The following is a 57,671-nucleotide window of genomic DNA, read 5'->3' as shown; positions in this document are numbered from 1 at the left end:
TAAAGTTTTAAAACGATTATCAGAAAACTTTAAATAAAACCAGTTACTAACAGTTTGTGTAAGTAATTATTATTTCTGGTGACTATGAAATTAGTATGGAAGTAGTTAAAGGGGGCAAATACATATACACCCAAAAAATTTAAATTTACACTTTAATACACTTATGGTATTTTTAAAACAACATGATATATTAGTAGTTTAGTTTTAGCAACTACTACTAATCATACACATTAAATAAACTCAAAAAATTAAACCAAAAAACGCCTCAAAATAAGTTGAGGCGTTTTTAATATAATTTAACGTGTCGATACTCTCGACCGATTGACTTACATCATTCCTGGCATACCGCCGCCGCCGCCCATTGGAGGCATAGCAGGAGCATCTTCTTTAATATCAATTAATGCACACTCGGTAGTAAGAATCATTCCAGATACAGAAGCCGCATTTTCTAATGCAATACGAGTTACTTTCTTAGGATCGATAATACCTGCTTTAAGCATGTCTACATATGCTTCAGATTTAGCATCGTAACCAAAATCTTTTTTACCTTCTAAAACTTTAGAGATCACAACACTACCTTCACCTCCTGCGTTTTCAACAATAGTACGTAAAGGAGACTCAATAGCACGTGCTACAATTTGAATCCCAGTAACTTCGTCTAAGTTTTCAGTTGTTATCTTTTCTAATACCGATATAGCTCTTACAAAAGCAACACCACCACCAGCAACAATACCTTCTTCTACAGCAGCTCTGGTTGCATGCAACGCATCATCAACACGGTCTTTTTTCTCTTTCATCTCTACCTCACTGGCAGCACCAACGTAAAGAACTGCAACACCACCAGCTAGTTTAGCTAAACGTTCTTGTAGTTTTTCTTTATCGTAATCGCTAGTTGTTGTTTCAATTTGAGATTTAATTTGGTTGACTCTGGCTTTAATGTCTTTAGCATTCCCAGCACCGTTAACAATCGTTGTATTGTCTTTATCAACCGTTACAGTTTCTGCAGTACCTAACATTGTTAAATCTGCATTCTCTAGAGTAAATCCTCTTTCTTCAGAAATAACCGTACCACCAGTTAAGATGGCGATATCTTCTAACATAGCTTTGCGTCTGTCACCAAAACCAGGTGCTTTTACAGCGGCGATTTTAAGACCACCACGTAATTTGTTTACTACTAAAGTCGCTAAGGCTTGTCCGTCAACATCTTCAGCAATAATTAATAAAGGACGACCAGATTGTGCTACTGGTTCTAAGATTGGAAGTATTTCTTGTAAGTTAGAAATCTTTTTATCAAATAATAAAATGTACGGATTCTCTAAATCGGCAATCATTTTATCAGCATCAGTTACAAAGTAAGGAGATAAGTACCCTCTATCAAATTGCATCCCTTCAACAACATCAACGTATGTTTCCATACCTTTAGCTTCTTCGACAGTTATAACCCCTTCTTTACCAACTTTAGTAAAGGCTTGAGCAATTAATTCTCCAATAGTATCATCGTTATTTGCAGATATAGCAGCAACTTGTTTTATTTTTTCAGTAGCATTACCTACTTGTTTAGACTGTTTTTCTAAATCTTCAGTAATAGCTTTTACAGCTTTGTCGATACCGCGTTTTAAATCCATAGGATTCGCGCCGGCAGCCACATTTTTTAACCCTTCTTTTACAATAGATTGAGCTAAAACAGTAGCCGTTGTAGTACCGTCTCCTGCTAAATCGTTGGTTTTAGAAGCAACTTCTTTTACCATTTGAGCTCCCATGTTTTCATGCGGGTCTTCTAACTCAATTTCTTTAGCTACAGAAACACCATCTTTAGTGACTTGCGGTGCTCCAAAAGATTTACTAATAATTACGTTACGGCCTTTAGGACCTAAAGTTACTTTTACTGCATTGGCTAATGCATCAACACCACGTTTTAATCCGTCACGTGCTTCAATATCAAATTTTATATCTTTTGCCATTTTAATGTTTTTTAGCTTTTAGCTTTTAGCACTTGGCTATTAGCCAAAAGATTAAATTGTTGATTAATTTTTTTTGTTTTTGCTAAAGGCTAACTGCCAATAGCCAATAGCTATTTATATAATAGCAAGTATATCGCTTTCGCGCATGATTAAATAATCTTTACCTTCGAGTTTAAGTTCGGTACCAGCATATTTTCCATATAAAACAGTATCACCAACTTTTACAGTAATAGGCTCATCTTTTGTGCCTTTTCCAGCAGCAACTACGTTCCCTTTTTGTGGTTTTTCTTTTGCGTTATCCGGAATAATAATCCCTGATGCCGTTGTAGTTTCGGCTGCAGCAGGTTCAATAAGAACACGGTCTGCTAATGGTTTAATGTTTAATGCCATTTGTTATATTTTTTTAATTAATTGAATGATATTTATTAATGTTTAAGGGTTATACTAAAAATGTGCCAATACTAAATAACTGACAAACTTGCAGACCTACTTATATGAGACCGCCAGAAACAAAAAATGCCAACTTATAAAGCTGGCATTTTTTGTTTTTTTATTAAGTAAAATTATTGTCCTGTAGAATCTGCCGGTGTTGCAGTTGCAGCGTCATTAGTTGTTGGCAATGGAGCTGGTAGAGCAGGAGCATTTGTTGCAGCATCCTGGTCTAAAGCCTTTGAATCTACATTTTCTCCCCCTCTGTTAATTGCTATATTAGAAGCTAATATTAAAACTAATAATAGGGTTGCTAAAGTCCATGTGCTTTTATCTAAAAAGTCAGTTGTCTTTTTTACACCACCTAATTGTTGTGTACCACCGCCACCAAAAGATGATGATAATCCACCGCCTTTAGGGTTCTGCACCATAATTACTACAATTAGTAAAAATGCTACTACTACAATTAATGCTAAAAATATTGTAAACGTACTCATTATTCTGTATTATTTTGTTCTTGTAATTGTTCTACCGCCTTAATTTGGTTTGCAAAGAAACCACTTTTTTCTGGATATTTCAAACTTAAAACTTTATAAGATTGAATTGCTTTTTTGTAGTTTTTTTGTTCAACATAAATACGAGCTAAAGTCTCAGTCATTAAGGCTTCAGGTTGTATCATTTGTGCTTTTGCAAGATTGCCTTTTGTAATCGTAGATTTAAAAGGGTTTATCTTTGGGTTTTTTGTAATGAATTGATCAATAAGCTCAAACTTTTTGGCCTTATCTATAGCTTTAGACGATTTATCTTCTTCTACAGGTTCTGTCTTATTTTCTATGCTTTTATTTTCGTTTCTTTCTATAGGTTTAAAACGTGCTAATTTTAACCATTCGTTAAAAGAATGGGTTTCTCTTTTATCAAATTGAAGAGGTTTGCCCAGACTTAGTATATCGCTAATTGATGCTTCTTGTGTTTTTGTTTCCTTAGTAGTCTCTTCGATAATTTCAGTGTCATCTAAAATAAAATTAGCTGTTTTTTTAGGACGTTCTTCTTTGGGTTGAAATAGTGATGGATCTAGTACTCCTATGGTGTCTTTAATTTGTTGTTTTAATGTATGGTCTATTTTGACACTTTTGTTAACCGAAATATCTTCAACTGTAACATCTATGTCTTTTAGATGCGCTATGTTTTGTTTTATGAATTGTGAAATTTCATTTTGGATGAATGCTTCCGATGTAATAAAATCAAACAAAATACTTCGATCTGTTGTGTAGGCGGCTGTTGTTTTAAGTTCTTGATTATATTTAAAGCTACTTTCATTTTTTAAGCCTTTAAGAAATACAGCACGAGCTGGTTGGAAATAAGGAAATTCATCTATAACAGATTTTACAGCCTCAGTTTGTTGATGCGTTATAGTATGCGGATGTTGTAATATGTTTACGAAATCTGTCGAATTCATCTGGTTACCATCTTGCTAGTGTTGCATTAATAATATCTTGAGTAAGGCGCTCAAAAATTTCTTCATGAGCCGTTGTTTTTTGCCCGCCAACTAATTGTGAGCTCCCTGGGTAATCATAAAAAAATGAAAAAGATTGATCTAAATCTTCTTCTTCATTCAATCTATTATAAAAACGAACCTTAACACCAATGGTTAACCTATTTTGGGCTGCTGTATTTTGTGAGGTTGCCGTCGTTGGTGAAATTCTATAATTTGTTATTTCACCTTCATAAATCAAATCACCATTTGAAGGAACTAACCCTAAATTGGTTTGGTTTTGTATTAAATCTTCAAGAGCTAATTTGAAATCTCTGTCTAAACCAGGTTCAATTAATAACGATGTGTTTTCAAAACGGTTAACCTGGAATGTTTTAGCATCTCCAGTTTTTACACCTGTAAATGAGTAAGCACCACAACCTGAAAGAGTCAAACTGGCTAATAATATAAAAATATACTTTATGTATTTCATGTGTTTATTCCTATTGTTTTTTATTTGCCATACTTCGACTTTAGTTTATGCCGAGCCTTTCGTTAAGCTTCGCCAGGTATCTTCAATATAAAAAACATTTTATATTTCGATAATGCTCAAGACAAGCTAAAGCCTAAGTACTCAGTGTGACAATTAATTTATTTTTAAAACGGTTACTTTTTTATAATGTTATAATTTTAACTATTTACTGAACACTGAACACTGAACACTGAACACTGCTAACTAATTTATAGATCATATTGTTTAATCTTTCTATATAAAGTACGTTCGCTAATTCCAAGTTCGGCAGCTGCTAATTTACGTTTTCCACTGTGACGTTCAAGCGATTTTTTAATTAATTCTAATTCTTTGTCATGTAACGATAAGGGTTCCTCTTCTTGAATCTCTTCAGCAAAATGATATTTATCTTGGATATCAATAATTTCATCTTGGTCTACAGAATGCTCAGGTATGGAGAGTACTTCTGTTTCTTGAACATTGTTTTCATAGATGGTTTCTTCCTCTTTATTTTTACCGTAAATTTTTTGAATTAAACCTTCATTATCTTTTTCAACATCTTTAGTATTTCCATTTTTCATGAGTTCCATGGTAAGCTTTTTCAAATCATTTAAATCAGCTTTCATGTCAAATAAAACTTTATATAAAATCTCACGCTCACTACTAAAATCACTTTCAGATTTTGAAGTTTTAATAACTGCAGGTAAATTGGTTCCTGCAGAACTTGGTAAATAACCTTGAAGTGTTGAAGCACTTATAGTACGGTTTTGCTCTAAAACCGATAGTTGTTCTGCTATATTACGAAGCTGACGAATGTTACCGCCCCAACGATGCTTAGCTAGTACCTGAATGGCATTATCTGTTAGTTTAACAGTTGGCATTTTATATTTAAGCGCAAAGTCACTAGCAAATTTCCTAAACAATAAATGAATATCTTCACGTCGCTCACGTAACGGAGGTAAATGTATATCTACTGTGCTTAACCTATAAAATAGATCTTCACGAAACTTATCCTTGTCGATAGCTTCAAACATGTTTACATTGGTAGCAGCTACTATGCGAATATTCGTTTTTTGAACCTTACTGGAACCTACTTTTAAAAACTCACCATTTTCTAAAACACGCAGCAAACGGACTTGTGTCGTTAGAGGTAGTTCGCCTACTTCATCAAGAAAAATAGTGCCCCCATCTGCTACTTCAAAATAGCCTTGCCTGGTTTGTGTTGCTCCTGTAAATGCTCCTTTTTCATGACCAAAAAGTTCACTGTCAATAGTGCCTTCTGGAATGGCGCCACAGTTTACAGCAATAAATTTATTGTGCTTTCTGTGCGATAATTGGTGTATTATTTTGGGAATGCTTTCTTTACCTACGCCACTTTCTCCAGTAACCAGAACCGAAATATCGGTTGGAGCTACCTGAATCGCTTTTTCAATAGCTCGATTTAGAGAAGGGGTATTGCCAATAATACCAAAACGTTGTTTTATTGCTTGAACTGATTCCATAAGCCCCTTAATCCCCAAGAGGGAAATTTAAAATGTTAATTTTATCTATATTTTGAGTCATCATCATATTTTTGTGCTTGAACAAGAATTCCTCCCCTTAGGAGAGGTTAGGAAGGGCTTAAACCAATCGCTTCTCCAATAAGCGTTGCACTGGTGCAATCTGTTACCTTTACGTTTACAAACTCACCTATTTTATAATGCTCTTTTGGAAATACGGCTACAATATTTTGTGAAGTACGTCCAGACCATTGCGATTTAGATTTTTTAGATTCCTTTTCAATTAACACTTCTACAATAGTGTTGAGGTGTTCTTTGGTTCTAATCTCACTGTGTACACGTTGTAAATCAACAATATCTTGCAGTCTCCGTTTTTTTATTTCCTCAGGTATGTCATCTTCCATTTTGCGTTCAGCCATAGTTCCCGGACGTTCTGAATAGGTAAACATATAACCGAAATTATATTTTACATAGTTCATCAATGAAACGGTATCTTGAAAATCATCTTCGGTTTCTGTTGGAAAACCAACAATCATATCCTGACTGATGGCGCAATTAGGAATGATTTGACGAATGTTGTCGATCAAGGTCATGTACTCTTTGCGTGTATGCAAACGGTTCATTTCTTTTAAAATACGGTCACTGCCACTCTGAACAGGTAAATGAATATGATTACAAATATTATGGTATTTTGCCATGGTTTCAATCACATCCAATGTTAAGTCCTGTGGGTTTGAAGTGGAAAAACGAATACGCATTTTTGGCTGTGCTTTGGCGCAGAGTTCTAATAGGTTAGAAAAACTTACTGAGCTTGCTTTTTGGATGTCACTTGCTTTATCAAAATCTTTTTTCAATCCCCCGCCATACCAAAGATAGCTATCTACATTCTGACCAAGTAAGGTGATTTCTTTAAAACCTTTGTCCCATAAATCGTTTACTTCTTCAAGAATACTTTGCGGATCTCTGCTACGCTCACGTCCACGTGTAAAAGGCACCACACAAAAAGTACACATGTTATCACAACCACGGGTAATAGATACAAAAGCAGTTACACCATTAGTGTTTAAACGCACTGGTGAAATATCACCATAGGTTTCTTCTTTTGAAAGAATCACATTAATAGCGTCGCGTCCTTCATCAACTTCTGCTAAAAGGTTTGGTAAGTCTTTATAGGCGTCTGGCCCAACAACCAAATCGACAATTTTTTCTTCTTCAAGAAATTTTGTTTTTAATCGTTCTGCCATACAACCCAAAACCCCCACTTTCATTTTTGGATTATGTGCTCTTTTTACAGCATTGTATTTTTCTAAACGTTTACGTACAGTTTGTTCTGCTTTGTCTCGAATAGAACAGGTGTTTACCAAAACCAAATCGGCTTCTTCTAAATTTTGTGTTGTATTAAACCCTTGGTTTGCCATAATGGAGGCCACAATTTCACTATCACTAAAATTCATAGCGCACCCATAACTTTCAATAAAAAGTTTACGTTTGTTATCTTCTTTTTGTTCGAGGATGAGAGATTCACCCTGTTTATTTTCGTCTATAATTTTCTCCATATTTATTTTCCACGAAAGTGGAAATCTTAAATTGTTTTAAGAGTGTCAATAAGTATGCAAAGATACAATTAATTTGTGTTTTATGACAAAGTGACAGTTTGAATTTTTTTCAGTTTTTGGGAATTATCAATACTATTTACGCAACCAAAACGCGCTTGTGGTATCTATTTAAAAACGAAACCTTTAAAACCCCCACATTTATGAAAAAGATTTTATTTACTATTTCTGTCATATGCTGTTTTATCAATATGCAATGCTCAGATGATGATGCTAATAATATAGATCCAGATAATTTATTAATAGGTACTTGGGTAGAACCAACCTATGATGGTGAAGAAACAACATATAGGAGAGCAAGTGCTTTGCCTGAAGAAGACTATGGTATTTTATTCAAGGAAAATGGCGATATGGTTGAACGTTCTTCTGGTTTTTGTGGAACGCCACCACTAGTTTTTTTCGATTCTAAGGGCCAATGGGAATTAAATAATACGCTCATAACTATATCTCAAGAGCAGTATCCCGGTAATTATGCCTGGCGTATTGTATCGCTTACTGAAAATGAATTAGTAGTAAAAAGGGAATTAACGGAACAGGAAAAAGACCACCGAAAATTGATGGATGCATTTGATGAGATTTATAAATTGTCAATAAGTGTATCTTGTACAAACGCTATTGATTGGGTTTTTACCGCTTACGGTTCTAAAGCTTGTGGAGGCCCCCAGGGGTATATAGCTTACTCTACGCAAATAGATACAGTGACCTTTTTGCAAAAAGTTGAAGCATATACTAATTTGGAAAATGCTTATAATATAAAATGGGGAATAGTTTCAACATGTGATTTGCCTCAGCAACCAAAAGAGGTGACATGTGAAAATGGGTTTCCTGTATTAAAATATTAATCTAATAAATAAATTTAATCATGTTGAGAAAGATTCTTTTTGTTGTTTCTATAATGTGTTGTTTTTTGAGCACTAAATGTGAAGATGATCATGATATTAGCCCTATTATAGAAATTTGTGATCAAAAAACTATGGTAAATAAAAATATTTATGATAACTTGGTTTCTGCTGATTTTGATTTTGTTAGCACAGAAATAACAGATAATTGCTTAGCTATTGAAATAAGTGCTTCTGGTTGTGATGGTAATTCCTGGGAATTTAATTTAGTAGATTCCGGAGCTGTTGCCGAGTCTTCACCAGAACAACGCTATTTGAAATTTCAATTAATAAATGAAGAGGCTTGTTTGGCGGTTTTTAAAAAAACAATCACATTTGATTTAACGCCACTTCAAATTAGCGGAAGTAATGAAGTTATATTACACCTTGAAGGCTTGGAGTCTTCATTGCGATATAAATATTAAACTAAAATGATTTGCTATGAAATTTAAATACTTTCTTTTACTCCTATTCTTCATAAGTATATGGTCTTGCGATAAAAAGGATCTTAATTTCGAGCTTGTTCAAGTAGCAATTCCTGAATTAATGACTAAAGCTGATTTTAGAAGTTCGGTTGCTATTACGGTTCCTGAAAAAATTGAAGAAACAGGCAAAATATATGCTTATAAAAATTATATTTTTGTTAGTGATGTTAATAAAGGAGTGCATGTTATTGATAATTCTAACCCTGAATTACCAAAAGCCATTAAATTTATTAAGATTCCAGGGAATGAAGACATTTCGGTAAAAGATGATTTTTTATATGCTGATAGTGCAACCGATTTAGTGGTTTTCGATATCTCTGATATTAATTCAATTGCTTTCGTTGAAAGGCTAAACGATGTGTTTAGTATTTATGATTATGACATTCCCATTGAAGCTCAAGCTGTAGATTATGGGAAGGTAGATTTGGAAAACAATATTATTGTAGGTTGGACAGTAACTACCGAAAGGCGTAAAAAAATAGACAACCAATTTATTGATGTTGTGCTTCAAAATGGTGCTTTGGCCTCATCGTCAGCAGAATCGGTTACAGGTCAAGGAGGTTCTTTGGCACGTTTTCAAATAGTAGATAATTATTTATATACCGTTGGGAATTATCAAATGGCCATCTTTAATATTCAAAATTTATCATCTCCAGTGCTTGCAAATACACAAAATGCTGGGTGGAATATCGAAACTATGTTTCAAGCTGGTGAATATTTGTATTTAGGAAGCACTAATGGCATGTATATTTATAGTATAGCAAACCCATCATCACCAGAATATATTTCAGAATTTACACATTGGGAAGGCTGTGACCCTGTAGTTGTGGATGGGGATTATGCCTATTTAACGTTACGTGGAGGAAATGATTGTGGGCAATTGGAAAGCGTTTTAGAAGTGATTGATATTAGTGATAAAGCAACGCCAAAATTAGCGAGTCGTTACGAATTAGAGAATCCTTACGGATTAGGTATTAAAGAAAACACGTTATTTGTTTGCGATGGCACTTCTGGATTAAAGTTATTTGATAAAGAAGAACCGTTAGATGTCAAACTAACAAAAACATATGATGATATTCAATCTAAAGACGTCATTCCATTAGAAAATAGCTTGCTTATGGTAGGAGGTGATAATTTATATCAATATAAATATATTGAAGATGGTGTCGATTTGATAAGTTCATATTCATTAAGATAATATTATTATGGAATTGTCATTCCCGTGAAATCGCAAGATTAGCTTCGCTGAATTTAAATTCGGCAAGCAAATTTTTATTTCATGAATTCATTATTATAAAATACAAGACAATGAATAAAATGGGAATCTAAATATATAAATTTCAAGAAATTTGTTATTTAAAAACCTGCTTTTATGCAGGTTTTTTTTGTTTGTATTATATTGCAACTGTTTTTAAATCATTGAACTGTTCATTATAACCAATTTAACCAAACCAACTATGAATACGTTAGATTCCCTATTACAGAAGATAGGTCATGCAAAGCCTTTAGATTTCGGAGAAATTATTAGCAATTCTATAGACTTATATAAAAAAGTATGGCTTAAAGGGTTTTTAGTTGTTGTTATTGTAATGATTGCTGCTGTAATTATAAATTTTGTCTTTGGACTTATTGGTCTTGCTCCGGATGTTTTTGATTTTAATGATGGGTTTGACTTAGAATCGTTTTCGAGTTTTTATTCTCAAAATGCATTATACAGTGTTCCCCAAACCATTTTAGTTAGTACTTTAACACTTGCTCTTGTTGGGGCGTTTTATAGGATTTGTAGACAAATGGATTCGGGAGAAACAGGACGCGATGATTATTTTTATTTTTTTAATAAAGAATATTTTACAAAGGTGTTTATGTTAGGTATTATATATACCTTAATAGCAACAACTGCACAGCTGTTGTTTTTGATTCCTTATATATATGCTATTGTGCCTTTATCATATTTTGCAATCATTTTTGCTTTTAATCCAGATTTAAGTGAAACAGAAATTGTTAAAGCAAGTTTTGCGTTAGGAAATAAAAAATGGCTCATAACTTTTGGCGCCTTATTTGTTACTGGTATTCTGGCAATGTTAGGAATATTAGGTTGCGGAATAGGGTTGCTGTTTACAATGTCTATTATTTATTTACCTGTGTTTTTAATTTATAAGGAAGTGATAGGCTTTAAAGCGGATAGTGAGATAGAAAAAATAGGGCTCAGAGATGATTAGTATTATTAATTATTGAAGTGATTTGAACTTTTTTGATTGAAGCGAAAAATAGTAATTTTATTTCCAAATGAAGACTTTTTTGAGCTGCATAGCATCGCTACGTAGTAATAAAAAGACAAAATGTGGAGGTAAAAGGATATTTTGCAGCCAATAAAAAAAGTTTAAACACTTCATCTATAAAATTTTATATATGAATACCATTAACGGTTTGTTAGAAAAGATAGAAAATGCCAAAGCTTTAGATTTCGGAACTATTTTTAATGAGTCCATTGAATTGTTTAAAAAGACATGGCTTCAAGGATTTTTATTACAGTTGTTTACAGTAATAATTATGATGCCTTTAATTATTGTTTTATACCTTCCTTTAATAGGTATGATAATTGCGCAGCAAGAGAGTGGGTATTCAGATTCTGAGGCATTTAGTGGCTTTTTTGCAGGGATGTCTATATTATACGTTTTGTTTGTGATTGTTGGAATATTCGTTTTAGGAGCAATTTCAGTAGCTTTAAATGCTGCATTTTTCAGAATCATGCGAAAGCTGGATTATAACGAATCGGTAACAACATCCGATTTCTTCTATTTTGTGAAAGGAAAACATTTAAGTAAAATATTTGTATTAATGCTGGCTTCTTTCGGAATTGCTATTTTGGCTATGTTATTATGTTATTTGCCTATATTTTATGTGATGATACCGTTATCTTACTTTTCATTAATATATGCCTTTAATCCTGAACTTAGTGTAGGCGAAATTGTGAAAGTGAGTTTTAAATTAGGAAACAAAAAATGGTTAATCACTTTTGGTTTAATGATTGTAGCTTCCATTTTATCACAAATCGTTGGTTTTTTGTTGTGTGGAATAGGGCTGCTTTTTACGGCTGCTTTTGTTTATCATCCAATATATCTGATATACAAAAATGTTATTGGTTTTAATAGGGTTGATGCTATTGAGGAGATAGGAGCTTCATCCGAATAAATTTTAATAGAAGAAGAATTCTTCGAGGCTCTTGCCTCGGAGTTTCCTTTGAAATTGTCATTCTCGCAAAAGCGAGAATCTAAAATAATAGAATTTCAGGTTTTGAATATTTGCTTAAAAATGAAACTGGAAAAATGCCTTTAAAATTCTGCTTTGACAATGGTCAGTTTCAAGAAATTCTTTTATTCACAATATAAAAACCTGCTTTTAAAATGTTAAAAAGCAGGTTTTTTTATTTAAATAATCAACAGATAATCTATAAAATGCGGCAGATAAACTTTTTTTCATATACATTTGTAGCTTCAAAAATTGAAGTATGACGAAGAATTTAGTGATTGTTGAGTCACCAGCGAAAGCGAAAACCATTGAGAAATTTTTAGGAAAAGATTTTAAAGTAGAGTCTAGTTTCGGGCATATATCCGATTTACCTTCTAAAGAATTGGGAGTTAATGTAGAGGGTGATTTTAAACCGAAGTATGAGGTTTCCAAAGATAAAAAGGCCATTGTAAAAAAACTAAAAGACTTAGCTAAAAACGCAGAGTGGGTTTGGTTAGCAAGTGATGAGGATCGAGAAGGAGAGGCTATTGCATGGCACTTGGCAGAAACTTTAAAGTTGGATAAAGAAAAGACAAAACGTATTGTTTTTCATGAAATTACAAAGGCAGCTATTCAAAAAGCGATTGAAAATCCAAGAGGTATTGATTACGATTTGGTTGATGCACAACAAGCCCGTCGTGTATTAGATAGAATTGTTGGTTACGAACTTTCTCCGGTGCTTTGGAGAAAAGTAAAAGGAGGCTTGTCGGCAGGTAGAGTTCAATCTGTTTCGGTAAGGCTAATTGTTGAAAAAGAAAGGGAAATTCAAGGGTTTGCTCCAGTGGCTTCATATAGAGTTGATGCTGAATTTTCTAATGAAGATGGGCAAACTTTTAAAGCAAAGCTTCCAAAGAACTTCTCGACTAAAGAAGAAGCTCAAAGTTTTTTAGAAAAGAATAGTGCTGCGAGCTTTAAGGTTTCAGGTTTAGAAAAAAAGCCGGCAAAAAAATCACCGGCAGCACCATTTACAACATCTACATTACAGCAAGAAGCATCGCGTAAATTATACTTTTCAGTAAGTAAAACGATGACGATGGCACAGCGCCTGTATGAAGCAGGTTTAATTACTTATATGAGAACGGATAGTGTTAACCTGTCTGACGAAGCACGACAAGGAGCACAGGCAGAAATTGAAAGTGCTTTTGGTTCAAAATATAGCAAACCAAGAAATTATAAAGGAAAAACAAAAGGCGCTCAAGACGCGCATGAGGCTATTCGCCCTACAAATTTTTCAACACATTCGGTTGATATCGATAGAGATCAAGCACGTTTGTATGACTTAATTTGGAAACGTGCCATTGCATCACAAATGAGTGAAGCAGAATTAGAACGTACTAATGTAAAAGTGAGTGCGTCTACACATAATGAAACCTTTACAGCAAACGGAGAAGTTATCACTTTTGATGGCTTTTTAAAAGTGTATTTAGAAGGAACAGACGATGAAGATGTTGAGCAAGAAGGCATGTTGCCAGCCATGAAAACTAATGAGGCACTTCTTAATAATTATATCTCAGCAACAGAACGTTATACGCGTCCCCCAGCAAGATATACGGAAGCTTCACTTGTTAAGAAGTTAGAAGAATTGGGTATTGGACGTCCGTCAACATATGCACCAACTATTTCAACCATACAGAACAGAAATTATGTAGAAAAAGGTACTGTAGAAGGTGTTGAAAGAAGCTATACACAATTAAGACTTCAAAATGGCCATGTAAATGATAAAACATTAACTGAAAAAGTAGGTTCAGATAAAGGAAAATTAGTACCAACTGATATTGGTATGATTGTAACCGACTTTTTAGTAAATCATTTCGAAACTATATTAGATTATAATTTTACGGCTAAAGTTGAAGCGGATTTTGATGAGATAGCAGAAGGGAATGAAGACTGGACTAAAATGATGAAATCATTTTATAAAAATTTTCATCCAAAAGTAGAAGATGTAAAAGAAAATGCAGAAAGAGAATCTGGTGAACGTATTTTAGGAACCGATCCAAAATCCGGAAAACAAGTAAGTGTGCGCTTAGGTAGGTTTGGGCCCATGGTACAAATTGGTACTGTTGATGATGAAGAAAAGCCGCAATTTGCTAGTTTAAGTCCAGACCAGCAATTAACGACTATTACTTACGAAGAGGCCATGGATTTATTTCAGCTTCCAAAAAGTTTAGGAACTTATGAAGGTGAAGATATTGTGGTAAATAATGGTCGTTTTGGCCCTTACGTTAAGTTTGGAGCTTCGTTTGTTTCGTTGCCAAAAGGAGTGGACCCTTTAAGTGTAGAGATTGATGATGCGATTGTTTTAATTAAAGAAAAGCAAAAAGCAGACGCTCCAATATATATGTATAAAGAGTTGCCAGTACAAAAAGGAAAAGGGCGTTTTGGACCATTTATTAAATGGAACAATATGTTTATTAACGTAAACAAAAAATACGATTGGGATCATTTATCCGATGCCGATATTGTCGAATTAATTGAGACAAAAATTCAAAAGGAAATAGATAAGGTTATCCATAATTGGGAAGAAGAAGGTATTCGTGTTGAAAAAGCACGTTGGGGCAGACATAACGTTTTAAAAGGAAAAATAAAAGTAGAACTTGCTAAAACGGTTGATGTTTCAGAAATGACTTTAGACGAAGCAAAAGCCATTATTGAAGCTAATGCTCCAAAGAAAAAAGCAACTAAGAAAAAAGCGTCAGCAAAAAAGAAGAAGTAGAGAATGATATAAGTTGTTTAATGTTTTACATTGAGCTGATTAATGATGGCGAATGGTATTTAACAAATAAAAAAAGAGAAGAATCATCAAATGAATTTTAATTTTTTATCTCCTGTTTCAGATTTAGTTTTGGCTCATAACGAGTTGCTTTCAACGCAAGTCCTAGGAAGAAAATTAAAAATCCACTCCTTGCAAAATGGCATTCCAGATTTAGATGATGTTGATATTGCTATTTTAGGTGTTTTAGAAAATAGAAATGATGTTAATTATATAGGAGAGGAATTTCAATTAGATGAAATCCGAAAATCCTTATATGGTCTTTTTCCCGGAAGCTGGAATACTACGATTGCAGATTTAGGCGATATTAATAAAGGAGAGAGCGTTGAAGATACTTATTTTGCGTTAAAAACAACCATAAGTATTTTAGTGAAAAAGAATATTATACCAATTATATTAGGTGGCACACAAGACCTTACTTATGCAAATTATAGGGCTTATGATAATTTAGCACCTATGGTTAATATTGTAAACGTAGATAGTAAGTTTGATTTAGGCGACTCCACCAAGCCAATAAAAAATAATAGTTTTGTAGGTAAGGTCATTTTAGATCAACCTTATAATCTTTTTAATTATGCAACCATAGGGTATCAAACTTATTTCAATTCGCAAGAAGAGATAGATTTGATGGATAGTCTTTATTTCGAATCCTATAGGCTCGGACAAGTATCTAATGATATTGCTCTTGTTGAGCCTGTATTAAGAGATGCTAATATTGTTAGTATAGATTTAACTTCAGTGAAAGGTGCAGAGGTTAGTTTAAATCAAAAATATTCACCTAATGGGTTAGATGGAAAGGAGATTTGTGCTATTTCACGTTATGCTGGTATTAGTAATAAAGTCACTTCTTTTGGAATATATGAGTATAAACCATCTAAGGATGATGAAATGACATCCGTGTTAGTCTCTCAGATAATTTGGTATTTTATCGAAGGGGTTAATTATAGAGTAAATGATGATGATTTTTCAGAAGATAAAAACTATCAAAAGTTTATTACTTTAGTGGACTCTCAGGAGTTAGTGTTTTACAAGAGTAATAAAACAGGTCGATGGTGGATTGAAATTCCTTTTTTAGCCGAAGTAAATAATAAATTGAAAAGACATACGTTATTACCTTGCATGCATGAGGATTACTTAGATGCTTGTAATAATAAATTACCAGATCGTTGGTATAAGGCATTTCAAAAGAATTGTGTTTAGTGTTGATAAAGGGGGTGAAATGTTTATTTCATCGGTAAAATGTTATTTTTTTACGATGAAATGTATTTTTTTTATCGAAAAAGTTGTTTTTTTAAAAATATATAAATATGTTTACGCTCTCAAAAATGAAGCTAAAACTAATTAACCTCGAGTTTTCTATGGATATGAAGAAGTTTATATTATTAACCGCAGTAATAACAGTACTAGCTAGTTGTGGCTCTAAAGATAGAGGCGAACTAGTAGGTGTACAAGGAAAAAAATGGCACCCGGAAAAACCTTACGGAATGCAACTAATTCCTGGAGGAGCGTTTATTATGGGTAAGGCAGATGATGATCTTGCAGGTGTACATGATGCACCAGCAAAAACAGCTACTGTAAGAGCCTTTTATATGGACGAAACAGAAATAACAAATAGCGAATATCGCCAATTTGTTAATTGGGTAAGAGACTCAATAGTTAGAATGAAACTTGCTGTACTAGCTGATGAAGTTGGTAAGGTTCCAGATGACGGAGGTATTGGTGAGTATGCATTTAAAGATGCAGATACGGCTAATATGTCTGTTTACGAAAAGTATATGTTCGAAAACTATACAGGTTTAGGACCAACAGGGTATGAAGGAAGGAAAATTAATCATGATGTCGATTTAGTTTTTGATACAGCAGATTATCCTGATGAGTATTATACCGAAGTCATGGATACGATGTATCTTCCAATAGAAGAATCTTATAATGGTCAACGTACTTGGGATGTGAAAAAATTTAAGTTCCAATACAGTTATATGGATATTCGAGAAGCAGCCAGAAATAGAGGTGTAAAACGTAAAAATGCTATTATAAAAGAAGAAATTGAAGTGTACCCGGATACGACTGTTTGGATTAGAGATTTCGCTTATTCTTATAATGAGCCTATGCATAACGATTATTTTTGGCATGATGCTTATAGTAACTATCCAGTAGTTGGTGTTACTTGGCAACAAGCTAAAGCATTTTGTGAATGGAGAACCATTAATAAAAATGCTTACCAAAAATCTAAGAAAGGATCGGCAATGGTGAATAGATTCAGATTACCATCTGAAGCAGAATGGGAGTATGCAGCCAGAGGCGGTCTTCAAGCAGCAACTTACCCATGGGGTGGACCTTACACTAAGAGTGACAGAGGTTGTTTTATGGCGAACTTTAAGCCTGTAAGAGGGGATTATGCGGCAGATCAGGCGTTATATACAGTAGAAGCTAAGTCTTATGAGCCTAATGATTATAATTTATACAATATGGCGGGTAATGTATCTGAATGGGTAAATGCATCTTATGATCCTTCATCTTATGCATATACATCAACAATCAACCCTAGTGTAAATGATAGAGATAATAAGCGTAAAATTGTAAGAGGAGGTTCATGGAAAGATGTGGCGTACTTTTTACAAGTGAGCTCTAGAGATTATGAATATGCAGATTCAGCAAGAAGTTATATTGGATTTAGAACAGTACAAGATTACATGGGGACACAGGTAACTAAGAATTCTAATAAAAAATAAGAATCAAATCAAAACAATAATAAATACTATTAATTAACCTACTTAAGTATTCATACTTAAAATTAAAAACCGAAAATTATGGCAAAGTCAAAAGCAAGTAAAAAATTCATGAATATGGCTTATGGATTAGGAGCAGCAATTGTAATCGTTGGTGCACTATTCAAAATTATTCACTTTGAAATAGGACCTTTAACAGGTAACGTTATGTTAACTATTGGTCTTGTAACCGAAGCAATTATTTTTGCACTATCTGCATTCGAACCAGTTGATGAAGAATTAGATTGGTCTTTAGTATATCCAGAGTTAGCTGGGGGACAAAATGGGAATAAAGAGAAAGAAAGCCCACAAGGCATGTTAGCTAATAAATTAGATGAGTTATTAAAAGACGCTAAAATAGATGGTGAATTAATGGTGAGTTTAGGAGAAAGCATTAGAAGCTTTGAAGGAGCAGCAAGAAATATGTCTTCTACAGTTGATTCTGTTGAAGCAACTAAGAAGTATGGTGAAGAATTATCATTAGCAGCAGCTCAAATGGAATCATTAAATAGCCTTTATAAAGTACAATTGGAAAGTGTTAATAAACAAGCTTCAATTAATGAAGAGTCTATTGAAAATGCATCTAAATTAAAAGAGCAAATGCAATCATTAGCATCAAATTTATCTTCATTAAATGGTGTATACGGCGGTATGTTGTCTGCTATGAGTAAAGACTAATTAGGGGTTAATCCCATTTTATTAATTAACCAAAACCTAATTAGACATGGCAGCAGGAAATTTATCACCAAGACAGAAAATGATTAATCTGATGTATTTAATATTTATAGCGATGCTCGCTTTAAATATGTCGAAAGAAGTACTTTCTGCATTCGGATTAATGAACGAGAGACTCGTAGAGTCTAATAAATCGGCAAAAGAACGTAACCACAGTTTTGTTGAAAACTTAAAGCTTAAAGCTGAAGAACAACCAGAGAAATACGAGCCTTTAAAAGCAAAAGGAGAGACATTAGATAAATTGGCAACCGATTTTGATAAGTATCTTGAAGAATTAAAAAGTAAAATGACAGCAACGGTTGATGATCCTACTGATTATGAAATCATGGATAAGGGTGATTACCTTGACCAAAATTTCTTTAAAGGGGATAAACTTAAACCAGAAGGAGAAGAGTTTTTAAACCAAATTAACACGTTTAGAGAAGGTGTTGTTGGTTTGCTTAAAGACGAAAAAGGGATGGAAGAGATCGTTAAAGACGTTAAAGATAAGTTTAATACAGACCCTGTTAAAAGAGCAGCAGGAACTGTTGATTGGTTAGATCATAACTATAAAGGATTTCCTTTAGTAGCATCATTAACTAAAATGACACAGCTTCAGGCAGATATTAAAACAACCGAATCTGAGGTGTTGTCTACTATGATGCAGGATACTCAAGCAGTTCAGTTATCTATGACAAATTATACTACGTTATTAGAAACATCTAAATCGGCTTATTTTAACGGTGAGCAATTTGATGGACAACTTGTGTTAGGTCGTAAAGATTCTTCTACTAAACCAAATAAAGTAGAATTAACTTTAGATGGTAGACCACTTAGAGAAGATCAATATGCTATTGAAGATGGAAAAGTAAAACTTAAAATCAGCACTGGCGGCGTAGGTGAGCATAGAATTAAAGGAGATTTAATCTTTTTAGAAGATGGTGTTGAAACCAAAGTTCCTGTTGATCAATCATTTGCAACAGTTTCAAAGCCAAACGCAGCAACAATTTCTGCAGATAAAATGAATGTAGTATATCGTGGTGTTAAAAACCCTATGACTATTTCATTTGCAGGTGTACCTGATAATAAAGTATCGGCAAGCGCGCAAGGTTTATCAAGAGCTGGAGGTAGTAAATATGTAATGGATGCTACCAGAATTAAAGGTAGAGAAGTAACAATTAATGTTACTGGTACGTTACCAGATGGAAAAAAAGTAAGTGACAGAGCTAAATTCAGAATTAAAGATTTACCAAAACCAACGGGAACTGTTAGAGGAGAAGACGGTGCTATAAAAATGCAAAAGAATGCTCTTAAAATATCTACTATTGGAGCGAAGTTTGATGATTTCGATTTTGAATTGCCATTACGAGTTACTGGATTTAAATTTAAAGTTCCAGGACAACCAACAATAACGGTTAGAGGAAACAAGTTAGATAAAAGAGCGCAGGCTGCTTTGCTTAAAGCAAAACGTGGATCTGGAGTTCAAATATTTGATGTTGAAGCGAAGGCCAAAGGTGTTAGCGTGATACTTAAAAAAGTATCTCCTGTTTTTGTTGAGTTAACAAATTAGAATTAACCTTCATGGTTAAAATGGATAAATTAGGATGAGAAATATCCATAACAAAAGTTAGAAAATAAACCCTAAAGTTGTTATGGATATTACTACCTATGTACTGAGAACCTGTCTTGAGCGGAGTCGAAAGACTCAGCATAAACTAAAGTCGAAGTATAACTTTTGAGAAATAATAAATGTAAGCACATGAAACATCCATAACGAAAGTTAGAAAATCAACTTTAAAGTTATTATGGATATTACATGTGACCATTGAGAAACAATAAAAATAAGCACATGAAATTAAAAAGTTTTTTATTAACCGTTACAGCTGTTTTTACAGTGTCGGGTATGTTTGCTCAAGCAAATATATTAAACGCTAAGAGCCCTGAGGAGATTGGAGTAAGAACAGAGGCACAAAAGGAAGTTGACAATGATAAGCCTTTAGAATATGGTTATGTGGATGACAGGGATATTCTGTTTTCTAAAATGGTATGGGAAAAGATTATTCTTGATGAGCGTTCAAATTTTCCGTTATACTATCCAACCGATACGAATAATATTGGTAACGATAGACGGTCGTTATATCATGTACTTATGAAGAACATTGAAAACGGAAGAATAAAAAACATATATGACGACTCTTATTTTACAGCAAAGCGAACTTTAAAAGACATTGAAGCAGCTTTAGTTAAAGTTGATACTACCGAATTAGGTATTGAGCAAATAAATGCAGGAGAAGAGTTGTCTGCTGAGTATATTAATAGAAGAGATATCACTGCAGCAGATATTAAAGAGTATCATATTAAAGGACTTTGGTATTTTGATAAGCGTCAGTCTGAAATGAAATACAGGTTACTAGGTATAGCACCTGTTGCTCCAGATGTGAATTTTATTGATGAACCAGAGCCAGATTTAGTGCCTTTATTTTGGGTATTCTTCCCAGATGCCAGAGAGGTACTGCATGAAGCAAAAGCATTTAATAATGAAAATAGTTCTATTCCTTTTTCCTTCGATCATATTTTAAATGCCAGACGTTTTCACGGCTATATTTTTAAAGAAGAAAATGTTCAAGAGGATAGGTTAATATCTGAATATGTGTCGCAGAATGCTTTAATGCAGTTATTAGAATCCGAAAGGATTAAAGATAAAATCAGAGACTTTGAATTAGATATGTGGACTTATTAAGTCATAGTATTTATTAGAATATAGGAAACGCCCACTTAAAAAAGTGGGCGTTTTTATTTATACAGCATTTTGAAATTTATTATTCTTTACTCAAGATATCCTGTGGGAAGAACCCATTTTCTAATTGGTGACTGGTCGGAAGCAAATTAATTTTTATCAAAAGATTTATTTTTGGTGAGATTTACATCTACTTTTTATGAGGCAATGCTTTAGCATCAGTCGGTTACAGATAAATGCAAAAATTGTAAAAAGAAACTTTTTTAATTTTGCTATGTTTCCGACTAGACACTAATTATCTTCGTAGCGTTATGAAAGTAGATTATATCGTTGTAGGAATTGGGTTGGCAGGCATTAGTTTTTGTGAGCAATTAAAAACACATAATAAAACATTTGTAGTGTTTGATGATGCATCACAACTATCTTCTACTGTGGCAGGAGGCCTATATAACCCGATAGTGTTAAAACGCTTTACATCTGTTTGGAAAAGTAAAGAACAATTAGAAATAGCATTACCTCTCTATGGGCGTTTAGAAAAAGAGCTACAGATAAAATTAGATTATAAAATTCCTGTTTACCGTAAGTTCGCATCGCTTGAAGAACAAAATGATTGGTTTGCTGCTTCAGACAAGCCTATACTTTCAGAATATCTTTCAGAAGCAATCGTTAAAAATAAAAATGGTGCCATTGAAGCAAATTTTGGATTTGGTGAAGTTTTGGGTACTGGGAGAATAGATGTAAAAACAATGATTGAAGCTTATAAAGCAGATTTATTGAAGAAGAACTTATTGTTTGAAGACGCGTTTAACCATGATGCCGTTAAAATTGAAAGTAATACAATCCAATATCAAAATATAACAGCAACCCATATAGTGTTTTCTGAAGGATACGGTATTGTAAAAAACCCTTATTTTAATTATTTGCCACTAGTACCAGCAAAAGGAGAGTTGGTAACTATATACGCACCGGATTTAAAAATAAACTATGTTTTAAAAGCAGGTGTTTTTTTAATTCCGATGGGCAACGATTTATACATTGTAGGGGCCACTTATGAATGGAAAGACTTAAGTAATACTATTACTAAAAAAGCAAAAGAAGATCTCTTAAATAAGCTTACAAAGCTAATTAACTGCTCTTATAAAGTAGTGAATCAGGTTGCAGGAATTCGCCCTACAGTTAAAGATAGGCGCCCGTTAGTTGGACGTCATCAAAAACATAAAAACTTTTTTGTGCTTAATGGGTTAGGAACACGAGGTGTTATGATTGGTCCTTATGTAGCCAAACAGCTTTATAATTTTATTGAAAACAATATGCCTTTAGAAAAAGAAATTGATATTAATCGTTTTTCTTTTTAACCCAGATTAAGCGTGATATAGCTAAAATGACCTGAGTTCGAAGTAAACTATTTTTTAGCAAACGACTTATCGTAGCTCATAAAAAAGTTAATCCAAATATTTCTTGAAAGCCTTAAAATAATAGGCATAAACACAATCAGAGTGGCAATAATTGATATAAATACAATGTGTATGCTTGCATTAAAAACAAAAAATGAAATAACAAAAGCAGCCGTGGCAAATGCAATTCCAACCGGATAACTTACATACATAGAACCATAAAAAAAGGAAGGCTCTATTTTGTATTTAGTTTTACAATTGCTACAGTGTTCATGCATGCTTAAAGCCTGAGAAAGTATATAAGGGTTCTTATTTTTAAACATAGATTCTTCGTGGCACTTTGGGCAAGTACCTGTTAGAATACTATATAATTTTGTTCCTTTTTTAAACATATAATTTAATGTATTTTTGCAAGCGCAATAGAAAAAAGACTTCTTGGTTATAAATCGAGATTTCTATTAAAATGGCCTTTCTCGCGAAATCAAAGATGCACGAATACCATTTAAATAGAGATTAATGAGTAAATCAGAAATCTAGAGCAAAAATAAGTTTTTAATAATAAAAGCGCTAAAATATAAGTTACATTTCTATGATGAACATTCATAATTTATCGATTTCATTTCAAGGTGAATACCTGTTTGAAGATATTACATTTAAACTAGGTAATGGGGATAGAATAGGTCTTATTGGGAAAAATGGAGCAGGTAAATCTACGATGCTCAAAATTTTATCAAAGGAGATGGAACCCGATACAGGACAAATTGCTGCCGATAAAGAACTGAAAATTGGGTTTTTAAAACAAGACATTGATTTTGTTTTAGGGAGAACGGTACTTGAAGAGGCTTACGAAGCTTTTACTGAGATCAAAGTGTTGGAAGCGAAAATGGAAGGGATTAATACCCAATTGGCAGAACGTACGGATTACGAAAGTAAAGACTATAACCAATTGATGATTGATATTAATGAGCTTCAACATCAATATGAAATTTTAGGTGGTTATAACTATCAAGGTGATACTGAGAAAATTCTTCAAGGGTTAGGGTTTAAACGACCAGATTTTAATAAGCTCACCGATACCTTTTCTGGTGGATGGCGGATGCGAATAGAACTGGCTAAATTACTTCTTCAAAATAATGATATCCTTTTATTAGATGAGCCTACTAACCATTTAGATATAGAATCTATTATCTGGTTAGAAGGATTTTTAAAAAACTATCCAGGGGCCGTAGTTATTGTATCGCATGATAAAATGTTTTTAGATAATGTTACTAATAGAACCATTGAGATTTCTTTAGGCAGAATTTATGATTATCCGAAGCCTTATACGAAGTATTTAGTATTACGGGAAGAGTTAAGAACGCAACAACTAGCGTCTCAGAAAAACCAGCAAAAACAGATTGAACAAACAGAAAAGCTTATAGAGAAGTTTCGTGCTAAAGCATCAAAAGCAACCATGGCGCAATCGCTTATTAAAAAGCTTGATAAAATTGATAGGATTGAAGTTGATGCTGATGATAGTAGTGTGATGACACTTAATTTCCCAGTGTCTATAACACCTGGAAAGGTAGTAGTGGAAACCGAAAATGTCTCAAAAAACTATGGAAATAATCAGGTTTTAAAAAATATTGATTTACTTATAGAGCGTGATAGTAAAACAGCATTTGTTGGACAAAATGGACAAGGAAAATCAACTTTAGCTAAGATCATAGTTGGAGATATAAAACATGACGGGCATTTAAAATTGGGGCACAATGTGCAAATAGGATATTTTGCTCAAAATCAAGCAGAATATTTAAATGGTAGTAAGACGGTTTTAGACACGATGATCGATGCTGCTAACGAAACCAATAGGAGTAAAGTACGTGATATTCTAGGATCCTTTTTATTTCGTGGTGATGAGGTTGAAAAATATGTACGTGTACTTTCCGGAGGAGAACGAAATCGTTTAGCATTGGCAAAATTAATGTTGCAACCATTCAATGTTTTAATAATGGATGAGCCTACAAACCACTTAGATATAAAGTCTAAAAATGTGCTGAAGGAGGCTTTAAAACGATTTGAAGGAACTTTAATTTTGGTGTCTCATGACAGGGATTTTCTTCAAGGCTTAACCAATCTGGTGTACGAGTTTAAAGATCATAAAATAAAAGAGTATTTAGGCGATATAGATTATTATTTAGAACAGCGTAAAGTTGAAAGCCTTCGCGATGTTGAGAAGCGAACCGTTGTGAAGGATGTGCCTAAAGAAAAGAATCACCAATCATATGAAGATCAAAAAAAGTTAAAGTCTTTAAATAATAGATTGAGTAATGTTGAGGCACAAATCAATCAGTTAGAGCGTGATATAAAAACTATTGATTTAGAGCTTGAAACTAATTATGAAACAGTGACCTCAAAGGCGAATTTTTTCGATAATTATCAAAAAATGAAAACTGATTTGCAAGGCTTTATGGAGAAATGGGAAGGCATTCAGCTGGAAATTGAGCAGTTTAATGAGTAGTATTTGTTAAAATTTAATGCATTTCGTCGAATAAAATAGTTTTTCGTCGATACATTACTTAATTTCGTTAGTAGATTAATCCCCTAATTTACACGAAACATGAAGACTTTAAAACTTTTAGCAATAAGCTTTTTTGTAACGGCTTATTCATTTGCTAATATTTCTTCTACCGAAAAAGATGCACTAATTGCTTTATATAATGCAACCAAGGGCCCTGAGTGGAATGCTACTTGGGATTTAAATACCACTATCGATACATGGTATGGTATTAAAGTAGAAAATAATAAGGTCGTTGAAATTAACTTACAATTTAATAATCTTCAAGGAGAGTTACCACAAGAAATAGGGAACTTAACTCATGTGAAGAAAATTAATTTAGGCTTTAATAAATTAACAGGAAAGCTACCATTGACTCTAAAAAATTTAAAAGAATTAACATCTTTAGAATTATTTATGAATAATTTTGAAGGAGATATTCCATCAGAATTAGGTGAGTTAAAAAAATTGGAGGCGTTAAAACTTTATAGTAATAAATTTGCTGGCAATATTCCTAATTCACTAATGAGCTTAACTAATTTAAAAGAACTTTTATTAGGAAGTAACTATTTAACAGGTAACATTCCAAAAGAGATATACGCTTTGTCAAAACTACAAAAGTTAAGTCTTATGGATAATAAAATGGATGGTGAGATTCCTGTTGAAATAGCACAATTAGCAAACTTAGAAGAGCTATTATTGTCTACAAACCAATTTACAGGTGATGTACCAATGGAGTTAATGAACTTAACTAAGTTAAATACTATGATGGTGAGTGATAATAATTTAAATGAAGAATATATTAGTGTTTCTGGTAAAAACCCTCCCAGTTTAATGCATTTACAGATGCAAAACTCTACAGCTACTATGGATCTTGAAAAAGAATAATTATATTTTATAAATTTTAACTTAGAAAGCCGACATAATTATGTCGGCTTTTTTAATTTTATATAATTATGTTAGAACAATTTTTTACTTGCCCATATTGTTGGGAAAGGATTTCTGTATTGATTGATAATTCTATCTCTAAACAATCCTATATTGAAGATTGTGAGGTGTGCTGTAATCCCATTCTAGTATCCATTCAATTTTTAAATTCGGAATTAATAGATTTTCAGGCTAGTAGCATTGAACAATAATATTTTCTAATTTTATTCTTGTAGAAACATAAAAAGGATTGTATATTTGCAGTCCGAAATAATTTGGTCGGCATTATGAACCGAAAGTTAAAAGCTAAGTAAATTATTTTAAAATGATATCGCGGGATAGAGCAGTAGGTAGCTCGTCGGGCTCATAACCCGAAGGTCACTGGTTCGAGTCCAGTTCCCGCTACAAAGTAAGAGTAATCAGAAATGGTTACTCTTTTTTTATGCTGTAAACTCAAGGTTTACATAATTACTTCAGAAATATAAATCTGTTAAACCTTTAAAAAAAGGTAAACAATTAGGTGTACCATATTCCTTTCTAGGTGTACCATTTTTAAAAACATAAAACTATGAATATCAATAAAATGACTATACTTTTTCTTTTGCATAAACATAAAGTAAATAAAAAGGGAAAGTGTCCTATTAGATGTAGGATTACCTATTTAAAAAAACGTAAAGAATTCTCATTAGGTCTATTCTTAAATCCAGATTATTGGAGCAGTAAACAACAGAAAGCAAAACCACCAAATCCAGATAATAATTACATCAATACACAATTAAGCCTTATTAGTCAAAAGATTAATGAGGCTTTTTTATTTCTACAAGTTAGCAATGAAACGTTTGATGTAGATGATGTTTATTTGAAGTATAAAGGAGAGAATATAAAGACTCATAAGACGCTTTTAGAGGTGTTTAAATTGCATAATGAACGCATGAATAAGTTAGTGGGTATAGAATACACAAACTCTACTTACAGGAAGTTTATTGAAGCTAAAAAACATACAACTAATTTCATTAAACATCAGTATAATAAAAATGATATTTTACTAGAATCTATTAAAATGAATTTTCTTAGAGATTTTGATTTCTATTTAAAATCTGAGTTTGGGCATAAGCAGATAACTATTAATAAAAGCATACAGAGAGTACGTAAGATTGTAAAGTTGGCATTAGCAGAAGGTTGGTTGGAGAAAGACCCTTTTATATTATATAAACCTAAGCGTTATGAAATTAGGGTTGTATTCTTGACTAAAGAAGAATTGAAAGATTTAGAAGATTATCAATTTGCTCAAAGTAGGCTGTCACAAGTAAGAGATATGTTTGTGTTTTGTTGTTATACAGGGTTGGCTTATGCTGAAATGAGTAATTTATCCCGAGAGCATCTAATAAAAGGATTTGATGGTAATACCTGGATAAAAATGTATAGAAAAAAGACTAATACAACCGTTTCTGTTCCTCTATTGGATAAGGCTAATGAGGTTCTAATGAAGTATTGTCAAAATGATCGTCTATTGCCAGTAATTACAAATCAAAAATTTAATTCTTATTTAAAGGAAATTGCAGTTATTGTAGGGATAAATAAGAGATTAACTCATCATATAGCAAGAAAGACCTTTGCAACTACTGTATTGCTTTACAATGATGTGCCTATGGAAATTGTTTCTGAATTACTTGGACATTCCAAAATGCAAATTACACAACGTCACTATGCTAAGGTTGTTCAAAAGAGTGTAAGTGACTTAACGAAACTTTTAAACAAAAAACTTAACAATTAGTAAAGAGTTTTAATGTGTAGATAAAAAAGGTAATACATTTTTTCCTATCTTTAAATTCTCCCTTATATAATTAATAGTTAAAAGTTCACTCTCCAGAATGAGCTAAATTTTGTTGTAAATTTTAATTATTAAATCATGAGTAAACCGTCCAAAACAAAAGTGTACAATTATGTTAAAGAAAGAATAGGAGATTATGCAAATTTTCCAGCATCAAAAATCAAAGAATCATATGAGCTGACCAAGCATCCATTAAAAATGGATACACCTAAAATCAACTTCATGTCTTTATCCTTAAGAGGTTATGTGAAAAAGCATGATAGTTCAAAAACCGTTTTAGCTAAAGAAGTTAAAAAGGCTAAAACTGTATTAAATTTATGTAAACTAATTAACAAAAAGATTAATGGATAATATTTCTTATCATTCTTCTAGACGAATACTCCTACTCCTTCTTTTCAACTTTATTATTTGTTTAGCTTTTTCTCAAAATAGCAGTAATACCGCTAGTACTAAAAAGAGTTGGTTTAAAGAGAATGTAAGCATTAGAAAAACATTCGATGGTTCAAAGAATGAAAAAAAACCAGCTACGCTTAGTCTATTTGAAAACCACAAAAATAGAAATGACTTCATTAACGTTGATATCGCCGTAAAATTGATTGAATTTGAACCACTCAAGAATAGTGGTTCAATACTCACTTTATTCCCAGTAGTAGAATGGCACAAATCCTCTAATGATGATGCTAAAAAGGATAATTTAAGCATAGGATTAAATGGTGAATATTATTTTGGTAAAGATTGGAATGTAAAACCTTACCTATTATCAAATTTTGTTTTTAAGCGAAATTTAATGGAGTCTGTAAATGAAATTAAGTATGTAGCACAGATGTCTTTTTTTAGCTTATCTAAAAATGCACCTGGATATCCTTGGAGATTTAATAATAAAGATTCAGATTATAGAGGAATGTATTATCCTTATATTGGTTTTGAATATTACGAAGTTCCTAACCTAATAATAGATGGACAACGTGAAGTGTTTTCCACTTATTTCATAAGATTGTTTCTGGAATATTGGTGGTCGCCTAGAACCTTGCAAACTATTTTCAACGGAACATTTAGAAATGTATTTGGTAACGATAATTTAGTTAAGAATGACTTACCAATTTTTGATGTTTCACTAAACTATTATCCAGGTAAACAAGAACATGTAAGTATAGGACTTAATTATAAAAACGGTTATGATCCTGGGGCAAAATTTGTTCAGGTGGATGTAACCTCTCTTAATTTAAATATCAATTTTTGATGAAGGACTTATCAAAAGATATTGTTTCATTATTCTTACTAGTTACTGTTCTTTTATTTTCTAGTTGTTCCAAGAAAGAAAATAAATTCAAAATAGAATCGTCAGGATATCTCACTAAAGAACTTAAACAGTTTGATGAGGTATATTCGAAACAATACGGGCAATTTTGGTTAAGTAGTTTTAATCCAACTGATAAAAAGTTAGAATTATCTTTCGGAAGAGATGATGATTATAAAAAAATCATCTCAATTGATTCAATTGAAGATTTTGATGCTTACGAGTTATTCCCGTTTGAGCGTGGGTATGCTTTTTTATTGCAAGAGGAATTCTATAACATAGAGAGATTAAATACAAAATCAATTACGAGTATTGATAGCATTGGGAATAAGCAATTTTCCATTAAAACTTCATATTTTAATAATCTCTTCAAGCAAAAGTATTCAAATAAGTATGGGTATGGTGTGACGCATGGTTTTAACCAAAACACAAATAATCAAGAAGCCATTTTATTTAGCACTAACAAAGTATTAGATACAATTTCCTTGAAAGGCTATAATTATGTTTCAGATATATTTTTAGGAAAATCTCAATCTATATGGATTTTTGATTCCGAAAATTTCACCTATTTAAGCACTAATGGCTCTCATATTAGAAATACTATCTCTAATAATATTTTAACCCTTGGACAGCATTTTGAATTTCAAATAGTGGGTAATTGCTTAGTATTCACCCATGGATTTGAAAATCAAGGTCTTTATATATTATATCCAAATGGAAAATTTGAAAATTTATTTGCAAATAAAAATATTCAAGTTTTAACTGATAAAAAAAGGGAGTCTTTTTGGGTTTCAGAACAAGCAGATACTATTGTTTCTAACAAAGCTTTTAATGATAAACTGCACTTTTTTTTATTTGAAAATGATACCATTATTAATTCTAAAAGTATAGAATCGGGCCTAAATATTAATAGAATATACAGAGGAAGTAGTCCAAGCGAATTATGGATAGCAACAAATTCTAAATCTGGAATTGTTAAGGGTGGGGATAATCAATATTCCCATAACAAACTTTATTCTTTAGATAATGGAGAAATAGAGTTAATTGATGATACAGTATTGCATAAAAAAGAGGATTTTGAAGCTCTTTTTCCAATTGGACCAACAAAAGCAGTTTCTACATATTCTAATAATGACACTTATATCATCAATAAAAAAGATAAATCAATATTTAAAATTCAGCATGACATTTACCCTAAAGATTCTATTTCGTCCACGGAAGGTGGATATTATTACGATTCTATAGCCTTTGATAAAATCAGCGATTCAGTTTTAAGCCTGAATAATATTAATGGATTCTCTTTTTTTAATTTTAATGGTGATACATTAAATAAAATCAGTTTTGGCATTAATAACACCTTAAAAAACAATTATTTGTATTCTAACTTTATAAATGACGCTGATAAATACGGAGAAGATTCAAATATTAAAAATTACTATATAAATGAAACGATGGATTTTGGAATCATTAATATTCATAACAAAGTCAATAATACTTGGAGTTTATATTCATTGAATCAATTAGACACTGAAATAAATAATATCAATGAAAAAAGTTTTGAATTTAGTATTAACAATTTTGATAGCCTTCCGAATCCAATAGAATTTAAATATGGTATTTATAGAAATGGAGATAAGATCGGTGGAAATTCAGATTCACTTGAGGCATTTAAAATTGGGGACAACCTTTTTAAGGTTAATTATGCCTTTTATAATGATGAGAAAATTGAATCAGACAAAGCCTATGATTTCTATCTAACCTTGAGCACAAAAGAATCTAAAGCTTTTGTGAGTATTAAAGATAAAATGTTTACAAAACCTTTCTTTAAGGCTAACGAAGGAAAAACTATATTGCTTTTACTAGGGTTATTATTATTGTCAATCCTAATAATTAAATTAAATCTTCTACCTAGCATAGTTAAGCGATATTCGCCTTTAATTGTATTTGTAACCTCTGGTTTTTTTACATCTTATGGAGATGGCCTCATTGAAGAGTTTTCTAAACATTTCGATTCTACTACTTTCATTTTAGGGTCAATTACTTTGTTGGTAGCGTCTGTTTTTTCTGGTTTTATCTCACCATATATGTACAGGCAATTACAAAGTGTAACACCTTTTGATTTATTAAACTCATTTTTAAAAACTATTCCAGCATTTAAAAAGCGTTATTTTAAGGAACATATTGAGAGCATTAATTTTGATAAGGAAGTTAATAGTGTAAATGACATAAAGGATGAGTCTTATGTACCTATTCCGGCAAGATTTAGAATTAATGGAAACGCTTCAATTGAGTCTGCTCCTGTAGATAAGCTGCTAGAATTAACAACTAATGCTAAACATAGGGAAGCACCACATATACTAATTAAAGCCCCTGGAGGTCAAGGTAAGTCAGCGTTATTACGGGCTTTTGTCAAAGCATATATAATTAAATACAATAATGATACTGCATTGCCAATTCCAATATATGTAAGTGGCGAACAACTAGAAAATGAGAGTGTGGAATCAATTATTAAGAATGCATTGGGAAGCTTAGTTGTTGAAGATTCATTTAAAAAAGAACTTTCCAGTGGCTCATTTATACTTTTCTTTGATGGGTTGTCTGAAGCAGGAATACCAAAAGGTGTTTTTGAAACCTTTGTAAAAGCAAGTAACGATATTGGGCGAAATACTTGTGTTATAGCCACCATTAGACCAAATAAGAAAATTGAAACTGAATTTAAAACCTCAAAGAATTATATTTTAATCGAGCCCCAAAGATTGAACGATAATAATGTTGAGATTTTTGTAAATAGCTATTTAAATCCAGACAAAAGGCTAAATAGAGAGTTATTGGATATCTGTAAAGATGAGGCTGGTGATTACCTTCCGATTTTGGTAAGACTTGCCGTAAATCTGGTCAATAAGTCCTATAAAAGCAATATTAGTAAGTCTTACAGCATTAATACCCTTTATAAAGATTTTGTAGAGTCTATGACGAAAACGGAGAATGGCGTAATTGATTCAAACTTGATTTCACTAAGTTTTGAAACATATTTTAACAAGGGAAAAAGAAACATTTATATTAACGATTCAAATAAAGAAAAAGTTGAATTTGGAATAAATTCTGGATTACTCGTGTCAGTGGCAAATGAGAGATTTGAAGACGTTAAAACTAGGCAGTATAGATTTCTACATGATACAATTCATACTTTTTTAGTGTCTTTAAGTATTTATGAAAAGTATGAAAATGGAGAGGAAGGATTCAAAAAATTAGAAGCTTTGTTTTACGATTTAGCTACACAAGATTATTATAGAGAAGACTCCTCTAGTTTATTCATTAGAGAAGGATCGGAGATTTATCAAATGAGTGTTCTGGAGTTTGAAGCAAAAGAGGTTAGTGACCTGCCTACTTTTTTCCAGAAGGACCTAAAATTAAAATGGCAAGAATACAAAGATTTTATAAGTGTCAATAGTATTAAGCAAATTGTGCCAGTAAAACTAAAAGATAGGTTCAAGTTTAAGGCAAATTCACCTGAAGATATGCATTTGGAAATATTAGAAGAAATCAAAGATGATTATCTATTGATTAGTGAGTATTTTCATAATTTCTCTGTACTTATTGATAGTTTGGATGGTGAATCGTTTGGTAGATAAGTTGATAGCTTAATATTATAATTGTATAAGCTTAAAAAAGGTTTCCATATTCAATTCCTTCGCTTCACAAATCTTGTATAAAGTTTTCACAGGTATCCTATAACCATCTTTTTGAAGAATCTTTCTAACAGTCTTTTCATCTATGTTATGCTCAATAGCAAAACTCCTATTGGACTTACTTATAGCTATCCATTCACTTGCAATGTAATTACATATTCTTTTGTTGATATCGACCATATACAACAAAGGAATAAGTTGTTATAGAAAATAATGCGGACTAAAGGACGCAATTCTGTCATTTTAATTATATTTGACAAACAATAAGTCTATCTATTAACCTAAAGTAAATAAAAATGAAAGATCAATTTTTAAAACCGATTCTAGCTATCCTTATGGGAACTCTATTATCAACTGGATGCAGCTCTGATAGTCCTTCAGATGATGATAACAATGCTAATTCCAAAATAGAAGGTGTTTGGAAGCCTATACAAGCCGAATTTGTAGATAATAATGGCACAACTATAACAGATAATTATAGTGCCTGTGAACAGACTGGAAGAACTACATTTTCAAACACTAGAAATTTTGCTCAAACGGGATATTACACAGTAACAGACTGTGAATTAGAATGGGATAATACAGGTAATTGGCAGATTGTCAATGATGATATCTTGAGGATTACAATAAATGGTCAATTTGATAACGGAACTATCGGAGATTACCTAATAACTGAGTTAACAGCAACCACACTTAAAATAGACGCAGATACAGATTCTAATTCAACAGAACAGGAAGTATATGTCTTTCAAAAAGTAAATTAGCTATGAATAAGAAGAGAAAAAGACCTGATGATTATAATAGTGCCTTTAAAGGAGAACATGGCCAAAATAATCTAAATGGCTGTATTTATGTAATTATTTTTGTATTAGTTCTATTAGGAATAAACCAAATATTTGAGTAGGTAGGGTAAGTAGTATTGCCAAACTTTTAAAATTCTAGAAAGCTCAAAAATATATATTTTATATTTTTTTTGAAGACGCTTTTTATCAAGTCTACGACCATACCCAAAGAACCACCCCGCTCTTATTTAACGATTGGGACTTACCCGGTGGGTACTTTCCATTTTGTTTAATCTTAAAATATAAAAAACTATGGCTACAATCGTAGATTACAGAGCCTGTCAATCAGAGGATGGGAAAGAATTTAATGCACTTGAAGTTCAAGGAGGTGTTGAAGCAGTAAAAAGTAAAGAAACAGGTAGAACTTATCTAACGGCAAGAAGAGCATCAGTGTCTTGTACATTTGATAAGGCAACGTGTGAAATTTTAAAAGGCACAGAACTACCAGGAGACATTAAAAAGGTCGAAGTAGAACCTTATGAATACCAGATTCCTGACAATGGAGAAGTAATCATGTTATCACATCGTTTTGAATACGTTGGAGAAGACGAAACCATCGTACAAGACCATGTTGTACAAGAAGAAGTGGTTATCTAATCACAATTTACTTCAAACAAGAATAAAGGAGCTTCAGAAATGAGGCTCTTTTTTTATTCAATAACATCTAACATTTTTAATTATAACAAATACATTATGAAATTACAGCAAGCACAAAGACATCAAGTAAAATTAAGGCTTGGATTATCAGGGGCATCAGGTTTCGGTAAAAGTTACTCAGCCCTGTTACTAGCCTATGGAATCACTAATGACTGGACAAAGATTGCCATTATCGATACAGAGTGCAAAAAACGGTCAATGTGAACCACAGAAAACGAAAATTTTTGAGCCACTTAAAAACTCATTCCACCTTAAGCTATAAAAGGAATTGCAATAGTTATTGCTATGCTCACTTTTATCCGCTGAAGGTGGTTCTCATTGACCATTCTATCCAGTATTGTAAAGTTTATGATTCTCATATGTAGCTTTTTAAGATTAAAAGAGAGAGTGTATCATTTTTTTTGTAAATTTAACAATCCCTATTTAATTGATTTTAGCTAAAAACTTTTATTAAAGTTATTGATATTTTATGCTAAATCTTCAAAAACCAGATTTAGGCTTAGTAGCTTTAAGTCTAAATTCTTCCACAGAGCTTTTCGATGGAAAAAAGGCAGTATCTGGTAGTCACCTACGCTGGACTTTTAATCCTGAGATGGGTTTTCCTAAAAATGGATTTACCATACAACGTTATCATATTAAAGTTACTTCAAATAGACTTGATTCAACACATTTGACTTCAGGTACTACTCCAACTTCTTTACTGGAGTGGGAAATAAAAATCAACTTACCCAAAAATAAAAGAGAGGCACTTTCCAGAATAAATGAGGTTTTAGTTTCCCAAGCTATAAAAGCAAAATATGATCAAGTTGCTGATGATTTACTAGATGTTATTGAGCGTTTGACAAATTCAGGAAATTCTGAAGAAATGTATAATGCCTTTTTGGATAGTGAGGATATTGCAGAAAATGGATTGAAGGGTGGTCTTCGGGTAATGGATGTGTTAATGGCTGCCAGTGTTGATCCATATATCGCCAGAATGTTGGGGTTATACATAATAGATACTGAAGCTGATCCCTTAAATAAATATTTATATCTAGTTCAAGGGCATTGGAAAAATATGATGTTCGCTTCATTAACTACCACCTTTGAAAATTACGATATACGCCAAGGTGTCATTCCGTTACAATTTCAAGGATTAAAAGTAGTTCCTAATCTAAGAACTTTAGGAGTCTCTTTAAATGAAAATAATGATTTGTATAGGTCTCACCTGTTGGTTAAAGGCAACTTAAATCCAGGATTTTTGATTGAATTCGAATATCCTGTCGAGGAAGTGACCATCGAGTATGAATTAGGCAATTCTTCAGGTAATTGGCAATTAACAACTCTTGGAGAACGCTTATCATACGACGACGACAGTAAACACCTTCGAATTACAAGACCAAGTTCTCCATTTCAAGTATTAAATTTTAAGAAAATACCTGGCGAAACTTTTCGAATTTACAAGATTACTTATCGAAGAAGGTTTGGCGCTATAGGTAATGTCCACAACATTATAATATTGGATCCTTCTTTTACCAAAACTTTACCAAAACCAATTATTAGTAAGCTAGTTAATGAGCAAATGCCTGCGATTCTAAATAATAATGGAGAAGTGAATAATAAAATTTCTCAAATAAAGTTAAGCACTTTAATTACTACTCCAAAGATTAGCGAGGTTTTAATACCAAAGGAATCTGATACTATTAAGGTACTGAAAGACTTAGACCAACTTAACAATCCTGTCCGAATTCAATTTAGTAGAACAACTTCTTCAAATAGTCGTACTGTGTTACCAACACAATTACAAAATATTAGTTCTCCTGCAATCTATAGGGATAATATCTCAGATCTAAGTTTGCCGAGCTTATTAGGCTATTGGCCCTTAAATGGTCATTTATCTAACATTAAAGATGGTATAAACGCAATTAAACTTGGCAATCCTAAATTTGTGAAATCAGATTCGGAAAATCAAACCTCACCTTATAATCTAAAATTAAATGGGAACCAAGCGTTGGTTTTGGAAAGTCAAAATCATCTAAAGGTATTAGGTGATAATTTCACCTTACAAGCCAAAGTTAAAATAAATAGTTTATGCCCCAATACAGCTACACTAATTGGAAATAGTAAGAGGAATGGTTTCTGGTGGGGGATTAAAAAAGAACCAGATGGTCGTTATAAAACACGCTTATGGATCAATGGCAACTTAGTTGAAGGTAATTTTTTAATCCCCACGAATCATACATTAGAACTATCTGTTGCCTATGACGGCAACCAAGTTGTTTTTCGTTATGGTGGTTTTCATTTTTTAAATTTTGATGATCCGGTCGAGGCTGACCTCGGTAAGGTAGGCATTCCTAGAAATGATGTGTTCATAGGTGCTGATGTTGCTATTAGCTCAAGGAACTTAAGTTCTACATTTATTGGAGAGATGTCAGAAATTAGTATATGGCAACAGGTTATTCATCCCTCTGAAAGTAAACATCTATTAAAAAAGGGAGCTGTTTATCTTCCTCAACAACAAGGTTTGGCTCAATTGATATTTTATGATCAAAAAACATACTTAACGTACGATGGAGCAGAACAAATAATTATAAATAAAACAAATCCTATGAAGGCCTTGTCTTCAAGGTTTTCAATTTTTGTATGGGCTAGGCCGAATGATATAATGGTTGAACCCTTTCCCACCTTACTAGGAAATGATTATCAAAATGGTTTTTGGCTAGGCTTAGCTAAATCTGGTAATCAGTTTCATTTGAGGTTTTGGCTGAATAACAGTTACTTTGATTCTATAGGTAAAATAAAAGAAAATCAATGGAGCCACCTAGGAGTAAGCTATGATGGAAGCACCTTAAAGTTATTCATAAATGGAAAGTTGGATAGTAGCCATAGGGCTTCCTTGGGACCTATTACACAAAATGATATGGCTATTGCCATTGGTTCAGAAATTTTACCAACAGGTTCCACTAATATCAAGTATCCTTTTAATGGTTTAATAAGTAATATTCAATTTTGGAGAGAGGCATTGACCATTGATGAATGGCATCAAAAAATGGGCAGTATACAATTAATCGATAGATTTTTAAAAAATAACAATTACCACTATGGAGCTAGAAGCATTGATTTATTTGGAAGAATAAGTACACATGGTTTCCTTAAAAAAATAAAAACGAATGCTATACCCGTTTATAACCCACCAGTTAACCTACATGCTAAATTTAAAGCTATAACAGGAGAGATAACTACAGTTGAAGACTGGATTAAGAAAGATGTAAATGGCGATGACGTTTTGGATGACAATGACAATTCCATAAAAATAGGGTACTCTGTGGTTACCAATATTCCATATCGTCGTATTTTAGAAGATAACATAATTGGTTATGACTTTACCATCAAAAGAACAATCAGTTACGAAGTTCCAAAGAAAAACACTAGCAATCCTCTCCTGCCACCAATAATAATGGAGACGGTAAATCGAATCGTAGAACAATCTTTTGAAATTGGTGATGCTGCTCAGCAAGGCTCAACGTCATTCTTTAAATTCAATATTAAAGCTGTTCCCTTTGAACAATTACAACCCAAAACAGGCGATTTCGTTTCCATTCCATTAGATTTCTTTTATGAATTGACATGGGGTTGGACAGGTATTCAGCAATTATTCTTTAAAGAAGTTAGCACGTTTAATTTATATCAATCCATAGGTATTCAAAATGAATTATCCAGCCCAATAGAAGTTCTACCTCCTGCACGAAGTTTTGAGTCCAAAGAGTTTAAAATAAAGATTGAGAACAACCGTCTCAATTTTGAGGCAAATGAATTGGAGGGACAAAATTGTCTGATAGGCCCGCATAAATTTAAAATACAAAGTCATACTACGGGCGATGAACCCGAATTTAAAGTCAAATACGCATCCGAACCTTTGGTGACTCCAAAAGATGGGGATATACTCCGTATCAGTATTCCTGAGGGCTCAAATGCACATAGAAGCCTTGCTGATACTATTGAACCACGTATAGATTCAATTCCGCTTCCATATATGGAGCCGCTAAGCTTGTCCGTGGGTCAAGTACCTGCCTTGGAAGTCATGGAGGCAATTTTGGAAGATGATTTAAAAAGTAGTTCAGACCCCTTGATAGTTGAGCGAAAAAGATTAATAAATGAAGAGAAAATAGATTGGTTCCCGCTTTCTAAAGTGTATAAAATAACCATATCCAATTTTCAAAGACCCAACACTTATGTTCAACCTGAGCCTAAAGATTACCTGCCTAGTGCTCTTGTTTTTTATGATAAATCTAAACCGCAAAATAAATGGCGTTCATTTTATGTGCTATGGCATAGGTGGACTAGTAATAGGAAATTAGTCTTATACACCACACCAGGTGAAAAAGATGAACCACAGCCAGAAATAATTATTTCTGCCACACATCCGTTGCGTTTTTATATCGGCAGGCGTTTTAATTATGAGGGAGAATTAAATGCATTACCTCAATTTATTAACGGAAAAACGACGGAGCAATATCATCTTGCTCTTACAAGTGCTGATGTAGATGATGTAAAAAGTGATTTATCACGCAGTACCGTCATGGTAGCTGTTAACAGAAAAAGACCAGGAGAGGCTCCTAGGCCAATTGTTACCGTAGGAGCCAAAGCCGACTACTATGGCAAGTCAAAAATTACTGTGGACTGGAGTGACCCTCCTCCATCAGAAACTTTGTTTTATAAAGTATTCAGAGCTACAGACAGCGACATCTATACCAGAGATTTAGAACAACGCAGAACCCGTCAAGGTTTCTATAAAAATATGGAACCGCAAGTTATCTTTAATGATGATGTAGATTTTACAGATTGGCTTCAAACTCAAGAAGTTTCCCTAGCAGAATTATTTCCTACGGTTGTCGATAGTGCTGATTGGCAATCAGTTACTCCTATATGGCGAAAATGGGCAGATCGCTTTTACCCATCGCTTATCGAAGTAGAAGATAGTAAAGAAATCACTACCCTAGCGAAACGGATGGGTAATGAAAAAGCATTCAAATTACTTACCGGAAAGCCAATTAGAGAAAAAAAATATATAGATGAGGTAAATGGCATTGTAAACAACCGATATTTCTATCGATTAAAAACCATGAATGAAGCCTTATCAGAAAGCACTATTTGGGGTCCACTTAGTGAAGCGGCAATAACCATAGCTGTAAAACCGCCAAGGAAACCAGTTTTTACAAAAGTAGAAGCAGGAGATAGACAAGTAACACTTCAATGGTCATTAAATAGAGAGCCTGACTTTAAAGAATATGTATTGTACCGTGCTGAAAGTAAAAAGGAGCTAGAGGATTTACGCTGGTGGAGCAATGAACTTGACCCGAGAATTGTTGACAGGATTCCTGATCCTAGAATTAAAACTTTCAATAATAAAATACATATTCCTGAGGAGTTTCCTGTCGCAAGAATTTTAGGTGTTTATCGGTTAGATGAATTTGACAAGGAAGCCAGCCCAATTGAAAATCAGCACCAAGCTTTGAATTATTACACAGGATCAAGTGCTCCACAAACTACAGCAAATCTAAGAAAAATAGCAAATGGCATTTCGGTTGCAGTGGTATATGAGGGTGATAATGATGAAATACGACACTTAGTACAACAACATGAACTGATTCCTTTTACAAATTCTGGTTTGGCAGGTTTACAGGATTATTATTATCGAATTCTCGGAGTTAATTATTTTGATGTAAAATCAGTCGGTTCAGAAATCAAAAAATCTAGCGCATTGGAAATAGTTCCTCCAAAAGTACCAAAAATAGTAATAGAAAGAGGTAATAATACTTTCAATATCGATGTAATTATTTTAACAGTTGCCGAAGGTGAGTCAAGTAATCTTGAAATTTTTATTCAAAAAAGGACGGAAGGAAATCCTAAATGGAAAACTTTAATACACTGGCGCAGATTTATCATCGGTGATCAATTTGAGGATAAGGTTGACAAAGATAATTCGATTATTTATTTAGTTAACGTTCGAAGTAATAATAAATTAAAAAGTGAACAAGATGTATACATTTATTCAAATCCGTTAGAAATACTGTAGAAAATGAGTATTCCATTTCCTTTACAAGCAAGTAATCCCTTTCAATTGATATCAAACGATATTAGGCTTTACAATTATTCAAGTAGAAATAATGACTCAATCTCCATTATAGCACCCACTGATGGATTTATAATTATGTTTAAGCTTCCAAATAATAACGGTAGCGGTTTTGAATGGAAACTGTTCTTTTTACCTGAACGATCAAGTCTTATTCCAAGTTATCATAATTGGGTTGCACCCCTTGTAAGAGGGTTTCATTTTTCTACTCCGCAATTAAATTCCGATGGCGATGCCGCTATTAAAATTGTTTCGAATGTGTTCAAACAATACGTTCAAAATAATAATTTCGAAATACAGACAGTTTTGCAGACCACGGCAGGTAGTTATCTGGAAGGTAGTAATATTGAGATAATCCCTGAAGCTAGAAGGAATTTGCTAGATTGGGAATCAATGCTTTTTAACGACCCCACTCATGAATTAATATTAGATTCCGCAACCTTATTTGTAAATAATAATTGGGGAAACAATTCAAGTTTTTTACTCCCTGTTAAAAAGGAAAACATTCTATTTCAACTAAAAGGGTCAGGAATTAACATTGAGATAGGTCTAGGAGTTTTTAATAAAACCTTGACTAATCTAGACAATTGGATATCCAAGGATTTCTTTTGGTTTGATACAAATGAATTTTATCAACGTCTGTATGATGATAATTTAGTCACATCACATCCTAGTCTGCCATTCAACATCAGAAATAGTGAACAACTTACTGCGGCATATAGGGATCCTTTTTACATCCATCAAACCAAGGATTTTAAAGGAGAATCTACTTCTAGGCGTTTGGATGTTTATGAAGGTATTCAAAAATTACGAATATCTATCCCATACGAACCACAAGGTAACCCTCCAGAACCTGTTATAGTTGAAATTCCAAAAGAAATATTCTATGTGATCCCAGGGGAAGAAACGAACAGTATTGTTGCTACAATAAAATTGCCTGACAATGTAAAAGCTGTTTATAGATTAAGATACAACGATGACGGTATCTTTGAGTCCAGTCTAGCTAGGAGAATAACACTAATGAATTATAAATTCGAGGATCTACAAGTTGCACAGGAAGGGGATGAGTGGATTCCAAGTAAGAGAACAGCATTAATTAATTTTAGTTCTCCAAATTCTTCTTCTACTTCTGGAATAGAAGGGGATGTTGAGATTTCCTTTTTTGTTCACTATGATATCTCAAGAAAGGTCCGAATTACAATTAATCGTTTATTAAGAGCAAAGGAACGACTTATAAGAAATATAAATAGAGAACATGAAACGAGTGGGTTTAGTCTTAATGATCTTATGGGTCTACATAATCTGTTTCTTCAAATGACTCGTAGTAGGGGTCTAAGTTTTCAGCAAAAAGAGGCTATTCGGGAAATGATGGGTCAACAAAAAGCAAGTGACGTACGTTCGGCCTTTAGTTCATTTCAAAGGGTCTCAAATAGGAACATTAATCTTCTTGGTGATTCATTAAAACTTAATCTATTTGAGCGGCCATATTTCATGAATCTTTTAAAATCAAATCCTGAATTAGTTGAACTACTAGCTGAGGCATTCTTCGCACTTGAAGGAACAACAGATGGCAATGAACTTATAGGGATTTATGCAAATAATTTTGTGCAAGATGGTTTAGGACATTCTATTTCTGGTCCAAATAATTCTATAAGATGGACAACTCTATCAGCTATTTGGAGACGTGGTCGACAATGGCATAAATCAATTTCATACATATATAAAGCTTTTTTGGAAGTTTATATTATCAAATCTCTTACATCAATTGGAACTTCTAGCAATCCTAGTTCAATTTTAACAACAATAGGAGAAATTGAAAACAACTTAAGTACGCTCTTTGACAGTTTAGGAATTGAGTTTACTAGAACATCCGCTGCTATAGTTAGTAGGCCAAGTTTTGGAGGAAGCACAACGGAAATATTTCGAGAATTTAACTATACTTTGATTTATAAAAATGCCCCAATAAATTCAGCTACCGCGGATACTGTTTTGGATGGGATCAATGCGAATCGATTCTCGACTCCTCCAAGACTTAGTGCATTAGGCGCTGCTTTAAACACTATAGATATTGTAGCAAAAGCTATTCAATTGTATTCAAATCCCGATAGAGGAATGCGAAATCATTTTGAGTTTGCCGCAACCTTAGGTAAATTTGCCGCAGAACTAACTGAAGTATATAGAGGAACAAGATTTGTTATCCCTTTAGAGGGAAGGTGGCGTATTTCAGCTTTTGGAGGAAGAGCAATTAGTTTTGTTCGTTTTCTAGGGGTCTTTGGAGCAACACTTACTTTATGGAGAGCCATAGATGGACTTACCGAAGCCCAAAGAACTACTAACACAGCTGATGATTTTCTGGCAGGACTCAATATATTTGGAGCGAGTTCTGTCATTGTTGGTGAACTAATGTTGGCTTTTTCTACTGGACCAGCTGGATGGGTAGTATTAGGTATAGGAACAGGAATAATGTTCGTAGCAGGCTTCTTTTCATTGATACGAGAAGCAGAACAGACCATATCTCACTCATCACATCCTCAACCCTTAACAGTAGAGGACATATACAATGGAACTGCTTTATACTATAATTATTTTGGTTTAAGAATATTTTCATTTATGAGCAGGAACGTTAGAGAAAATGTTATTCCTAATCGTTATAAATATCAAATAGAGACTCCAGAGACAATTTCTAGGCAATATTCTAGTTTAGCTAGTGCTTTTTTTCAATTTGAAATAAATATTGGTCGAACTACAGACATTAGAGGTAACGATATAATCGAAGCACAAATAGAAGCAGATTTTTTGGAACCAAAAAGCATAATATACTTCGGTCTATATAGTGAACTCAATGACACTTCTGGCTATGAAAATCGTCTATTAGATTCTATTATTTTTCGATTAGATCAAGCATCAGGGCCAAACTTTACTCAAAGTTCAAGATCAGCAATAAACAGTTCTTCATCAACTTCAGGCACAGTAAATACTATTGTTATACTTAAAGACCTAAGTATTATTAGAAATATTAGCAGAATAGAAGTGGTCATTTCGCTCCATGGAATAGAAAGCAGATTTACTTCAAATAATTTTAAGGATGAATTTTCAAATAATTTTAATCATGTAGTAAGACGACTTTTAGAAATTTAGAAAACAAAATTATGAGCGAAAGAGCAATAATTCCAATAGGTCAGATTTTAACTGATATTTTACCAAATGAATGGGTGAATGAAATTAATAGTATTATTGATTTTATTGGAATAGATGGTACAATATCTGAAACGGATTGGGATTCAGAAGGGTTTAGCACTTTGCAGCGTATTATTATTCTACAAAACATCAATCTTGAAATTCCATTTCTTGGCGGTACTAGCCTATTCATTGGTTCAGGATCAGCTGATTTACCTTATTTTGATATACGATTAATAAGTAATCCGCTCTTTAAATTTTCTATTGAAAATCTTCATTTTGGCATACATTTCCCGCAAACAGTACTTCAAGCTTTTAAAAAGGATACTGAAGGAATCTGGATTCCGGAAGAAACTATTACTGGTTACGATCTTGCATTTACATCTGGATTTAGTATTGACGGTGATGGTAATTTTGACTTTAACATTTCCAGTCCAGAGACCATTTCTCCAGCTCGTCTAGGAACGAGTGGGGTTATTATTGATCTTGAGGATCTAAGAATAATCAATGGTTCGATTCCAGTCGAGCTAGACCAGGAGCAAATTCCATTTGATTTTAAAGGACTATGGATTGTAAGAGCTACCTTCCATTTTGTTAAAGAGGGTACTAATTTTCCTCCAATTGAGCTATATAAGGCAGGAATCGGCACTCGAGGGTTTTCTGGAACTGTTTCCCTTGGGGAAAGATCAGCTGCCGAAGAAGATTTACCAGAATCAATACTACAGCCATTGACCGACGAGACTCCTATTAACATTCCTTCTCATTTATTAGCTTTGAATCCTGAAGGATCGAGTGTCTCTGAAATGTCAGTTATTTTTCAATATTTTGGTCTTACATTCTTCCAAAGCATTCCGGTAGCCTGCCTCATAACAGGACATCTATTTATGCCGTTTGCTGATAAATGGATGAAATTCAAAGCTTCTTTAGGTGGTCCTGATTCTGATTTTATGCTCGAAATAGGTGGAGCTTCAAATAGTCCGCTTATTAGTTTAGACCATGAATATTTTGAAATTAAAGCTGATAGTATTGCCTATAAAGTAGATGACCGCATTCATTATGCCATAATTTCTGGCAGTATCAAACCTAAAATCGAAGGTTTTGACTGGCCAGAAATAAAGATTGAGGGCTTATCCATAAGCTCTGAGGGAGATATTTCTATTCCAGGTGGTTGGATCAAAGCTCCAAAAACTATCACCTTAAATTTTGGTGCCTTTAAAATCGGTATTAATGAAATTGGTTTTGGTAATGAGGGTGAGGAACCTGAACTTTCCAGACAATGGTTAGGCTTTTCTGGAGAATTGAACTTAGTAGAAGGATTAGATTTAAAGGCATCGGTAGAAGGTCTTAAATTTAGTTGGCTTAAAGAGCCCGCACCTGCAGGACATCCAACTATTAGTGCGGGTAGCAAGGATGTTCAAGTTTCTCTAAAAGGTATTGCCGTAGAATTTGAAATACCAAAAACACTTTCGTTTAAAGGCTCGGTTAAATATGAAGAACTTACTCCAGAAAATAATGGAGATACCGGGCTTACTGGCAAGCTTTTTAGGGGCAATATAGATTTAAACCTAATATCAGTTCGACTTCAAATAGAAGCAGAGTTAATTATTGGTAAAATTAAAGATGCAGATGGTAATGAGTTTACCACCTTCTTTATTGTCTTGGGGGCACAGTTACCAGCAGGTATACCTTTGGGTGCTACGGGCACAAGTCTTTATGGGCTTAAAGGACTCGGAGCTTATAATTCTGCACCTACTAAAACTGAAGAGCAGAATTGGTACGAATGGTATAAAGCAGAACCAGAGCGTGAAATTACATCCATGCAAAAATGGATGCCCAAGTATGACAATTATGCTTTTGGTGCAGGAGTAACTATAGGTACCATGTACGATGATGGGTTTACTTTAAATATGTCTGTGATGTTGGCTATTCTTTTGCCTGGTCCAGTAATAGTACTTGAAGGGAAAGCCAATTTACTAAAACAAAGAACCAAAGGTCAACAGGAAGCTGGTGGTCCTGAAGGAGCTTTTTATTTGTTAGCAGTGCTAGATGGTCGCGCCGGTACTTTTATGCTAAATGTTGATGTGAAATACTCCCTTGAAGATGTTATTACAATAGGAGCTAGTTTAGAAGCCTTTTTCGATTTTAACAACTCTTCAAATTGGTACGTTTATTTAGGTCGTAAAACACCAGAAACTAAAAGAATTCGAGCTGAGATTCTATCACTATTTAGTGCCAATGCCTATTTTATGATTGACAATACTAGCTTGCAAACAGGAGCAGGTGTTGGTTTTGATTTTCGAAAGAAGTATGGCCCTGTTTCGATTGTTCTTGTTGCCAAAATAGGTTTTGATGCAACTATCTTTTGGAAGCCCATGCAACTAGAGGGATCTCTAGAATTGGAAGCTTCTTTAGGAATCAAAGTATTCGGCATCGGTCTTGAACTCTATCTCTACATGCTATTAGAAGGTAGGGTTCCAAAACCATATTGGATACACGGTGTTGCAGAAGTTGGTATAAAACTTTTTTGGCCGTTGCCTGATCTTAGCGTCCGCGTTGAGCTTGAATGGAGTCAACCAGCGGAAACTCCAGCTGCCTGGCCATTACTAAAAGAGTGTTCATTTACACACCATAAAGGCAGTGGAACTACATGGCCTATCTTGATTGGTGATTCAACTGTTCCCACTTGGAGTGATTTCCCTATTGTTCCTATAGATTCTAGACCAGTATTTACTTTTTCACGCCCAATTAATAATTTAGGATCGCATGAAAACGAATTAGGAGTAATTCCTATATTCAAGACACCTTATGACCAAGTAGGGGATCAACAATTTGTTTATAAATTAGATAAGGATTCCCTAGTTCTAGAGAAATATGATGGTTCTAACTGGGAAGCTATAAAATATGGAATTAACACTGAGAATAAAGAAACCGAATTTGTTATAGAGAGAGACAACATTATAAATATCCAAGATAATTTAGACCCCAATGAGCCTCAGTTACAGTTGTGGAAGTATAGTGCCAGAGATCATGTGAATGATTATGGAAGAGAGGATTATAATGAGAGTAAACCTGCATGCAACTTAGAACCTTTCTCAAAGTGGGTTACTATAAATTGGCAGGGAATACTGGATAATACGAAGTATGGGTCTTCATTTAACTATGCTGGCTTGTCGTTTGTAACAGATGGTGCTATAGAACCTATTGTATATCGGGAGCATTTAGCCATTGGAAATGTGACCATAAATTTCCCTAATCCTATTCTTTACGTAGGCATACTCTTTAATGATAAATCGGGTGATGTAAAAGGCAGTGCTGTAATGAATGGTAGCAAAATAGGAGATATGGCAGGTGTTACAAATGTTTTAATTTATAAGAGTACTACCCATTTTAATAGTATTCAGCTAAAAGTAGCTAGACAAAATTTAGCGCTCACTAATTATAATAGAATAATCAGCATAACTTATATCACCAAACAAGGAGCGGTCGACCAACTTATTGTCACCAATAACCCAAGCCCAAGTGCTGCAAGACAAAATATGAATGGTAAGTTGTTTCTAGAACCAGCACAATTTTATCGAATTAAACTTAATACCGCCGTTGACATTAACGACAGGATTAACGTCCACTCAGCCGAAAATTATGTTTATTTCAGGACAGATGAAGGACCAGGCGTAACTGAAGTTTCAGCAAATCCATTATCAATAGGAAGTGCATTATCTATTCCTAAAGGAGTTTTATCTCATAAGGAAAAACCAATTAATATTTTGTCGACATACATTGAGCGTACTTTACCGATTGATGGTGCTTTAAATCATTATTTGGATTATGATGTTGGGGTTCAGTTCAATGAATCTTATGTTGAAAAACTGTTCAAAAACTCTATTCGGATACAATTTAGAGATAGGAATGGAAAATTGTTAGATGAGCAGAATGGTGATTTTATGGTAGGCTTTTTACCTTTATTTCATTTTGGTCTTTTATCTTGGTTGAGTGATAAACAAGACGGTAGTTGTGGTAATGAAACTCCATCAGTTACGCAATCTCCTTACTTGAATTTTTCCCTTGAGTATCCATTCAAAGCAAATAGTCTATATTCGGCAGAAATGATAGTGGATACTGATTTAGGTGAGTACAAACTTCATCAATTTCAATTTACTTCTTCTAGATATAATAGTTTTACAGCACATATTCTTAATGATTACCCTGAAAACGTTATTGATGTTATTTCTCTACCTAAAGTTGCGAGATTACGTCCAACTTTTAATTTAGGAGTGTTGACTATTCTATTGAATAAATATTTTGGTCTAGTTTCTAGATTCAATCAAGAAGAAACCAATCTACTGAAGAAAAAGGAGCTTTTCGATTCTATTAAGGGTTTAAGAGCTAAAATAGATGCAAATAGCCTAAAACATTTCAATGAGCTAGATGAAATAGTACTAAAATCGTTGATATCCATTAACATGGAAAATCGTCCTGCTGCAACAAAGTTTGAAGTTTTCAAAATACCTATACTTAATAGTTCAGATTCATTGGTTTTATTAGAATCGCCTGAACCTATTGACTGGTATAGGATTACTGCAACTGCAAAAAAGTCGTCTGGTCGTGCTTTTAAAATAGGATTCGTTTGGAATGAAGATAAGACAAGAGCCTTTTTGTATAGGGCAAGTGTACCAACGTTTGAAATCACTGATTATCAAATAAGCTTCGGTTTTTCAGGAAACAAAGATCCTCTTTCAGGTGTTATTCTTAGAAAAAACATAATAGTTGAAGAACTAGTGAGTTTTATTCTTAAGTTATCTACACCTTAAGATTTTCCATAATCTATCTTATGTATTTCATACCAATCTGATTTATCAGAGTAGAATTAAAATTATTACTTCTTATCTATTGTTACCTGTAGTATTTTTTCTTTAATCTTATTGATTGCAAAAAACGGTCAATGTGAACCACTGAAAACGAAAATTTTTGAGCCACTTAAAAACTCATTCCACCTTAAGCTATAAAAGGACTTGCAATAGTTATTGCTATGCTCATTTTTATCCGCTGAAGGTGGTTCACATTGACCATTCTACCCATTGTTGTCCAAGTTTCCCAATATGGCTCATTGCGAAATGTAATGTAGTAATGAATCTAGTTCCCGCTACAAAGTAGAACCCTCAATCTTTTAAAGTTGAGGGTTCTTTATTGTTAGTTATAAAATTAAATGACTTATTCTCAAACTATTTATGCGAAATTATTTAAAAGTTATGAAGTTTATTAAAAAGTGCTAGGATTCAATTCTTTTTTTTTGCTAACCAGTAATTCTCTATTTCTTCCAAAGTTTTGCCTTTAGTTTCAGGTATTACTTTAATGGTTAGATACAATGCTGGAATCATGCAAACAGCAAAAAGCCAAAAAGTTCCATGGGCCTTCAAATTTTCTAAAAACCAAGGGGTCATTTGCCCTACAAATGTAGTTCCAACCCAAACAGCCATTGTAGCAACCGACATGGCAGCACCTCTTATTTTTAGCGGATATATTTCAGAAAGTAATACCCAAACAACAGGTCCAAAAGAAAATGCAAAGCAGGCAATAAAAGTAAGTATAAAAGTCATTAAAAGGTAGGTGTTATTTACTTCAAAATAGAACAATAAACCTATCATTATTAAGGAAGCCATTATACCAATAACACCATATATCAGCAATGGTCTTCTACCTAAATTGTCAATCTTCCAAAGAGCAATGAAAGTGAACAACACATTAACGATACCTATAACAACTTGACCGCCAAGAGCATCGCCCAACTGCAACCCGCCTTCTTCCAGAATTTTTGGACCGTAGTATATAATAGCGTTAATACCTGTTACTTGACTTAATAGGGCTAACAAAATTCCGATTGTCATAGCTAGTTTAAAAGGTCCTGAAAAAACAGCCTTAATGCCTCCTGATTCTTTGGCAAGGACTCCTTCTACATTCTTAATTTCGTTATCGGCCTCTTCTTCATTTACAAAACGTAATAAAGTGTTTTTCGCCTGTTCCTTTTTTCCTTTCATAGCTAACCAACGAGGGCTTTTTGGAATAACAAAGAGTAGTAGTAAAAATATAATAGCGGGAATTGTTTCACTACCTAGCATTGCCCGCCAAACTTGAGATACAAATATTTTGTTAGTCATACCAGTACTATCTATTAAACTTTCGGAGTTGGAAAGGCTTAATAAATATGCGTTGGTAAAATAGGCTACAAGAATTCCTAAGGTAATTGCAAGTTGATAAAGAGCAACGAGCCTCCCTCTATTTTTAGCTGGTGCGATTTCAGAAATATACAAAGGCGATAGCATTGAAGCTACACCAACTCCCATACCTCCAAGGAGTCTATAGACTACTAGTTCGTTAAATGAACCTGATATGGCACACCCTATTGCCGAAAGTGCAAAAAATAGTCCGGACAGGATTAAGATATTTTTCCTTCCAAATTTGTCACTGAGAACTCCAGCAACTAAAACGCCTAAAATAGTACCAACAAGGGCTGAACTTACGTACCAACCTTCCATAACGGTATTTAGATCGAATTGAGTTTTTACAAACCCGATTGTGCCTGAAATGATGGCGGTATCATATCCAAATAAAAAGCCCCCCAAGGCGGCAATTAATGCAAGAAAAGTTACATTGTTTTTCATGAATTTATAGTTTATTTAAGTTAAAATGAAAGATATAGAAACAGAATTTTTCTATCTGGCCTCGTATAATTTACAAGAAATCATAATAGGAATTGAATCGGTATCTAATTTATCTCAATCTCTTCACTAAACAAAAGTATGTAAAAATTTATTATGTTCAAATGTTTAAACATATTAAAAATTACTACCTTTGTATTTATTTTATATTATTAATGAATGAAACGAAAAACCAGCCAATTTCTGTTACCTATAGAAAAGCCAAATCATGATAAAAAAAGCTATGATATTTATCCAGCCTTTCATGTTAAAGATGGTTCAATTAATGTTGGGTATAAAACACTAGCAGATAAAATATGTAATGAAAAAGTTATAATTCTTGATGGTTATATTGGTTTAGACTGGGAAGAGATTAGTTCTTCTTTGAAACTAAGTCTTGAAGATCGAGGATTGCGCGTAATAATACTAAATATTTCCAATTATTTAAAATCAGAAAAGGACATCTCAGATTTGGTAAATCCATTTTTAGGAGGGGAAGATCCCGTTTTTGGTTATAGAGCAGATATAGAATTAAACGATTTTTTTGATAATATGAAAATTGATTCATTAAAGTTAGAGGAAAGCACAAATACAATTCTTATTTATGGTACTGGTGCTAGTCAATTAAATTTTGATGGGTTTTTAGTTTATTTTGATTTACCAAAAAATGAACTCCAGTATAGAATGCGGGCAAATGAAGTAGCCAACTTAGGATTTACAAAAGGCAAAAATCCAAAACAGATGTATAAGCATTTCTATTTTGTAGATTGGATTGTATTGAATAAAGAAAAGAAAAAATTGCTACCAAAAATTGATATTATTGTTGATAAGCAAAGGTCTAGAAACCTATGCTGGATGACTGGTGAATTATTGAGACAAGAACTCAACAATATGTCAAAAAAATACTTTCGTGTACGACCTTGGTTTGAATCTGGTGTTTGGGGTGGCCAATGGATTAGAGAAAAAATACATGATTTAAGTCAGGATGTTCCAAACTATGCTTGGTCTTTTGAAATGATAGTTCCAGAAAATGGTTTGTTATTTGAGAGTGAAGGAAAGCTTTTAGAAGTTTCTTTTGATATGTTGATGTTTCAGGAACAAGAAAATATATTGGGAAAAGCAGCAAAAAGATTTGGTGATGAATTCCCAATCCGGTTCGATTTTTTAGATACTTTTCAAGGTGGTAATTTATCTGTTCAATGTCATCCAAAACCAGATTATATTAAAAAAGAGTTTGGAGAAAATTTTACACAAGACGAAACTTATTATATTCTTGATGCCGAAGATGATGCAGAAGTGTATCTGGGTTTTCAAAACGATATTGATGAAACCAAATTTAAGAAAGCTCTTGAACATAGCTATGAAACCAAAGAAACTCTTGACGTAGAGAGTTATGTTCAAAAACTTCCTGCAAAAAAGCATGATCTTTTTTTGATACCTCACGGTACAATACATTGCTCTGGCACTAACAATATGGTTTTAGAAATCAGTGCTACACCTTATATTTTCACCTTTAAAATGTATGACTGGCTGCGTATGGATTTGGATGGCAATCCAAGACCCATGAACATTGACCGTGCTTTTGAAAACTTGAATTTTGAAAGGAAAGGACAAAATGTACAAGACACCTTAATATCTAAACCAATAGTGGAGAATTCTGGTGATGATTGGAAAAAAATTCATCTACCAACACATCCAGATCATTTTTATGATGTATATAGATATGAATTTGAGGATAAGATACATATTGATACAAAACAGCAATGTCACGTGCTTATGTTAGTTGAAGGAGAAACTATTGAACTTAATGTCAATGAAGATAAACGGACCTTTCATTATGCTGAAACTTTTGCCATACCAGCAGCAGCAAAAAATTACACATTAATTAATACAGGAAATAAGCAAGCAAAAGTAATTGTCTCTTTTGTTAAAGAAAATGCATGTTAAACGCAATACCTCTATGAGAAAAAAATTAATCTTCTTACTTATACTTGGTGTAATATCAAACTATTCTTTTGCACAAAAAATACTGTGGCAAATAGGAGAGTCGGATAATAGCGGAAACGAATTTGCATTGGCACCTTCAAGCTATGATAAGTTTCTTGAAAAAGATTTTGGATGGGAAGACCGCAGTTTTGTTATTGGTTATTCGAAAATAGACAAAGATTTTCCCTATGTTTTGCCAGGAGCAATAGATTATTGGGGAGGAACATCAGGATTGGCAGGAATTCGCCCTCATCAATTAAACCTATTATTTAGTATTGCAAAGAAACCCAAAAAAGGAAATTGGAAACTTAGTATAGATATTTTAGATTGTAGCCCTGAAGATCCCCCATTTTTTAAAGTATCAATTAATGGTAAACCCTGGAAGTTTAGACTCAAAAAAGGAAAAAACTCCAACGCCTTAAATGGAAAAACAAAAGGTAGTCACGAACAAAAAATAGAAATAGATATTAACCCCGAACTTATAAACAAAGGGGGCAACAAAATTCAATTAACTTCTTTAGAAGGCAGTTGGTTAGTATTTGATCAGATTAAGTTAGAAGCTCCAAAACGAGCATGCTTACTTAAACCTTCAAATATATTTATCAAAAATATACGACCTGCAAACTACGAATTACAAGAAAACGAATCAAGAATACAACCTCTTTTATTGGAAGTACAACATTTGGAAGGAACTCCGAAGCTAGAAGTTTTGTTAGATAAAAAAAAGATATTTGAAAAAACAATAGAGCACGGAATGCAAATTTTAGAAGTACCTATGCCAGCTATAAGTACATCGAAAATGAGTTGCTATGAAATTCTTGTAGATGGGAAAACAATTCAAGAAGGAAAAATTCAAAGAGCACTACAAAAACGCAATAAACTTATAGACTATGTAGATACCAAAATAGGAACCGGTCATTCTAGATGGATGATTGCACCGGGTCCATGGATGCCATTTGGCATGGTTAAAATTTCTCCTGACAATCAAAATAAAGGTTGGCAAGCGGGATATCAACCTACTTTTGAAAGTATTGGAACTTTTAGTCATGTGCATGAATGGACAATGGCTGGTCTAGGGACATTTCCAACAAACGGTCCGCTCATTACAAAAGTTGGAAACCAAGGAGAACCTGATAAGGGGTATCGCTCGCGTATAGACAAGACTACAGAAAAAGCCCCATTAGGTTATTACTCAGCTCTATTAAGTGATTATAATATAAAAGCAGAACTGACTGCTACCACAAGATGTAGCTTCCAACGTTACACCTACCCAAAAGACATTTCTGACTCAAGAATATTGGTTGACCTTAAAATACCTTCTGAATATACATACCATATTCAAGAAGCGCATTTTGAAAAAATTAATGATTATAAAATTGTAGGTTATAGCAAACACATGTCCGAATCTGTTTGGGGAGAACACTACTACCGAAGTAAAATGGTAGAAAATGGAGATGAAAAAAGAGCGTGGGATGACATAAAACAAGAATATACAATTCATTTTGTAATGGAATTTGACCAGCCAATAAAAGATTTTGGAGTATGGACGGAAATAAAAAATAAAGATAGAGATGACACAAGCAGTATTAGCAAATCTTCAAAATTTACAATTGAAAACCCAGATGATATTGTCGCTTTTATTGAATTTGACACTTCAGAAAATCAAATAGTACAAACTAGAACAGGTATCTCTTATGTAAGCATAGAAAATGCCAATTTGAATTTAGAAGAAGAAATAGTAAAGCCTTTTAATTGGAGCTTTGAAAAAGTTAGAGAAAATCAAGAAAAAACTTGGGGAGATTTATTACAGAGAGTTCTAATTACGAGTGACAATAAAATGGAGAAAACCAGATTTTACTCCAATATGTATAGAGCACTAGTTAGTAGAAACATCTTTAGTGATGTGGATGGTAGTTGGATAGATGCTACAGAAAGGAAACAACAGTTTAAAAACTCAAAAGATGTTGCCTTAGGTTGTGATGCTTTTTGGAATACATTTTGGAACCTTAACCAATTTTGGAATTTAGTTACGCCAGAGTGGTCTTCAAAATGGGTAAAATCTCAGTTAGCAATGTATAACACTAACGGCTGGCTGGCTAAAGGACCGGCAGGAATAGAATATATTCCAGTAATGGTTGCAGAACATGAAATACCATTAATTGTAAGTACTTATCAAATGGGTATTAGAGATTATGATGTTGACAAAGCCTTTGAAGCTACCTACAAAATGCAAACAACAATAGGAGAACAAATTGGAAATGGCTATGCTGGAAATAGAGATTTAGTCACTTATTTGAAACATAAATATGTTCCCTATAACAAGGGTCGTTTTTCTAATACTATGGAATATTCTTTTGATGATTTCGCAGTGTCTCAATTTGCAAAATCTTTAGGTAAAAAAACGGCATATAATGAGTTTATAGATAGAGCATATTGGTGGAAAAATGCTATTGATTCTACTATTGGTTTCGCAAGATTAAAACATTCAGACGGTACTTGGTTCAAAAATTTTGATCCCATTACAAGTGGAGGAAACCATCAGTACGCAGAAGGAAACGCATGGCAACTCACTTTTTTTGTTCCACAGGACATACCTGCACTGGCCAAAATAATTGGAAATGAAGAATTTGCTAAGCGATTGGACGACGGCTTTAATATAAGTCGTAATTGGAGGTACAACGCCCCAAATGAAAAGTATTGGGATTTTCCTGTAATCCAAGGAAATCAACAATCCATGCACTTCTCATTTCTATTTAACTGGGTTAAAAAACCGTGGTTGACCCAAAAATGGAATCGAGATATTTTAGATAGATTTTATGGTTTTGGTATTTCTAATGCCTACCTAGGAGACGAAGATCAGGGGCAAATGAGCGGGTGGTTTTTAATGTCTTCACTAGGGTTGTTTCAAACCGATGGAGGTACAAGAACAGAGCCTATATACGAAATAGGAAGCCCATTATATGAAAAAATAGTAATAGACTTAGGTAATCGATACAGTCGTGGAAAAACTTTTACCATAGTAGCAAAAAACACATCATTTAATAATAAATATGTGCAAAGTGCTATACTAAATGGAAAAGAATTGAAAAATTTTTGGTTTCCTTCAAATGAACTTTTAAAGGGAGGAAAATTAGAATTAATAATGGGTTCTAAACCTAACATGTCATGGGGTACAAACGCTTTACCTAAAAGCCCAAAATAAAAAAAATGAAATATTTAATAACCATAATCATAATTCTTTTAAGCTTTGCAAGCTGCAAGAGTAATAAAAAAACAAAAGAAAAACCATTACAAGACCTTACTCAATATGTAGACCCACAAATAGGTTCTGTACATGGCAGGTGGTTTTTTTATACACCTGCAGCTCGACCATTCGGTATGGCAAAGCTTGCTCCACATACAAATGCTTACAATAGTGATGGAGGCTGGGGACCTACAGGTTATGACAATAGACATACTTCCATTGAAGGATTTGGTCATTTTCATGAATTTCAAATTGGTGGATTAGTCTTTATGCCAACTACTGGAGCGTTAAAAACAATTCCAGGTTCTTTAGAAAATCCTGACGACGGATATAGATCTAGGTTTGAAAAAACTACCGAGCATGCCGAAGCAGGGTACTACAATGTGAATCTTTCAGATTATAATATTACCGTAGAACTTACTGCTACTGAAAGAGTGGGTTACCATCGCTATACATTTCCAAAAACCGATGAAGCTCATCTAATTATAGATATAGGGCACAAACAAGGAGAAAGTAGCAATGTAACTGATGCATATGCACAACTAGTAAATAATAATGAAGTAGAAGGATATATTGAAACAAATCCCGAATACACAAAGTTTTGTGACCCAGGCAAAAGAGTTAAAATGTATTTTGTTGCCAAATTAAATAAAACCCCTATAAAAACTGGGAGTTTTGTTGATACATTGCATCAACAAGGTGCTAGAAGTACAAAAGGAATTAATAATGGACTATACCTTTCTTTTGCTATGGAACAAGGTGAGGTGTTAGAAATTCAGACAGGGCTAAGTTATACTTCAATTACCAATGCTCGTCTAAATTTAGAAAAAGAATCCAAAGGAAAAAACTTTGGTACGGTTAAAAACGAATCTAAAGCTATTTGGAATAAAAAGCTAAACAAAATTGTTGTTGAAGGGGGTGAAAAGGAAGACAGAATTAAATTTTATACTGGATTGTATCATGCTTTATTGGGGCGTGGGTTATCTAGTGATGCTAATGGTGATTATCCTTTGGTAGATGGAAAAATTGGTAAGACTACCTTAGATGCTAATGGTAATCCTAAATATCATCATTATAATACGGATGGGATATGGGGTGGTTTTTGGAACTTGAGCCAAGTATGGGCTTTGGCATATCCTGATTACTTTAGTTCTTATATCCAATCTAATATTGATTTTTACAAAGATAGAGGGTGGTTACATGATGGTGCGGCCAATGGTGTTTTTACCAACGGTGTACAAACCAATTTTCAAGGTTTATTATTAGCATCAGCATACAATGTGGGTATCCGTGATTTTGACATAAAAACGGGATATAAGGCCGCTTTAAAAAATGAACTAGAATATAGCGGACGTAACCTGGGGAATGGAAAATACGATTTGGCTTATTTTATAAAAGAAAAATATGTTCCCTATAAAGATACCATCATATCCAATGGGTGGGTTTTCAATTTTGGAGCATCACATACCTTAGAATACAGCTTTAGCTCCTATGCTGTAGCTCAAATGGCAAAAGGAATGAAAGATTACGGTAATTATAATAAACTCATGAAACTGGCTGACTATTATAAAAACCTTTTTGATCCAGAAACAAAATTCATTAGGCCCAAGCTGGAAAATGGAAAATTCATAGAAGATTTTGACCCTATGAGAGGTTGGGATGGTTTTCAGGAAGGAAATGCCTATCAGTTTACTTGGTATATTCCTCATGACCCAGCGGGCTTAATAAAACTCATAGGAAAGCCTTTATTTAATGAACGTTTGGAGACTATGTTCAATAACGCACAAAAAAATATGTTTGGTGGAGGGGGCGAAGAAATACATAGCTTTTCTGGGGTCGAAAAATTATATAATCACGGTAATCAACCTTGTTTACACAATGCGTGGTTGTTCAATTATTCTGGTAAACCGTGGTTAACGCAAAAATGGACACGAACCATATGTAACGAGTTTTATGGTACTGACCCTTTACATGGATATGGTATAGGTCAAGATGAAGATCAAGGGCAGCTAGGCGCGTGGTACGTAATGGCTTCCATGGGGTTATTTGATGTGCAAGGTCATGCCTCTGCAAACACATCATTTCAATTCGGAAGTCCAATATTCAACAAAATCACAATTCAATTAGATAACAAATATTATCCAGGTGAAGATTTAGTAATAG

The 57,671-nt window shown here is 33.4% G+C and carries 38 protein-coding genes and 1 tRNA gene (2 of these 39 cut by a window edge); 30 read left to right on the top strand and 9 right to left on the bottom strand.

Annotation, left to right across the window (positions count from 1 at the left end; genetic code table 11):
• On the top strand, nt 1-37 hold the 3' end of the coding sequence (locus Q4Q47_RS05145; protein WP_303305578.1) for an ACT domain-containing protein. 365 nt of this gene lie to the left of the window's left edge; only the last 37 of its 402 coding nucleotides appear in the window; its start codon lies beyond the left edge, outside the window; it ends in the stop codon at nt 35-37.
• 289 nt (nt 38-326) lie between these two features.
• On the opposite strand, the gene groL is transcribed toward Q4Q47_RS05145, so the two are convergent.
• The 7 genes from groL to miaB all read right to left on the bottom strand — a co-directional run bounded on the left by groL (nt 327) and on the right by miaB (nt 7,427).
• The gene (groL, locus tag Q4Q47_RS05140) at nt 327-1,961 is read right to left on the bottom strand and encodes a chaperonin GroEL (protein ID WP_303305577.1); all 1,635 of its coding nucleotides are present in this window, start codon (nt 1,959-1,961) and stop codon (nt 327-329) included.
• A gap of 114 nt (nt 1,962-2,075) precedes the next feature.
• The gene (locus tag Q4Q47_RS05135; protein WP_135877259.1) at nt 2,076-2,351 is read right to left on the bottom strand and encodes a co-chaperone GroES; all 276 of its coding nucleotides are present in this window, start codon (nt 2,349-2,351) and stop codon (nt 2,076-2,078) included.
• A 173-nt stretch (nt 2,352-2,524) separates the two neighbouring features.
• Complete coding sequence (gene secG / locus Q4Q47_RS05130; RefSeq protein WP_303305576.1) at nt 2,525-2,887, bottom strand: preprotein translocase subunit SecG; 363 nt, start codon at nt 2,885-2,887, stop codon at nt 2,525-2,527.
• Complete coding sequence (locus Q4Q47_RS05125; protein ID WP_303305575.1) at nt 2,887-3,846, bottom strand: hypothetical protein; 960 nt, start codon at nt 3,844-3,846, stop codon at nt 2,887-2,889. The genes secG and Q4Q47_RS05125 overlap by 1 nt, the downstream gene beginning before the upstream one ends.
• A 4-nt stretch (nt 3,847-3,850) precedes the next feature.
• Nucleotides 3,851-4,354, bottom strand: a complete 504-nt coding sequence (locus Q4Q47_RS05120; protein ID WP_303305574.1) for an LptE family protein — start codon at nt 4,352-4,354, stop codon at nt 3,851-3,853.
• Nucleotides 4,355-4,602: 248 nt separating this feature from the next.
• Nucleotides 4,603-5,874, bottom strand: a complete 1,272-nt coding sequence (locus tag Q4Q47_RS05115) for a sigma 54-interacting transcriptional regulator (protein ID WP_303305573.1) — start codon at nt 5,872-5,874, stop codon at nt 4,603-4,605.
• 107 nt (nt 5,875-5,981) lie between these two features.
• A complete protein-coding gene (gene miaB, locus Q4Q47_RS05110) occupies nt 5,982-7,427 on the bottom strand; it encodes a tRNA (N6-isopentenyl adenosine(37)-C2)-methylthiotransferase MiaB (protein ID WP_303305572.1) in 1,446 nt (481 codons plus the stop codon).
• Nucleotides 7,428-7,627: 200 nt separating this feature from the next.
• Here miaB and Q4Q47_RS05105 point away from each other — a divergent pair, with 200 nt between their 5' ends.
• The 12 genes from Q4Q47_RS05105 to Q4Q47_RS05050 all read left to right on the top strand — a co-directional run bounded on the left by Q4Q47_RS05105 (nt 7,628) and on the right by Q4Q47_RS05050 (nt 22,479).
• Nucleotides 7,628-8,326 (top strand): lipocalin-like domain-containing protein, encoded by a 699-nt coding sequence (locus Q4Q47_RS05105; protein ID WP_303305571.1) that lies wholly within the window; start codon nt 7,628-7,630, stop codon nt 8,324-8,326.
• A 65-nt stretch (nt 8,327-8,391) separates the two neighbouring features.
• A complete protein-coding gene (locus tag Q4Q47_RS05100; protein ID WP_303305570.1) occupies nt 8,392-8,787 on the top strand; it encodes a hypothetical protein in 396 nt (131 codons plus the stop codon).
• Nucleotides 8,788-8,803: 16 nt separating this feature from the next.
• Nucleotides 8,804-10,045: an LVIVD repeat-containing protein gene (locus Q4Q47_RS05095; protein ID WP_303305569.1), complete on the top strand. Its 1,242-nt coding sequence runs from the start codon at nt 8,804-8,806 to the stop codon at nt 10,043-10,045.
• 259 nt (nt 10,046-10,304) lie between these two features.
• Entirely contained in the window at nt 10,305-11,066 is a 762-nt protein-coding gene (locus tag Q4Q47_RS05090; protein WP_303305568.1) for a hypothetical protein, read from the top strand.
• A gap of 190 nt (nt 11,067-11,256) precedes the next feature.
• Nucleotides 11,257-12,039 (top strand): hypothetical protein, encoded by a 783-nt coding sequence (locus Q4Q47_RS05085; RefSeq protein ID WP_303305567.1) that lies wholly within the window; start codon nt 11,257-11,259, stop codon nt 12,037-12,039.
• Between the two features lie 316 nt (nt 12,040-12,355).
• Nucleotides 12,356-14,848: a type I DNA topoisomerase gene (gene topA / locus Q4Q47_RS05080; RefSeq protein WP_303305566.1), complete on the top strand. Its 2,493-nt coding sequence runs from the start codon at nt 12,356-12,358 to the stop codon at nt 14,846-14,848.
• A 90-nt stretch (nt 14,849-14,938) separates the two neighbouring features.
• Nucleotides 14,939-16,105, top strand: coding sequence for a formimidoylglutamase (locus Q4Q47_RS05075; RefSeq protein ID WP_303305565.1), 1,167 nt, complete (start codon nt 14,939-14,941; stop codon nt 16,103-16,105).
• A gap of 164 nt (nt 16,106-16,269) precedes the next feature.
• The gene (gene porK / locus Q4Q47_RS05070; protein ID WP_456298834.1) at nt 16,270-17,637 is read left to right on the top strand and encodes a T9SS ring complex lipoprotein PorK/GldK; all 1,368 of its coding nucleotides are present in this window, start codon (nt 16,270-16,272) and stop codon (nt 17,635-17,637) included.
• Nucleotides 17,638-17,715: 78 nt separating this feature from the next.
• Nucleotides 17,716-18,351 carry a type IX secretion system motor protein PorL/GldL gene (gene porL, locus Q4Q47_RS05065; protein WP_303305564.1) on the top strand — a complete coding sequence of 212 codons (636 nt, stop codon included), beginning with the start codon at nt 17,716-17,718 and terminating at the stop codon, nt 18,349-18,351.
• A gap of 46 nt (nt 18,352-18,397) precedes the next feature.
• Nucleotides 18,398-19,957, top strand: a complete 1,560-nt coding sequence (porM, locus tag Q4Q47_RS05060; protein ID WP_303305563.1) for a type IX secretion system motor protein PorM/GldM — start codon at nt 18,398-18,400, stop codon at nt 19,955-19,957.
• 279 nt (nt 19,958-20,236) lie between these two features.
• Complete coding sequence (gene porN / locus Q4Q47_RS05055) at nt 20,237-21,127, top strand: type IX secretion system ring subunit PorN/GldN (RefSeq protein WP_303305562.1); 891 nt, start codon at nt 20,237-20,239, stop codon at nt 21,125-21,127.
• Between the two features lie 308 nt (nt 21,128-21,435).
• Entirely contained in the window at nt 21,436-22,479 is a 1,044-nt protein-coding gene (locus tag Q4Q47_RS05050; RefSeq protein WP_303305561.1) for an NAD(P)/FAD-dependent oxidoreductase, read from the top strand.
• A gap of 47 nt (nt 22,480-22,526) precedes the next feature.
• Here Q4Q47_RS05050 and Q4Q47_RS05045 read toward each other — a convergent pair whose 3' ends face one another.
• A complete protein-coding gene (locus tag Q4Q47_RS05045) occupies nt 22,527-22,910 on the bottom strand; it encodes a DUF983 domain-containing protein (RefSeq protein ID WP_303305560.1) in 384 nt (127 codons plus the stop codon).
• Between the two features lie 197 nt (nt 22,911-23,107).
• On the opposite strand from Q4Q47_RS05045, the gene Q4Q47_RS05040 reads away from it, so the two are divergent.
• The 14 genes from Q4Q47_RS05040 to Q4Q47_RS04975 all read left to right on the top strand — a co-directional run bounded on the left by Q4Q47_RS05040 (nt 23,108) and on the right by Q4Q47_RS04975 (nt 48,394).
• Nucleotides 23,108-25,018 carry an ABC-F family ATP-binding cassette domain-containing protein gene (locus Q4Q47_RS05040; RefSeq protein WP_303305559.1) on the top strand — a complete coding sequence of 637 codons (1,911 nt, stop codon included), beginning with the start codon at nt 23,108-23,110 and terminating at the stop codon, nt 25,016-25,018.
• A 99-nt stretch (nt 25,019-25,117) separates the two neighbouring features.
• Nucleotides 25,118-25,942, top strand: coding sequence for a Two component regulator three Y domain protein (locus Q4Q47_RS05035; protein ID WP_303305558.1), 825 nt, complete (start codon nt 25,118-25,120; stop codon nt 25,940-25,942).
• 68 nt (nt 25,943-26,010) lie between these two features.
• The gene (locus Q4Q47_RS05030) at nt 26,011-26,193 is read left to right on the top strand and encodes a CPXCG motif-containing cysteine-rich protein (protein ID WP_303305557.1); all 183 of its coding nucleotides are present in this window, start codon (nt 26,011-26,013) and stop codon (nt 26,191-26,193) included.
• A gap of 120 nt (nt 26,194-26,313) precedes the next feature.
• Nucleotides 26,314-26,386: transfer RNA gene (locus tag Q4Q47_RS05025), tRNA-Met, on the top strand.
• 163 nt (nt 26,387-26,549) lie between these two features.
• A complete protein-coding gene (locus tag Q4Q47_RS05020; protein WP_303305556.1) occupies nt 26,550-27,755 on the top strand; it encodes a site-specific integrase in 1,206 nt (401 codons plus the stop codon).
• 135 nt (nt 27,756-27,890) lie between these two features.
• Complete coding sequence (locus Q4Q47_RS05015) at nt 27,891-28,163, top strand: hypothetical protein (RefSeq protein WP_303305555.1); 273 nt, start codon at nt 27,891-27,893, stop codon at nt 28,161-28,163.
• Nucleotides 28,156-29,052, top strand: a complete 897-nt coding sequence (locus tag Q4Q47_RS05010; RefSeq protein ID WP_303305554.1) for a hypothetical protein — start codon at nt 28,156-28,158, stop codon at nt 29,050-29,052. The genes Q4Q47_RS05015 and Q4Q47_RS05010 overlap by 8 nt, the downstream gene beginning before the upstream one ends.
• Nucleotides 29,052-32,741, top strand: coding sequence for an NACHT domain-containing protein (locus Q4Q47_RS05005; protein WP_303305553.1), 3,690 nt, complete (start codon nt 29,052-29,054; stop codon nt 32,739-32,741). Before Q4Q47_RS05010 ends, Q4Q47_RS05005 begins: the two co-directional genes overlap by 1 nt.
• Nucleotides 32,742-33,094: 353 nt before the next feature.
• Entirely contained in the window at nt 33,095-33,562 is a 468-nt protein-coding gene (locus Q4Q47_RS05000) for a lipocalin family protein (protein WP_303305552.1), read from the top strand.
• A 2-nt stretch (nt 33,563-33,564) separates the two neighbouring features.
• Nucleotides 33,565-33,702, top strand: a complete 138-nt coding sequence (locus Q4Q47_RS04995) for a hypothetical protein (protein ID WP_303305551.1) — start codon at nt 33,565-33,567, stop codon at nt 33,700-33,702.
• A 190-nt stretch (nt 33,703-33,892) separates the two neighbouring features.
• The gene (locus tag Q4Q47_RS04990) at nt 33,893-34,237 is read left to right on the top strand and encodes a hypothetical protein (RefSeq protein WP_303305550.1); all 345 of its coding nucleotides are present in this window, start codon (nt 33,893-33,895) and stop codon (nt 34,235-34,237) included.
• Between the two features lie 529 nt (nt 34,238-34,766).
• On the top strand, nt 34,767-40,352 hold the full coding sequence (locus Q4Q47_RS04985; RefSeq protein WP_303305549.1) for a LamG domain-containing protein: 5,586 nt from the start codon (nt 34,767-34,769) through the stop codon (nt 40,350-40,352).
• Between the two features lie 3 nt (nt 40,353-40,355).
• A complete protein-coding gene (locus Q4Q47_RS04980; protein ID WP_303305548.1) occupies nt 40,356-43,547 on the top strand; it encodes a hypothetical protein in 3,192 nt (1,063 codons plus the stop codon).
• A gap of 11 nt (nt 43,548-43,558) precedes the next feature.
• A complete protein-coding gene (locus Q4Q47_RS04975; protein ID WP_303305547.1) occupies nt 43,559-48,394 on the top strand; it encodes a DUF6603 domain-containing protein in 4,836 nt (1,611 codons plus the stop codon).
• A 465-nt stretch (nt 48,395-48,859) separates the two neighbouring features.
• Here the strand turns inward: Q4Q47_RS04975 and Q4Q47_RS04970 are convergent, their stop codons facing one another.
• Nucleotides 48,860-50,242 carry a sugar porter family MFS transporter gene (locus tag Q4Q47_RS04970; protein ID WP_303305546.1) on the bottom strand — a complete coding sequence of 461 codons (1,383 nt, stop codon included), beginning with the start codon at nt 50,240-50,242 and terminating at the stop codon, nt 48,860-48,862.
• A gap of 216 nt (nt 50,243-50,458) precedes the next feature.
• On the opposite strand from Q4Q47_RS04970, the gene Q4Q47_RS04965 reads away from it, so the two are divergent.
• The 3 genes in view from Q4Q47_RS04965 to Q4Q47_RS04955 are tightly spaced (at most 13 nt apart) and all read left to right on the top strand, a layout consistent with a single transcriptional unit that may run on beyond the window.
• Entirely contained in the window at nt 50,459-52,225 is a 1,767-nt protein-coding gene (locus Q4Q47_RS04965) for a class I mannose-6-phosphate isomerase (RefSeq protein ID WP_303305545.1), read from the top strand.
• Nucleotides 52,226-52,238: 13 nt separating this feature from the next.
• Nucleotides 52,239-55,466 carry a GH92 family glycosyl hydrolase gene (locus tag Q4Q47_RS04960; RefSeq protein WP_303305544.1) on the top strand — a complete coding sequence of 1,076 codons (3,228 nt, stop codon included), beginning with the start codon at nt 52,239-52,241 and terminating at the stop codon, nt 55,464-55,466.
• A 5-nt stretch (nt 55,467-55,471) separates the two neighbouring features.
• Nucleotides 55,472-57,671, top strand: partial view of a GH92 family glycosyl hydrolase gene (locus Q4Q47_RS04955; protein ID WP_303305543.1) — the 5' portion only. 194 nt of this gene lie beyond the right edge of the window; the window shows 2,200 of its 2,394 coding nt (coding positions 1-2,200); its start codon is at nt 55,472-55,474; its stop codon lies off the right edge, out of view.

Source organism: Flavivirga spongiicola (assembly GCF_030540825.1).
Lineage (GTDB): Bacteria > Bacteroidota > Bacteroidia > Flavobacteriales > Flavobacteriaceae > Flavivirga > Flavivirga spongiicola.
This window is presented reverse-complemented; position numbering and strand designations above follow the sequence as displayed.

Bases quoted from the DNA above. Each gene is read 5' to 3' on its own strand.
- groL (WP_303305577.1), bottom strand. From the start codon at position 1,961: ATGGCAAAAGATATAAAATTTGATATTGAAGCACGTGACGGATTAAAA.
- Q4Q47_RS05135 (WP_135877259.1), bottom strand. From the start codon at position 2,351: ATGGCATTAAACATTAAACCATTAGCAGACCGTGTTCTTATTGAACCT.
- secG (WP_303305576.1), bottom strand. From the start codon at position 2,887: ATGAGTACGTTTACAATATTTTTAGCATTAATTGTAGTAGTAGCATTT.
- Q4Q47_RS05125 (WP_303305575.1), bottom strand. From the start codon at position 3,846: ATGAATTCGACAGATTTCGTAAACATATTACAACATCCGCATACTATA.
- Q4Q47_RS05120 (WP_303305574.1), bottom strand. From the start codon at position 4,354: ATGAAATACATAAAGTATATTTTTATATTATTAGCCAGTTTGACTCTT.
- Q4Q47_RS05115 (WP_303305573.1), bottom strand. From the start codon at position 5,874: ATGGAATCAGTTCAAGCAATAAAACAACGTTTTGGTATTATTGGCAAT.
- miaB (WP_303305572.1), bottom strand. From the start codon at position 7,427: ATGGAGAAAATTATAGACGAAAATAAACAGGGTGAATCTCTCATCCTC.
- Q4Q47_RS05105 (WP_303305571.1), top strand. From the start codon at position 7,628: ATGAAAAAGATTTTATTTACTATTTCTGTCATATGCTGTTTTATCAAT.
- Q4Q47_RS05095 (WP_303305569.1), top strand. From the start codon at position 8,804: ATGAAATTTAAATACTTTCTTTTACTCCTATTCTTCATAAGTATATGG.
- Q4Q47_RS05090 (WP_303305568.1), top strand. From the start codon at position 10,305: ATGAATACGTTAGATTCCCTATTACAGAAGATAGGTCATGCAAAGCCT.
- Q4Q47_RS05085 (WP_303305567.1), top strand. From the start codon at position 11,257: ATGAATACCATTAACGGTTTGTTAGAAAAGATAGAAAATGCCAAAGCT.
- topA (WP_303305566.1), top strand. From the start codon at position 12,356: ATGACGAAGAATTTAGTGATTGTTGAGTCACCAGCGAAAGCGAAAACC.
- Q4Q47_RS05075 (WP_303305565.1), top strand. From the start codon at position 14,939: ATGAATTTTAATTTTTTATCTCCTGTTTCAGATTTAGTTTTGGCTCAT.
- porK (WP_456298834.1), top strand. From the start codon at position 16,270: ATGAAGAAGTTTATATTATTAACCGCAGTAATAACAGTACTAGCTAGT.
- porL (WP_303305564.1), top strand. From the start codon at position 17,716: ATGGCAAAGTCAAAAGCAAGTAAAAAATTCATGAATATGGCTTATGGA.
- porM (WP_303305563.1), top strand. From the start codon at position 18,398: ATGGCAGCAGGAAATTTATCACCAAGACAGAAAATGATTAATCTGATG.
- porN (WP_303305562.1), top strand. From the start codon at position 20,237: ATGAAATTAAAAAGTTTTTTATTAACCGTTACAGCTGTTTTTACAGTG.
- Q4Q47_RS05050 (WP_303305561.1), top strand. From the start codon at position 21,436: ATGAAAGTAGATTATATCGTTGTAGGAATTGGGTTGGCAGGCATTAGT.
- Q4Q47_RS05045 (WP_303305560.1), bottom strand. From the start codon at position 22,910: ATGTTTAAAAAAGGAACAAAATTATATAGTATTCTAACAGGTACTTGC.
- Q4Q47_RS05040 (WP_303305559.1), top strand. From the start codon at position 23,108: ATGATGAACATTCATAATTTATCGATTTCATTTCAAGGTGAATACCTG.
- Q4Q47_RS05035 (WP_303305558.1), top strand. From the start codon at position 25,118: ATGAAGACTTTAAAACTTTTAGCAATAAGCTTTTTTGTAACGGCTTAT.
- Q4Q47_RS05030 (WP_303305557.1), top strand. From the start codon at position 26,011: ATGTTAGAACAATTTTTTACTTGCCCATATTGTTGGGAAAGGATTTCT.
- Q4Q47_RS05020 (WP_303305556.1), top strand. From the start codon at position 26,550: ATGAATATCAATAAAATGACTATACTTTTTCTTTTGCATAAACATAAA.
- Q4Q47_RS05015 (WP_303305555.1), top strand. From the start codon at position 27,891: ATGAGTAAACCGTCCAAAACAAAAGTGTACAATTATGTTAAAGAAAGA.
- Q4Q47_RS05010 (WP_303305554.1), top strand. From the start codon at position 28,156: ATGGATAATATTTCTTATCATTCTTCTAGACGAATACTCCTACTCCTT.
- Q4Q47_RS05005 (WP_303305553.1), top strand. From the start codon at position 29,052: ATGAAGGACTTATCAAAAGATATTGTTTCATTATTCTTACTAGTTACT.
- Q4Q47_RS05000 (WP_303305552.1), top strand. From the start codon at position 33,095: ATGAAAGATCAATTTTTAAAACCGATTCTAGCTATCCTTATGGGAACT.
- Q4Q47_RS04995 (WP_303305551.1), top strand. From the start codon at position 33,565: ATGAATAAGAAGAGAAAAAGACCTGATGATTATAATAGTGCCTTTAAA.
- Q4Q47_RS04990 (WP_303305550.1), top strand. From the start codon at position 33,893: ATGGCTACAATCGTAGATTACAGAGCCTGTCAATCAGAGGATGGGAAA.
- Q4Q47_RS04985 (WP_303305549.1), top strand. From the start codon at position 34,767: ATGCTAAATCTTCAAAAACCAGATTTAGGCTTAGTAGCTTTAAGTCTA.
- Q4Q47_RS04980 (WP_303305548.1), top strand. From the start codon at position 40,356: ATGAGTATTCCATTTCCTTTACAAGCAAGTAATCCCTTTCAATTGATA.
- Q4Q47_RS04975 (WP_303305547.1), top strand. From the start codon at position 43,559: ATGAGCGAAAGAGCAATAATTCCAATAGGTCAGATTTTAACTGATATT.
- Q4Q47_RS04970 (WP_303305546.1), bottom strand. From the start codon at position 50,242: ATGAAAAACAATGTAACTTTTCTTGCATTAATTGCCGCCTTGGGGGGC.
- Q4Q47_RS04965 (WP_303305545.1), top strand. From the start codon at position 50,459: ATGAAACGAAAAACCAGCCAATTTCTGTTACCTATAGAAAAGCCAAAT.
- Q4Q47_RS04960 (WP_303305544.1), top strand. From the start codon at position 52,239: ATGAGAAAAAAATTAATCTTCTTACTTATACTTGGTGTAATATCAAAC.